Genomic DNA, 57,671 nt, shown 5'->3' on the forward strand with positions numbered 1-57,671 from the left:
AACTTTCAAACCGGCGGTGAAAGTGCAGCCAGGCAAACCCTCAACGATTTTTTACTCCGGCGATCTTCTGGCTATGCCCGAAACATATCCAAACCTCTCGCAAGTCGGGAAAGCTGTTCCAGATTATCGCCCTACCTGGCCTGGGGAAACCTCAGCATTCGACAGGTGTATCAGGCCCTGACACGAGCACAAGCGAAGCGGGGGCCAAGCCGGGCATTACAGGCATTTGAGTCACGCCTCCATTGGCACTGTCATTTCATTCAAAAATTCGAAATGGAATGCCGCATGGAGCACGAAGATATCAATCGCGGCTACCTACAGTACCCACGTTCCCGTGACTCAGAGTTAGTAAAAGCATGGGCCGAGGGTAAAACAGGTTACCCACTGATAGACGCCAGCATGCGCTGCCTTGCGGCGACGGGATACATCAATTTCCGTTCCCGGGCGATGCTGGTCAGCTTTTTAACGCATCACCTTTGGCAGGACTGGCGGGCAGGTGCCGCGCATCTTGCCTCGCTATTTCTGGATTTTGAACCAGGCATTCACTTTGCGCAGCTGCAAATGCAGGCGGGGGTGACCGGCATCAATACCATCCGAATCTACAACCCGATAAAGCAGTCCGAGGAACACGACCCGGAGGGCACATTCATTCGCCAGTGGGTACCGGAGCTTGCGGAAGTACCCGCCCCAATGATTCATCGTCCCTGGGACCTCAGTGCTATGGAGCAGATGATTTATGGCCTTAACGACGAGCCCTATTGCCCACCGATCGTCGATGTGGGGGAAACTTATCGCAGTGCCCGAGACAGGTTATGGGCGCTAAAAGATGACCCTCTGGTAAGACAAGAGCGGGAGCGAATTCTTGCCCGCCATATTGAAAAACGGTATTCCCGCACTACATAACGGCCAACACAGCAAACGCAGCGGTGGCTACTCCCAGCAACAGTGCAGCACCATAGCTAAACATGAGCACGGTCGATTTTATGATGGCACCAACCCAACTGCTGGAGTACGTCCTGCGCAGGGCCAGTGGAAGGTAAAGAATGAGCATCAACGCAAAGAGACCGTCCACCTTCAGTGTCAGATACTCAAAGGCACTGTTTATCAGATACAAAAGGTAAACGAAGGTGTGGTAATGAAGCGCGAACACCAGGTGCTGCAAGTAGTGGTAAGGCGAAAATAGAAACGCCAGCTTGAGCAGCAGCGCAAACACCGGGAGCAAGACAAACATTACCTGGGGTAAGTGCTCCATGAGATCATCGATATAGTCATTGGGCGACTCTGACACTCTCCGCGCATTTGTCTCAATGCGGTCTTCCAGCGCCTCCACCCAAGGAGGACCGTTCTCCATCAAGTTGATAGTCAAGCCCTTCCCATCTGCGCCTGGCTCGATGGTTGATTCAAGCTCCTCAATAAAGAGCCCGGCGTCCTCGTCCCCCGCCGCTTTTGATACTTCAAGCTCGCGCTGCAGCGCCTCATCGACCTTACTTCGAAAGCCCTCAGGCTGCGCTGACTCCCTCGGCTCATCCGCCTTGCTTACATCAGGATCGGTGTCCGAGCCCGACAGGGTGACGGCCACCTCCCCTGATTCGCTGTCATCAAAAGAAAAGCCCGCCTCTTCTGCGGCGAAGGACATAGCAAGAAACATAAGAAAAGAGACCACGATGTACAGGCGAAACGGCGGCATATAGCGCATTCGCCTGCCTGCATTGAACTCCGCACTCAAGAAGCCCGGTCGAATCAACAGCGGAATGAGAGTTCGCCACAACCTCGAATCCCAGGTAAACACATCACCCAGAATGTCCGTCGCCGCCTCGGCAAAGTGTAAATCACCACGGCCTTCTCGCTGACCACAACCGGCGCAGTATTGACCGTCCAAGGGGCTGTCACAGTTACGACAATGGCTTGTAGATACCTCCACTTTGGGCGGCTCCAGGCTTCTCGCTGATAGCCATCAGTTTAACAGTGGTCGACGCCATTGGCTTAATAGGCGCCCCGAGCAAACAACACTGCGGGAATAGTCGCAAACAACAGTCGAATATCCATCCACAAAGAACGCTCGTGAATGTACCGGATGTCCAACTGAACCTGCTCATCAAAGGGAATATCACTTCGACCACTCACCTGCCAGATGCAGGTGATGCCGGGCTTTACAGACAAACGCAGGCGATCCATGGCCGTGTACTGGGCAACCTCTGCAGGCACGGGGGGTCGCGGACCGACCAATGACATTTCGCCGATCCATACATTCCACAGCTGCGGGAGTTCGTCGATGGACGCCTTGCGGATGAAACGGCCGACACGGGTGATCCGGGGATCTCGCTTCATCTTGAAGGTCATTCCACCGTTCATTTCATTGTGAGCCTGCAGTTCGGCCTTCCGCGCTTCGGCATCGATGTACATAGAACGGAATTTCCAGCACTTGAATGGACGACCACGACGACCGATACGCGTCTGGGAAAACAAAATAGGTCCTGAAGATTCAGACTTCACCACGATTGCCGTCACCAGCAGTAAGGGGGACAGCAGTAGTAAGGCGATCGAACTCACAGTGAGATCAATGCTGCGTTTGATAAAGGGATACAAACCGTCATGCGCATCCCGAAGCCAGCCCGTGTAGCTGCTCGCAAGTAATTGAGTGCCTGCTGTAATAGCATCACCTGAACGGTTTAAAACGGTGGACATTGTTACGTCTCCAAAATACATTAATTGAGCTACAGCCTGTATACAGCAACCACCGTGCCACCGTTAAAATATTCCTTAACCTACTGTTTTATAAAAGTATTTTACCTTTCTACCACCTCATTTAGAGTTATATGCAAATCGTTAATCGCATATAAAGTCGCAATTTGCGATGCATATAGATAAAACCGTTTAGTTAAACCAGAGAAACGGCCAAGAACCCCGCCCAAGAACAACGCAAGCTATTGTTTTTATTAGAATTTTAGATTTATCGAGAAATCTGGCACGCACCCTGCTGCTTGTATGGCACAAACGCACGAGGATGACTCAAGCATGCAAACACAACAGCATAACCAGGAAGAGCTCAGCATGATCACCTGCTCTTATGCCCCCGACTTTAACCGATGCGCCCGGCTGTGCAGCTCGGTGGATCACTGGGTGAGCTCGGACATCATGCACTGGCTGGTGGTACCCGCCCGAGATCTCGCAGTGTTTAATCAGCTCTCAAACAGTCGCAGAAATGTCGTGGCCGTCGAGGAGATCGTACCGGGAGACTTTCGGCAACTGCCGCTCAGCAATCGCTGGTGGCTGGATAGCCGTGCCTGGCCCGTTCGAGGCTGGGTCATGCAGCAGGTCACAAAACTCTCCGCCAACTTCGTTACGAGCGCCGAGCTCATTATTTTCGCCGACTCAGACCTGCAGTTTGTACGACCCTTCTCCAGAGACGATGTGAGTCAGGACGGCCAACTAAGGCTGCACCGCATCGCCGGCGCAAAAGATCGCGGAGAACACCTCCAATGGCACCATAAAGCCGCCGACCTTATTGGCACTCAGCCACAATACTTTGGACATGACTACATCGGCCAATTGATCACCTGGCGACGCAGTCATCTCGAAGGACTACAACAGCATCTTGAAAAAACGCAGGGCCGCCCCTGGCACCGCAGTGTTGGCCGGGCGCTAAAAGTTTCTGAATACATTCTCTACGGCGCTTACATTGACAGCATTGTCGGACTCGAACACAGCGGGCACTTTTCCTGTGACCAGGATTTAGTCCACTGCTGCTGGTTCAAAGACGAAGCCGACGCATTGGCAGACGGCAGTGATCCACTACGGGCGCGCGCGGTCGCCGTTCTACTTCAATCTAATCTTGGACTCAGCGATCAGGACGAGCAGCAAATTGTGCGCGACCTCACCGCAATGAAATCACACCCCATGGAGGGGTTAGCACTATGAAAAAATTACTGTTTATCACGCCAGAGCTTCCTTACCCCCCGCAAAGTGGTGGCAAGGTAAAAAGCCTGAAAATGCTGGAAGCGCTGGGGCAACGCTATGAAGTCACGCTTGTCTCCCCCCTCAAGCTTGACGATGCTGATCATCGCCCCGCGTTCGAAGCACAATCACCTTGCGTGCAACATATACACCGACGCGTCAACGTTCCCCGCTCCGCAAAAAGCCTTGTCAGCAGCTATTTGCGGGGCAAGCCCCTGAACGTCCACCGCAGCTACGATGCAGCGCTGGCACAACAGATCCGACGCCTTGCACCCTCTCACGATGTGATCTTCCTCGATCACTACGAAGTATCGGCTTACCTGCCAGACAACTACCAAGGGATGGTCGTTTACCACGCTCACAATGCTTACCATCAGATATGGGATCGCTACGCACGACTACCTGGCAATCCGGCCTTCAGACTAGCGGCACTTGCGGAATCTGGTCGTGTACGACGTGCAGAGCATCAGATTGCCAAGCGCGCCGACCTGGTTTTTGCCGCTCCAAATGATGCAGAACTGCTGCTCGACAGCGGCATCGATGCGGGCAAGATCGCTCATACCTATCACCTTGGTGACGACAGCCAGCTGGAATTACCGCAGCTGGAATTTGCAAGCACGGAAAAAAAGTTGATGTACGTGGGATTACTCGGCTGGGAAGCCAATGTTGTGGGCCTGCTCTGGTTCATCGAAAATGTCTGGCCCCGATTGCTTCAGGAACACTCAGATCTCACCTTCGACATTGTCGGTAAAAACCCCGACCAACGACTCATGGACGCAGTGGCCATTTATCCGGGTATTCGCCTACGCGGGTTTGTGCAGGACCTTCAAGAAGTTTACCGGGACTCGCGAGTATCCGTCGCGCCACTGTTATTTGGCAGCGGTATGAAAGTAAAAGTACTCGACGCCATGGCGCGGGGGATGCCAACTGTCACCACGCCTGTGGGCGCTGAAGGCGTCGACTATGTCAACAATAGGCATCTTTGCGTCGCTCGAAATGCCGAGGACATGGCGCAGGCCACCTTACAGCTACTCAAAGATGAGACCCTCTGGACTCGCATGCGTGACGAATCCCGCAGCTTAATTAGTGAGCGCTACACCTGGAGCCAGCTGTTCGCGAGCATGCACGACGCGATGGACACAGCCTTGTTGCAGCAGCACTCTGAGTACGAAACGACCCACCAGAGTAACGAAACGCTCCAGCATGCCTGATAGCGCCACCCACACAGGGATTGCATCTGCGCCCAAGCTCACCGCAGCGATGTGGAAAGCAGGGACGCTGGCAATCAGCCGCGGCACTGGAATGGCCGCGCAGATGGCAGTACAGATCGCCGTCGGCGCCCTGGCAGGACCGGCGGGCATAGGCGCCTTACAACTCCATATGGCCTGGGGCAGTCTCCTGGGCGAACTCGTGGGAGCCGGGGAACCTACCCGGGCACTTCGCGATCATTCCCTCAACAGCCAACAAGGCTCAGGGTTAAAACGGGGATTACTCAAAGCCAGTAAAACCATTTTGCTGTACTCAGCAGCGCTGGGGACTTTTGTACTGTTTTTGGTGCTGTCAGGACTCGCGGAGACGCTCGGACTCAGTACCGGCTCACTGCTAACTTCCATTATTGTTTCAGCTCCGCTCTTTGCGCTCACGCGATTGTTTGCCGAAACGCTCAAGGCATTGGATCACGCACTGTGGGCGGTGAGCCTCGAAAACTCGATCATGCCCCTTGTGATTCTAGGCACTTGCGCACTGATCGCCTTAGAGGTGGTTGCCGTCTCCCAAGCCCTGATACTTGCCTCGGCTGTCGGTGGCCTGCTCCTGGGTCTGTGCCTCATGATTATTTCTGTTCGTCAAAGGTGGGGCAGCACCAGAGCGAACGGCGCCGCCCACACCGGCGACGGATCCGACAAAAACAACCCAAAGCCCATCAGCGTTCGGGGTGAGTCTCTACATTTCTGGCTAAACGGCCTACTCAACATCGCATTTCTGCAGCTACCTTTCCTAATCATGCCGTGGCTGGTGAGTGTGGAAGAAGTCGGTCGCTACGCAGTTGCGCACAAATTACTTAATGTCATAACTACGCTGCTTATTTTGCTGTCTGCGGTCTATGGCCCAAAATTTGCCCGAGCGGCAGCGACAGCAGATTCAGCGGGCCTCACCACGCTGCTTGGGACCACACAACGTATCTCCCTGGCGATCTTCGTGCCGGCTGCGGCGATCATGCTAATCCTCGCAGAGCCCCTCGCTACACTTTTTAGCTTGGATGAAGGCAGCCTGTTGCCGTTATTGCTGCTCTTGTGCGGCGGCCAGTTGATCAATGCAGCAACCGGCCTCGCCGGCGTGCTACTGAATATGAGCGGCGCCGCGCATCTGGAGTTCCGTCTTCTTGTCGTCAGCTGGCTTGCTACCACGACGCTGGCGGTACCTCTGGGACTCTATGCAGGTGCCACAGGAATTGCTGGCGCTATTGCCGGGGGCATCGCCCTGCGAAATGTCATTAGCTATGTTGCCGTGAGGCGGCACATCAAAAGCTTTGGAGCGGAAACGCCATGAAAAGTCTGGATTTCATCATTATCGGTGCGCAAAAGTGCGCAACTACGACGCTATTCGAGCTACTCCGACAGCATCCGAGTGTCAGCATGCCTATCGAAAAAGAAGTTCCCTTCTTTACCGAGGAGAACTGCGGACCCAAGGAATGGCTCGCTTTTTCTGAGCAATACTTCCAAGACGACCCTGCAAAGTTGTGGGGAAAAGCCAGCCCTCAATACATGGCAGATGAGCAGATTCCCGAGCGCATTGCGGCGCTAATGCCCAAAACCAAGCTTATTGCGGTGCTCCGCGACCCTATTGACCGCAGTCGCTCACATTTTCGTATGGCCCTGCGAAGGAATACCGAAACCCGCTCCTTTGACGAGGCGATGTCTGACAGATTGACGCCAGAGGCACTGGAGGCTGCTCGCCAGGGGTCTGCACCGAACCACAGGGATGGCTACGAATCTGAGAGCGAGTTCTACCTGGCCTGGAGCGAGTACGGCCGAATTCTCCAACGATACCGCCAGCACTTCGACGAAGAGCAGATGCTGGTTCTTTACACTGACGAACTAGAGAATGATCCCAAGGAAGTTCTCGAGCGAGTGCTCCACTTTTTAAATCTCGGCAGCAACTTTGCGCCCAAAGGTCTTGGCGAGGTTATGCATGCCGGCGGCGGCGGCGCCCGCGTCCCGCATGGACTTCGCGTCTGGCTGAGAGAGCGCTCTTTGATTTCGAGCATCTGGAATCTGGTGCCCCCGCAGCAACAAGGGCGGATCCGCTTCCTTTACGAGCGCTGGAACAGTCGCAAACGCAAAGATCCCTTACCTCTCGAAAACACAACCGAGGTAGCACTCCGAAAACACTTTGCTAAAGATGCTGAGCTGATTGAAGCACTGGGCATCACAGCTCCGCCTTGGTCGACCCACTATAAAACGGCTTAAACCCCAGAAAATAACTCGCAATATGCAAGTAATGCGCTTGCATATTGCAATGCAGTTAGAAACTCCTTAACGCACGGATTTCTTCAATAATCGGTAACTAACTGATTTATATATTGTTTTAAAAATGGCATCACCCTTGCTCTGCTATAGGTAACAAACACTCAGAGTACAGAAACGTGAACCGCCAGTTAGCCCGCCAACATTTGAGCCCTAAGTTTTGCAGTCTTGTGAGCATGCTGTTGATCCTCGCAGGCAGCTTCGGTGCTCCAACATTTGCCCAAGATGACTATCTCCCCTTCGTGGAGCCTCTGCAGGTCACGCAAAAGCGCGCCTACTACAACGCAGCTCCTGCAGGTCAGGATGAGCAGCTCAGCGTTCCTACATCACCGATCTCAATGCCTTTGGAGGCGGTGATTGATGAAGAGTCACGCCTTGAGGCTCTGGCCAAGGAAAAACAACAAGCCCTTTCACTGGAGGAAAGTGCGCAGGATCAAGCGCTCAGCGATGAACTTGAGCAGTTCGGTTACTCCATCTTCAACCGCTCTCCCAGCACCTTTGCCCCGGTAGAGGGAATTCCTGTGCCCGCTGACTACCGTATTGGCCCCGGGGACAACATCGTGATTCAGCTTTTTGGTAAACGCAACGTGCAGTACAACCTGGTAGTGACCCGGGAAGGCAAAATCCTTATCCCTGAATTTGGCCCCGTTACCGTGGGCGGCATGAACTTTGACGATGCGGAAACTCTGATCACAGAGGGTTTCGAGCAACGTATGATCGGTGCTCGCGCGGTTGTCACCATGGGCAAGCTGCGCACGATTCAGGTCCGCCTCGCCGGTGATGTAAAACAACCCGGCATTTATACCATCGGCGGATTGTCGAGCCTTATCGACGCTCTACTCACCACAGGTGGTGTCGCCGAAACCGGTACGCTGCGCGACATTCAACTCATCCGTGGCGGCAAGGTCGTAACCCGCCTTGATCTCTATGAGCTGCTTCTCGCTGGCAAGAGTGACAGCGATGCCTTCTTGCGCCACAACGACACGATCTTTGTGCCTTCGATTGGCGATATTGTTTATGTCGGTGGCGAAGTCCAGCGTCCAGCGATCTACGAACTCCGCGGGGAAACCACTCTCAAAACTGTGCTGAACATGGCTGGCGGCATGCTACCCACTGCGTCTCTCGAAGAGTCCCTGATTGAGCGTATTCAACAAGGCGGAAGCCGGACAGTCATCGACTTTCAGTCGCGTACCAAGGCGGCTAGCGCCAGCACGATACTCGCCACGCAAATGCGCTCAGGAGACGTGCTTAGAATTCTTCCTCTGGAGGACCGACTGGATGCGGTAGTGGTACTTGACGGTCACGTTGAACGCCCCGGCGCGTATCAGTTTGAGCCTGGCATGCGCATATCAAGCCTGCTCCGCGGCACCGAAACCCTACTCCCCGGTGTTGATATGAACTTCGCGTTGATCGAGCGAGAGGATCGTCAAAGCCTCCAAAGCTCGGTGATCTACATCTCTCCAAAGGCCTCTTTACAAGATCCTGGCAGCGAAAGTGACTACTTACTTCAGTCCCGCGACCGGATCCGTCTCTTTCGTGTCAACGAAGATCGGGCTGGTGCTCTGGCGGCGCTGAGCGACAAGCTAGTGCGTCAATCTACAGATCCCCGCGCCGCAGAACTCCTGGAGCTCCGCGGAGCCGTTCGCCATCGTGGACAATTCCCCCTGGACCAAAACGCTCGACTGCTAGATGCCTTGAGCATCGGCGGCGGCCTGATAAGTGGCGGCGACTACAACCACGGCGTCATCGCTCGCACGGAACTGCCCAGTCTGCAACTCAAAACACTGGCTTTTAGCGTCGCCGCTGCTCAGCTAGACCCCGAGAGCGATGCAAACCCTGAGCTCAAAGCCGGCGATCGACTCTACTTTCTTGGCGAGGACAGTGTCCGAAGCCAACTCCTGGGCGAAGAGACTCAGCGTCTCAAGGAACAAGCGCGATTTGGCGAAGTAGAGCGCGTTGTCAGCATTTTGGGTGAAGTCCTAAGCCCGGGAGAGTACCCACTCCTTGAGGGTATGCGTGCCAGTGACCTCTTGTGCACTGCACGAGGCCTCTCTCGTCGCGCTGACGGCCTGAGCATGCAACTGTCCCGTCGCAATACAACCGATGAAACCCTGCAACACGAAGCACTGAACACTCGCGAACTCATGATGCTGTGCGCCGACCTTCACCGCGCGCAACGCAACGAATTGAGCGCTACCGAAGAGAGCGCCTTTTACACGCGCTATTCAAATGACGCCATCAACCCCGCACTTGCGCCCCGGGACCAGCTCGCGGTCAGCCTTCAAACAGGCTGGAGCGAAACCGCATCGATTACCCTGAGGGGCGAAATTATGAAGCCAGGCGTTTATGCCATCGGACCCAATGAGACGCTTTGCGAAGTGTTGGAGCGTGCTGGAGGGCTCACCCAAACTGCCTACGCATTTGGTGCCGAGTTCACGCGGAAGTCCGTACTCGACATTCAGCAGGAGACTCTGGATGAGCTTCATGATCAGCTCGATGACCTCATGGTCGAATTGTCCTTGTCTCACTCATTTCGTAACGACGAGAAGTCGTCTCATGAGTGGGCTGGCAAGCAAGATACTCTTCGGGTGATACAGCAGCTCGAGCGTGCCGAAGCAACGGGCCGTATGGTAGTCGATCTAGATCGCGTACAGCGTTGCCGGAGTCGCGACGCTCTGGCACTGGAAAACGGTGATGAACTCATGGTGCCGCGAATACCTAACCATGTGCAGGTGGCCGGTCAGGTTTATGTCGCCACATCGCACCTTTATGACGAAGAGCGCAGCATCAAGGATTACGTAGAACTCTCGGGTGGCTCCACTGTGCTTGGTCGTGTCGATCACACCTACGTCATCCAAGCGAACGGAGAAGTACTCAACCTTAAAGGTAAGCGCAGCTCGCGTACCATCGCAAGAAAGAACGTTATGCCCGGTGCACGCATCTACGTTCCTATTAACGTTGATCGCATGAATCCTACGGAAAAAGCACAGTCCTGGGTGAGCACTCTTGCTCAGGCAGCCATCCTCGCCGGTATCGTACTGTGAACGGAGACACTGCAATGACTCAAGCTAACGACGTCGTGGCGCCCCAGCATACCGCCGCTGCTAACCTCGATCTCATGCCCTTTGTGAATGCGCTCATTCGAGCCAAGTGGTTACTGCTTGCCGGGCTAATTATTGGCGCCAGCTACGGAGTCTACCACTCTCTCACCACGCCCTATAGCTACGTAGCCGGGGCAAAGGTAAGTATTGTGGACATTGAGGACCCAGGTGGCGTGTCTCCCGATGATCGCCGAGCATCGGAAGTCCTGACCTTGGTAGAGCACGGCTTCGTCATGGGCACCACTCGCGATAACTACAGTGAAGTCATGATGGCCAGGTTACGATCGCGCACCTTCACTCTGCACTTTCTCAATAAGCACAACATTTATCGTCACTTTTACCCAGCACAGTGGTCCGAAGAAACACAATCCTGGAAAGATGGATTCACGCCCGACATCGGTGAGAGTTTCACTCGTTTTCGCGATGAGATCCGCATGATCACCGTTGATGAAGAAACAGACATTATCACCGTAGCGATGCGCTGGCCCGAACCTGTACTGCCGCGCGACTGGTCAAATCTCTACGTGCAGACTTTTAATGAGTACATGCGCGACCGCACCAAGGAAGAAGTGAATCGCAAACAAGCCTTTCTGGAGCGAACACTTCGTGAATCTGACGTCGTAGAAATCCAAAAATCGATCTATCGTCTGATTGAGGCTCAAACAGCCATCATGATGCTGGCAAATGCACGAGAAGAGTACGTTCTTGAAATTATTGACCCCGCGGCCCGTCCCTATCGCAGCGTGAACATGTCTCGAAAGAAGAAAGTGTTGGTAGGCGGCGTTGTCGGATTAATGCTGAGCACCTTCGCAGTGCTAGGGATCGCCTTACTGCTGCAACTCTGGAACAGTTTCCAGACAGCCCGCAACTTGCACCTACAAAATAACTCCACGAATACAGATATTTCCTGAGGTATCACCATGAGCTCTCTGACCTACAACCCCGGACGCGATTGCTTCAACTCTTTGGGTATTCCCGTCGACAACCTGACCCTCGACAGCGCTGTGGAGAAAATCATCTCTATGGCGTCAGCGAAGGACGGACGCGCACGCCTCGTGTCTACCCTTAATGCGGACTTTTTGGTGAACTGCCTGGGCACGGGTCTTTCACGACCTCGTCATCCTGAACTCCTGGAGGTTCTGCGCGGTTCGGATTTGGTTACCGCAGACGGATTCCCCATTGTCTGGCTGAGCCGACTCCTGGGAAGACCCATCAAGGAGCGTGTTTGCGGCTCGGACATGGTTCCCGCCATTGCCGAGCGCGCGGCTCAGGAAGGACTGTCGATTTTTCTTTTGGGCGGTGCTGCCGGAGTGGCAGCAGAAGCCGGAAAGGTCCTCGAAGCCTGCTATCCAGGCTTAAGAATCGCTGGCACCGCAGCGCCTTTTGTAAAAACCACTGGCCGTGATCTAGCCTCGTCAGCAGAGGACGATCGTGAGCTCCTCGAAGAGATTCATGCCTCTAAAGCAGACATACTGTTAGTAGGTCTTGGCAATCCCAAACAAGAGCTCTGGTTCAATCGTAATCGCAAGCAACTAAAGACGCCCGTATCTATCGGAGTGGGCGGCACTTTCGAATTTGTAATCGGTACGGTTCGCCGGGCTCCGGCCGCGTGGCAAGCCATGAACCTCGAATGGGTGTACCGAATTCTTCAGGATCCAGGTCGCCTCTGGAAGCGCTACAGCAAAGGGCTATTCAAGCTTAGCGCTCTCGCGGCGCCCGTGATTCTCCAGCGCGTCAAGGAAACCTTCCAGTTTGGCGAAGCGACGCTTCCCGGCACGGGCAATCTTCCCTGGCAGCGACTGTGGTCTTCCCGCGACCAATCCATCGCTCTTCTGCCATTGCCGCGTCGTGTCGGCGATGAGTATCTTCAACGCGTCGTCGAAGATCTCGCAAAGGAGATCGACGCCGGAGAGTTGCGCATACTCGACTTTTCAGTCGTGAAGCATATCGAGCTCAGCGCCCAACAAGAGTTGTTCAATCTGGCGAGTCTTCTCCACAGTCAACGAGATCAGATTCAGCTCATGGGCATGTCCGCACAAGTACGCCGACAACTTACCGCCGCCCGCTTAATGGATCTCTTAGAGAACGATAACGGAGGCACTATCGATAGCCTCGCTGGCCGATCCGATGGCCCTGCGTCTTTTACCTGCCAGTCTTATGCGCTGAAAGACGCGACACTATCGATGCTGTCGGGTCGCGTGAATCGTGATTCGCTCAGCGAAATCGGCTTTGTAGAATGCCTCCTGCACGGTGCTCGCGATCGCCACTGCATCATCGATTTTCGCAATGTGGACCTTCTGGAAAGCTCGGGCATTGCAGAACTTATGCCGCTGTTCACTCACTCAGGGCAAGCTGGCTCGGCGGTGTACCTCAGCGGCGCTGGCCACAACATCAAGCAAATGCTGCGCATGGCGGAAATAGAAAGCACCGCGGAGATCATCAGCGATCGACAGCTCCTTGAGCGCATTAGCAAGGAAAGCCTCGAGGGTACCGCCGGGGAGAGTCGCGGTGACTAAACTGAGCGGCGTCTATATTGTTCTGCTCAACTGGAATGGTTGGCGGGATAGCATTGCCTGTCTGGACAGCTTGCTTCCGAACATTTATGACGGTGCGCGAGTCATTTTGTGTGACAACCAGTCGTCCGACGACAGTCTTGATCATATCGAGGCATGGTCCCGCGATAACATCTCTGCCGAGATGCCAAAACACCCGCGTCTAGCGGATCTCCAGAAACAGAATCTCCCTAAGCCCATCACACAGCGCATCAGCCGAGAGCAGGCCGAAGACGGAGAAGCCGATCCCCGCGCGCAATTGATCCTGGTAGATAACGCCGGGAATCTGGGCTTTGCCGCGGGTAACAATGTCGGGCTCCGCTTTGCGCTTAGGCAAGAAGATATGACTCACGTATGGCTGCTCAATAACGACACCTTGGTCGAATCTTCCTGTGCTGCCAACATGCTAGCTAGGCTACAGGAGCACCACCGTCCCGCCGTATGTGGGTCGATTATTCACTTCTTCGACGACCCCACGGTAGTGCAGTGTATTGGGGGTAACCGTTTCGATAGTGTTCGCGGTCGTGCAATGGAATCAGAGGGACGCCACCTGAATGAGAATGAACTACCTCCGATCGCCGCTATAGAAGAACAGCTGGATTACCTCACGGGGTGCTCCATGTTGCTTCCCCGCGAGTTTTTACAAACTGTGGGGCTCATGAACGAGGCCTACTTCCTTTACTATGAAGAAATTGACTGGTTCACTCGAGCGTCAAAACGATTTGACTTACTCGTGGCGAAGGATGCGCGACTGTATCACCGTGAGGGCGGCAGTATTGGCTCACGCAGCTGGAACCGAGGTCCTTCGATAGTCTCGGACACACACATGTTTCGCAGTCGTATCTATTTTATGAAGACCTACTATCCGCAGAACGCCTGGCGCTGCGCAGTCAGCAACTGGCTCGACGTGGTGAAGCGCATCGTAAAAGGTCAATGGCGTAATGCCTCCGTGATCGCACGGGAAATCATTAACGGCGCGAGGAGCGCACAGCCTCATTCATGAGCCAGCAGGCACAAACGACATCTCCGTTTCAGCTCAGTCTGAATCCGGTAATCTATGCCGCGATATTCATGGCCACCTTTGCCGGCTGTCAGGGCGGTCGCTATTACATGTCCAACCGCCTGCAGGAGCTGGGCATCGCCTGCGCACTTCTTCTGTTTGTCATGGGCGTCTGGCAGGGACTGTTCCGGCTTCAACACATTGAGTGGAAGCGCTGGGTGCTGTCACCCATCATGCTGCTGGGCGGAATCATGGGCATCAGCAGCGTTGTCTTCGTGCTCAATTATTCAGGAAGCGTCCTATACAGCGTGTTCTCCGCAAGGGAGTTCCTTCTCGCGTTTGCAGGCCCCGGTATCTATCTGCTCGTTCGCTGCGGCCTACCGCTACCTCAGGTCGAACGCACCATCTGGTTTGCATTGTTTGCACTGATGGTGAATTACCTGATCTTTTACTTCACCATGGATCTTCGCGCTGCCTTTTTCTCTTCCGATCACACGGTGAGCAATCTCGTAACTTACGATGCATGGCGGGGCTTCCGGCTTAAGCCGCCGTTGTTCGCCATCATGGTCGCCTTGCTAGGATCCCTCGCTCTGATCTTTCAATCCCGCGGTGGCGCTATCAAAACAGCGGCTGTCGCCAGCGTCGCCCTCGCAGTCTTTATCTGGAGTATTGTTCTGTTTCGCTCGACGCTCGCGACAATGATTTTGTCAGTGATGCTCTACCCTATCCTCATATCCCATCGGAATCGACTCAAACTAATCGTGGTCATGGCCCCACTCGCAATACTGGTCGTTCCAGTAATCGGGAGCATGGCAGTAGAAAACTTCATGCAAGCAGATGGCGGGAGCATTCGTGCGAAGGCGTTCCTAAAAGCCATCGAACACATAGCCATGCATCCCATTTTGGGAGCCGGCGAAGACAGCGCTTACGGCCTTTCCTACCAAGACATTGTCGCCAAGTATTTCTTCCCCTCAGACCTGGGTCTTATCGGGGTAACCTACAAATATGGGATCGTCGGCGTGATTCTGTATCTCACCATGCATGGGAAAATCTGGTTGCGACTTTGGGCCGCCAATATGGATTGCAGGGACACCGACGGACGTATTAATCCTCTGCTCTGGGGCATGCTAATTTTTATGACGGCGCAAACGTTCAACCTGGCACTCAATCCCGGTCTCGCCTACGCACAAGGCATCACCCTGGGCAGTCTCGCGCTGTCTCTGGCGAGTTTACATCGCGTGCGTTGTACCAACGTGACTTAGCACACATCCTCCGCCAATACCCTTGCACCGACGCACAATCCGCCCATACTAAGCACCTGAATGATAATGGTGTTCATGATGACTCACAGAGACGCAGGTTCCGTCGGACAAGTAAAATGACAGATGCTCTCAAGCTATTGATGGTTGAGGATAGTCCTTCATTGGCGGCTATTTACAACGCGTATCTGGCCGAGGAAAACTATCAGATCATCACTGTGGACTCACTGGGGCGCGCCCACGCTACGCTCGATGCATTTGTACCGGACCTGGTACTCCTGGATATAGAGCTACCTGACGGTAACGGCATTGATTTTCTTGATCATGCGATGACCCTCGACACACCGCCCAAGGTTGTCGTTATGACCGCTCACGGCACCTCGGATATGGCGGTCAACGCCATCCAAATGGGAGCCTCCGATTTTCTTACCAAGCCCTTTGATGCCGCGCGACTCAAAGTCACCTTAGGCAACGCTGCAGCACAGCTCGACTTGGGCAAGCAGATAGAGGAGTTATCGAGCAAGCAGCGTAAAAGCTATGCAAACTTTATCGGCGCCTCGAATGCGATGCAGACCGTTTATCAAACCATCGACTCTCTCGCGCCCAGCGATGCCACCGGCTTCATCGTCGGCGAGAGCGGTACGGGTAAAGAACTCGCTGCAGAGGCAATACACGCACACAGTCCGCGTTCTGGAAAAGAGTTCGTAGCGATCAATTGCGGCGCCATACCGGGCGAGCTCATGGAGAGTGAGCTTTTCGGTCACGTAAAAGGCGCATTCACGGGCGCGAGTGCTGCACGTGAGGGTGCTGCAAGTGTCGCTAATGGCGGCACGCTGTTTCTGGACGAGATCTGCGAGATGGATCTCGAGCTGCAAAAGAAACTACTGCGCTTCATACAGACCGGCACTTTCCGCAAGGTCGGCAGCAACACTTTGGAGACCGTGGACGTTCGCTTTGTCTGCGCCACCAATCGCGACCCTCTGGTCGAAGTTCGAGAAGGCCGATTTCGCGAAGACCTGTTTTATAGACTGCACGTTGTGCCTCTGCGACTTCCACCGCTGCGCGAAAGAGATCGGGACATCTTGATGATTGCTCGACACTTTCTGGACACCTATGCGAGCCAGTCTGGTAAAGGCTTCGCCAGCTTCTCTGCGGCCGCAGAGGAACAAATGCTCCGCTATGTGTGGCCTGGTAACGTGCGGCAACTGCAGAACGTCGTACAACAAGCCGTGGTCCTCAATCAGGGCGAGCAAATTGAAATCGATATGCTTGCTCTCGATGTTCATCAAGGCTTGATCGACGACACGGGGCGGGAAGACAATACCTCGCCGCAAGACAACACATCGACCCCAGAATCTGAGCAGGATGATCTCGCCAAGCGTAGAGCGATCGAACCCCTTTGGATGGTCGAGAAACGCGCCATTGAAGCGGCGGTAACCGCCTGTGACGGCAACATCAACCGAGCCGCAGGGTTGCTTGAAGTAGCTCCGTCGACACTTTATCGCAAGCGCCAGGCATGGGTTAATGATATCGATGTCGGTGAGTAAGTTAACTACGGGGATTACAACGTGTACGGACTGATCAATAGCGCACTTCAGGATATGGTGGTCACTCACTTTGGTGTGGAGAAATGGAAAGAAGTGCACAAGCGTTCGGGTGTGGCTGAAGACTCCTATCTCACTATGCGTCGCTATGACGACGAGTCGACCTATATGTTGGCCGGTGCCGCATCAGAAGTTCTGGATGCGCCGATAGATACCTGCATGGAAATGTTCGGTAAACACTGGGTAGACGAGATAGCCACAAGAAACTTTGCCCCGCTCATGGATGCCACCGGCAATGATACGGTCAATTTTTTGCACAACCTCAACAACCTCCACGACCGCATTGCCAGCACATTTCTGGACTACGTGCCTCCGGAGTTTCGCGTCGAGAACATCGACAAAGACGCGGGAAAATACTTTGTTCATTATTACTCCGAGCGCAAAGGTTTAACGTCCTTCGTTACAGGTCTACTGGGCGGTCTAGCGGATCACTTTGGGGACAAGCTCGAGATTTTTGCCGTCTCCATCGATGAGGACGGAGAGGGTACACACAGCGTTTTTGAACTCAGCATCCAGTGAAGACAGAACCCAGGCTCACCTGGTCTCAGCTCGAGAAACTGTTTACGGTTATTCTTGTCATTGCTGATGATGGCACCATCTTGTACTGCAGCGACACGCCTCGGCGGTACATGCCCACGCTCCAGAATGGAGCCCAGTTTTTTGACTTGTTCAAATTGCTACGACCCGCTGCGGCACGAAGCATTCCTGAGGTTCGGGATCATCAGGCCTCACTATTTCTTGTAAAGAGCGTCGATGAACGCTTCGCCATACGCGGCCAAATGGTTGAAACCACCTGGCAGGGGAATCCTGTGCTGTGTTTTTGTGGTGCGCCCTGGGCTTTCTGGATGAATGCCCACTGCCCGGACACCAAGCTTGGCATGGCAGATTTTTCGCCTCAGGACTCCCAGCTCGACCAGCTCTTCTTGATGACGACCGAACAACGCATGGTGAGCGACCTTGAAAAGCTCAATGGAGAACTACAAGAAGCTAAGCAGGACACCGAACTTGCGCAGGCCGCGAAGAGTGCAATGTTTGCGCGTATGAGTCACGAGATGCGTACCCCACTGAACGGTGTTGTTAGCGCCCTGTCTCTTATGGGCGATCATGAGATGGCCCCCAAAGCTCAGGAACTCCTAGATCTCGCCAACAGCTCTTCACGCAACCTTTTGCATGTCATCAACTACGTTTTGGATATCTCAAAAATCGAAGCCGGCGATGAGGTGTTTGAAAGTACTGTTTTTGATCTCGCGCTGCTTATGCGCGGTGTCGCTGATATTGTTCGAGCTCGCGCAGTAGAAAAAGACCTCCAGCTTTCATGGTCAGCCAGTCCCCTGCTTGGAAACCTGTACATTGGCGACAAGGCAAAGCTGCGTCAGTGCCTTCTGAATCTTATTACCAACGCCATAAAGTTTACCAACTCGGGCAGTGTGACAGTGCGCGCATTGCCATCGGCTAGCTCCGAAGACAACTATGTCCGATTCGAGGTAGAGGACACCGGTAGTGGTATTAGCGCAGAAGACAAGCAGCTGATTTTCGAACCGTTTTGGACCGGTAGCTCCGAGGCTCCCGATAAAGATAAAGGCACTGGCCTGGGTCTTGACCTCGTACGCCGTTATGTTGAGGTTATGGATGGCACTTTAGGCGTGATTTCTCACCCGGGGCGAGGCTCACTCTTTTGGCTGGAGATACCGCTGGAACCGGTTACCGAGGAAAACCTGTCAGCGCCGGAAGGGGCCGCTGACATGAGTGACGTTCCAGAGCGGTTCAAAGGCACCGTACTCCTGGTCGATGACAATGCAACCAACATGCTGCTGGGTCGCATGATTCTTGAGTCACTAGGCGTCACCGTCGAAGAGGCCTGTGATGGTGCGGTTGCAGTTGAGAGAGCCTTGTCGGAGACCTTCGACTTGGTGCTCATGGATCTGAACATGCCGGTGATGGACGGCGTAGCGGCGACTACCAATATTCGCAAGCAGCGCAGTGTCGACGAGCTCCCGATTGTTGCTCTCACAGCGTATGCCAGTAGTGAGGAACGAGACCGTTGCTTAAGCGTTGGCATGAACGATTACCTCACGAAGCCCATCGTCCGAGGTCGACTTGCTGAGCAACTTAATCGCTGGCTAACAGCAGATAACGATGCAGAGACATCCTCCCAGGCAAACGCCGAAGAAGCAAAGAGTGCTGAGCTACCGGAGAGTGATGTTCCCGACTCTCCTCCAGAACTGGCAACGGGCGTTCTTGATGAACTTCGCGAACAGATAGGCGAAGCGAGTCTGGGCACGGTGCTGGATCAGTTTGAAGGGGAAGTACGCAGCCGCTGGGAGAGTTACCTACGGGCCCTGGCGGATGGAGAACTCAGCGCCATGATTCGCGAGGTGCATACTCTGGCCAGCACCTGCCGCAGCCTGGGCTTAGCAAAAGCAGGCGAACACTTTGCAGCGCTGGAGACGCACATACGTAACAGTGATGCTCCACCAACAGAAGATTTGTCGATATCCGAAGACTTGCTTCAAAGTGGGCTCGGAGCTTTAGCGGAGTTTCGAAAAACCTAGTCGCCTGCCCTTCGGTAGTGTCTGCTAGGCTGAATTTAAGCTGATTTGTAAAGGATCGTAGTCATGCGTGTCATTCTCTGGATACTGGCCGTCCCCGTAATCTTGATCGTTTTAGGAGCGGTCCTCATACCGCTCTTCCTGGATGAGAAAGCCCTGGTCGATATCGTGGCGAAGCAGCTAAAGGATGAAAGCGGCGCGGTGCTTCGCGTTGACGGCGATGCCTCCCTCTCACTGTTTCCCAAGGTTGCCTTAGCTGCTAGCGATGTGAGTCTGGAGGTCCCCGAAAGCAACACGCAGATAGTTGCGAAATCACTGTCTGCAGGCGTCGCTTTAATGCCCTTGCTATCAAGCAGCGTCGAGATAGACAGCATTCAAGTGCAGGGCCTGACTGTCACATCAGAAGCCGCCAATGAAGAAGCCGCAAAAGCAGAAGCTACCGATACCTCGACTCTCAGCAATGCAGAGCTTGAAAAATTTTACGCGCTCCGAGCACAAGCACGTGTTAAAGCTCAGGCAGAGGCTGCCGCAACTGTACTAGCCGCGCCCCTGGCATTAGAAGTTGGGGAGCTGTCCCTCAGTAACATTCGGTTGATTACGGTGGACAGTGCGGGTGTCGCTATTAGCGAACTGCAGTTGCGACAACTCACCGCGAGCGATTTAAACCTCGATGGTCGGGTAGTGCCTTTAACTGGAGACATCATTATTCCGTCGGGCACTGATGCACCGCCCATGGAAATCACGCTGGCGGGGGAGTTCAGGACCGACTTGGATGCAGAGACACTGAATCTGGATAGTCTGAACGTCCGCGTCACGGGCGCTACTCCAGACGCCATTACCCTGGGATTGAGCGGTGACTTTTCACTGGATACGCAGGTAGCAGACCTGAGTATCGAGCTGCAAACCGGCGACCTGAAGGGCAGTGGCACCCTTCGCTATGCTAGCTTCGAAAGTCCTCAGATCGACGCCGATCTCGCTCTAACAGAACTTAACCCCGCTCTTCTTATTCTCGCCGGACCGGACGCAAGCGCAGAAGTCGCTCAAGATACTGCCTCCGCGGGCGGAGACGCACCGCTACCCCTCAATGCACTACGCATGATAGACACACGCGCGAAGCTTCGTATCGACACCGTTGTTCTCGACGCTCACAAACTCAGCAATGTAAGCGCCGCGCTGCGGATGGTCGACGGAGTGGCAACGCTCGACCCCGTATCTGCGCAGGTGCACGGCGGTGATATCAACTTCTCGGCCGTGTTTAACGGGCGCTACAACGTCGCCACACTGGCAACAGAAGGTGGGGTGGAAGCACTGGATGTCGCCCAAGCAGTTTCAGCAATGGAGCTGGGTATGGAGGCGCAGGGAGCGGCTAATCTCGAGTGGTCACTCAGCGGTTCCGGCGCAAGCAGTAACGCGCTAACCCAATCCCTCACGGGCCCCATCAGCTTCACAACCGAGGACATCACCCTTGCAGGCATCGGCATGGAGCAAATGTTCTGTAAAGGTGTGGCGCTGGTAAACCAGGAAGCGCTAAGCGCAGAGTTTCCTGCAGATACGCGCTTTGAAGCGCTGGAAGCGGAGATTATGCTGGCCGACGGGGTAGCTACTCTCAGTCCGCTTACCGCACAACTCGCTGCGGTTGGACTGAATGGGAATGGCACGCTGGATCTGGCTTCTCAGAATCTTCGCGCCAGCTTCCGCGCTCAACTCTCTGCGGCATTGGGCGAACTTGATCCGGCATGCAGAATCAACGAACGCTACTCGGATTTGCGTTGGCCTGTAGAGTGCAAAGGCAATCTTGCTGATGACCCCGCGGGCTGGTGTGGTGTAAACACCAGCGAAATCGTCAAAGACCTTGCGGAAGGTGAGCTGAAGCGCAAAGCCTCAGACGAGGCCGGCAAGCTATTCAATAAGCTGTTTAGACGCGACTAATTCAGCACGCGGTAGCCGCGTCCACCGAGGCAACGCTTTACTACCCTGACTTTGTCACGTTCACCCTCGGCAAGCCCGCGAGCGCCACCGGTTACAGCGCCGACACCGGCGCCCTGAACTGCGCCGTCAGTGCTGTCGCGAACGATAGCGCCTACCGCACCACCAACAACCGCTCCCGACGCGGCCCCTCGGGCTGCCTTTTCACCCGTTCGTACCTCATCGGCATACACCTCGCACTCCGCCTTATCAGCGGCGTACTTGGCCATGTCCACGCCCTTGCGGTCGATGATGATCTCGTCGGTCGTGGTGCAGGCGCTAACAAGCGTCAAGCACAACAGCCCCAGTACGGAGGTAACTCGAACCGGCAAACCCATGACGTAACTCCACTTTTAGCTGAATATGGGCTTGTACGCAGTAGAAGCCCTTATCTGTCGGACGCCAAAACGTCTAAAGGGTTCAGTTTTTCTCTGCGGCAACCAGTTCTCGGACATCTTCAAGCAGCATCGCCGCATCAAAGACAATCCCGTCACGCACGGTATAGCGAACGCCGCCAACTCTCTCCACCGAGCCTGTCTCGCGATTCAATCGACGATGTCCCGTGCCATACAAAAGCTTAAAGTTAGCCAAGGGGTTCTCGTCGAGGATCACTAAGTCGGCCTTCTTGCCTACCTCAACCGTACCGATTTCTCGATCAAGACCAAGAAGCTCAGCTCCATCGAGTGTTGCTGCCTTGATCACTTCCAGCGGATGGAAACCGGCTTCTTGCAGCAGCTCAAACTCACGTATGTACGCAAAGCCATAGACCTTGTAGATGAAGCCTGCGTCAGAACCCGTAACCACGCGGCCGCCGGCATTCTTGTAATCGTTGACGAACTGCATCCAACGCTCGAAATTTTGCTTCCAGTCGATTTCTCTTTGGGTTGTCCAATCAAAGAAGTAAGAACCGTGAATATTCGGATCCGCTTCAAAGGCCCGGGCCATGTAGGACGGTACATAATCGTCCATCCAGTCAGCGTTGCGAGCCCGCATGAGATCGCGATTGGCTTCGTAAATGGTGAAAGTGGGCGACAGCGTGAAATCGAGATCTACGAGCTCGGCGATAGTTCGCTGCCAGGTTTCCGAACCGGGTGCGGCTGCCTGCAACCACAGACGCCCTGCTTCACCAAAACGATCCTGTTCGTTGCTGTAGTTGTAATCGTGGGGATAGTCCTGAATTACACGATCATCGAACATGGCCTCCGGTAGGCCATACCAATGCTCCATGCTGTCCAGTCCGAGTCTCGCGCTATCCAGCACATTGGTCTGCACGACAGAAAGCTGCGCATGGTGATAGGACGTCTTCATGCCCAGTCGCTTGGCTTCTTCCATGGCCGCAGCGAAGGGCTCGGCCCGAGCGCCACGGAATTTCACACCATCCGCGCCGCGCTTACGAACAGCTTTCACCCAATCACGAGCTTCGTCGGCAGTGGCAGTAGACGGCGGGAACATCGCATGGACACGCATGCGAGGAGCACTTATTTTCCCTGCCGCGGACATTTCGCGATGTTTAACCGTCCAACCCAGCCCCATGACAGCGCCGACATCCCGTACCGTAGTGACGCCGTGAGCAAGCCATAACTTAAGTACATACTCGGAATCAGTCAGTGCCCCAGCTTGAGCGTGTCCCGGCGTACCGAGATGGGTATGGGCATCCACAAAGCCTGGCAGTACGTAGCCCCCATCGACGTCAATCACCTCAGCGCCTGCGGTCTCTGCATCGCCACCGTGACCGCCGCCAATGGAATGAATGCGGTCGCCACGTACTTCGATAGTCACCGGCCCTCTTGGAGGAGCACCATTACCCACGACCAACATCGCGTTTTTGATCAGTAGGCGATCAAAGGGGCCCCGGGCCTCATCGCCGCGAGGAGGCGCCAACTTTGGCGGAGCAAATCCCGCCGCAAGCGCGCCCGCAATGTTCTCTTCACCGGGTTCAGGCCTGCTGTCTGCCGCCATAGCAGGCAGCACTAAGAGCGAACTAATCAGGGCAAAGGCAGTTGTTACCGAGCGTCGAGTAACGTTGGAAGTGCGCGATGCAGGCATGAAGGTTTCCTCACGAGTTGTTTCTTAGCACTTTAACAAGAAACAGCGGTCGATTTTTTGGTGCCAGGAGCTGCGCCGTTATACTGCCGCCCCATACTTAACGCCCGAACCACCGCCCGAAGTGGTAAAACCTGGCTAGCAACCAAGCAACCCGATAAAAGTTACCATCCGCTTATGATTCGACGACGGCAATTTACCCACGCAGGCCTGCTTTTACCCTTTGCTGCTCATGCAGGTGGAGCATTTGCTGCTATGGAGACTCGTACTCCGCCAGAATCTCCATCACAAAGACCACAGAAGCAACAACGCCGTAAGATTCTTTTGGATACCGACATTGGCAGCGATATCGATGACGCCGTCGCGTTGGCCTATCTGCTCCGGCAACCACAATGCGACTTACTGGGAATCACTACGGTAACGGGAGACGCAGAGGGTCGCGCACAGTTAGCCGCGGCTTTGTGCAATGCTGCAGACAAAAAGGTTCCCATCTACCCGGGGCGAGAAACACCTCTGTTCGTCGACTCAATGCAGACCGAAGCGCCCCAGACTAAGCGACTCAAAAGCAGACTAGCCGAGTTTCCGCGCGATGCCGCGCTTAACTTCCTTCGCGACAGCATTCGAGAACACCCCCATGAAATCACGCTATTAGCGGTTGGGCCTCTCACCAATATAGCGACGCTTTTTGCTCTCGATCCGGAGCTTCCCGGGCTGCTAGCGGAGCTTGTCATTATGGGCGGCAAGTATTCTGACTACCCAACGCCTTGGGGGCCTACGGAATGGAACATCATTGTGGATCCTCACGCTGCAAAGCAGGTATTTGCTGCCCCCGTACCGCTAATCACAGCCACAGGTTTGGACATCACCTGGCAGGTCAGCATGAGTCCAGCGCAAGTAGCAGAGCGTTTTAAGGAAGACCCGCTTCTGGAAACAGTTCTCGACTGGTCAAGCGTATGGTTCGACGAGCGGGAGCTCTTACATTTCCATGACCCCCTCACGGCCGCCACGCTATTCAACCCGGACCTCTGTCAGTTTGAAGCGGGTGATGTTCATGTAGATTTGGAAAGTGAGCCGACGCCGGGCGTTACATCCTTTGTCAGGAACTCGATAAGCACTACACGAGTGGCCACATCCGTCGACCAGGAAGCATTCTTCAGCGAATACTTCGGTGTTTTCCAAAAATGAAGACCTTGGTTTTACAGTCCCAGAAGCCCGGCGTTCTGCCCTCGTGGCAAAGGCGCTGCTGCGACTCCGTGCGAGCGTGGTCCAAGCTCAGAGGCTTCGATTACAGTTTTTGCGGTGACGAACTCTTCCGCCCCTTACCTCCAGCCCTAAGAGAAAAGCTTCGCATTCAGCCAGTGGTCGCAACCGACCTGGCGAGGCTTCTTCTTATGGGCGAGGCCCTAAGGTCAGGCTACGAACGAGCAATCTGGTGCGATGCGGACCTGATGATTTTTCGCGACTTTGAACCTTTGCCTCTCGATCACAGTTTTGGTCGCGAGGTGTGGGTGCAAGGCAGAGACGACGGGGTTCATAGCTATCGTAGAATTCACAATGCCTGGCTCCAGTTTACTGCCGACAGTCCCATTCTGCCCTTTTACACAGATCGCGCAGCGGCAATGCTCGAGCGCGTAAAGATGCCGGTAGTTCCTCAGTTTATCGGCCCAAAATTACTGAGCGCATTGCACAACATTGTGGGCTTTCACGTGGAAGAGCGTGTAGGCATGCTCTCACCACTGTCGATGCGTGATCTTTTGCTAGGATCCGGGCCCGCACTATCAGAGTTATCGGAGGCACACGGTGAATCGCTTTGCGCGGTCAACCTATGTGCAAGCTACGTCGACAAAAGCAGCGATGGTGTTTGCCACAGTGACGGGGACTACAGCGCAGCAGTTCGCGCGTTGATAGCGCCGAACTGCCCGCTGTAAGGCATAGAGTCAGTCTTTGTCAGCTTCAGCCAGGATAGGCTCGCCGGTAGCAAACAACAGCCATACAATGGCGCCAAAAATATTGATACCTGCAGCAACTACAAAGGTTGCAGTGTAACCCCCCGTCAAATCTACCAGCATACCGGTCAAGGCCACGCCGATGATGCCTGGCAAAGTGCCGCCAATATTGGTGATGCTGAAGAGCACGTCGGCATGCTTGGGGGCTACATCCAGGTGGTTGCAGGCAAATCCTGCCCAGGCCATGGAAGACACGCCAAACGCAGCGCAGAGCGTGAACAACGCCATACCCGGTGTGGTCGCCTGGGCGGCAAGCAACAGCATCACTGCACCGCCGATAAGCCCGCCACACTGCATAAATTTACGGACAAAGGTCACGCTCTTGCCCCCGGCAATCCACCGATCGGCGACATAAGCAGACAAGTTGCCGCCTACGAACTGGCAAACCCACGGCCCAATCGCAAACAAACCTGATCCGGCGATGGACAACTCTTGTACGTCACGAAAATAGCTGGGGAGCCAGGCGAGAAAAAGATACAGGGTCCAGTTCGCGCAAAAATGGTTAATGATGAGCGCCCAAATAGCCGGATGTCGCAGAAACAGCGACCAGGGTATAGGAGCCTTCTCCTCTTCCTCGCTGTCTTCGAGCTCCGCTAACAAGGCCGCCTCTTGCGCTGAAATCGTAGGGTGCAGAGACGGCTTCGCGTGTACAAATTTGAGCCAGACAATTGCGAATAAGAGCCCGGCACCACCGAATACATAAAACACGCTTTGCCAGCCATAGGCATTGACCAATAGCCCAGTAGTCGACAGAGCAAAGATGGTGCCCAAGGGGATGCCCGTAAGGTTTACGGCAGCGGCACGGGACTTCTCGGCTTTCGGAATCCAGCGTCCCAGCAGATTATAGACACCGGGGAAACTGGCGGCCTCCCCCATACCCATCAATACGCGGGTAATAAGCAGTGCACTGAGGGACACACCGGCCGCGATGGGTGTCAGAAAGGTAAACAGCGACCAACCGATCAACGCGCCGCCCAAAAGCAACTTGCCACCGAAGCGGTTTGCCAGCCATCCTGTGGGAATCATGGCGAGCAAATAGCCGACAAAAAAGGACGACAGCACGTAGCCTTTGGTGGTCGCCGACCAGCCGAATTCTTCGGCCATGGGAATGATAGCGACCGAGATGTTGACGCGGTCTATGTAACAGATAAACGTCGCAAAAAAGCACAGGCCGATCAGAACGTGTCGCTTGGGCCACTGCGACGGCCGTCCAAATCCCCGCGCCAACTCAGATTGCGTCATCGGTACTCTCCCCGTTGACCAACGCGAAGTTGGTCTCGATTTATAGATTATTCACGGATAGTACACACAAGCAGGAGCGTCACTGCTTTTCGGCATACAGTTTAGGCAGCGCGCAGCGCCCTGCCCAAGGTTTCTTCGCCCAGTGTCTGGGTGAACTCGCCATCCTCCCAAACAAGCTCTCCACGAATCATCACTTCTCTGACGATAGCGGGAGGCCGATTAACCATTTGGTGATGACCGAACAGGTCCCTGAATACATACTCCCGGGTATCGTTACAGTCCCAATCCTTAAGAACCTCGGGATCAATCAGTACCAGATCTGCTTGAGCACCGAGATCCAGTGTCCCCACATCAATGTTGAAAAACTCTGCTGGCTCCCTCGTAAGCCGCTTCACCATTTTTGCGACCATGGCATCCCCTTGCTGCTGAGCAAGTTTCAGAGACATCAGGTTGCCATCAAAGAACGCCATGTTGGTAAGGTGCGCACCGGAGTCATTGAAGCCAGGTAGCGCCTGAGGGTGCATGAGGTAATCCATGGTCGCCCGATTATCGATATTGGAAACATCCGCCCAATAGCGAAAACCCTTGTCGTAGCGGCGCATAAGAAAAAGCATAAAGTCCGCGTCGGTCTCGGGTCGCACTTCAAGAGAAGCGAAAGCCTCGCGCTCGGCATCAGATCGAGCTTGAGCGCTGTCTCCATCCATGAAGCCCAGCAAACGCTCATGAACCTTATCGAAGGATTCACCGTCCCAATCGGATACCGGCGCTCCGTCAAAGACAAGGCGGTGAAGATCACGAATCACGAGATGGTCCGGCATACCCAGTTTCGCTTTGAAGCTTGCCCAGTCCCCACCGGTGCGGCCATGCATCCAGTCATCGCGAAACTGCGCTACCCACTGGGGATCGTGCATCAGTGCATGACGCCCCTCGACATCATCGTACTCAAGAGCAATCAGCTGCGCCGTGGAGGGAAGTTCCTCATAGAGAGGGCTGACAATGCCGTCAGACCACACACGAAAGTTAGTGCCCAAGGCCTGAAAATGCAGACTGCCCTTAAATAGCCAGCTGTTCATGAGTTTGGCAAAGCCCAAAAAGGCCTTGGTAGCGCGCGGCGCCAGCACGAGTTCCATAGCCGACAGCGCTGATACCTTGAGGGTCTTCTTAAACAAACGACCGCTGGTCAGGGTGAAATACATAAGTGCAGTAGCGCGGTTCTCGATGATCGGTGTGGTCTGCCAAACCCTGTTGTGCTTACGCACCACCTTCATCAATCGGCGCAATTCTTTGAATCCTGCAAACTGTGTGGGAATACGCTTATCCGTGTGGGGCTCGTTGGACAGGTAATGAAAAGGCAGCCCGTCCGTTGATAAGCCCAGGTAACCCTGCTCCATGGCACGGTCGAGTATCGACTCCATTTCCTGATATTCCTGCTCTGTAGGATCGCGACTAATCGCGGCCTCCATGCCCATGACTTCAACACGGAGCATAGAGTGAGGAACAAAGGCTCCGACATTGGGCCCAAGAGGCATGTCGGCAAAGTGGTCCATGTAGCCACCGGTGTCCGACCAGCTGATGGCATCCACGCACTTGCGCAACACGGGCTTGGGGATGTTCTCGACGCGGGTAAAGCAGTCGACAATCGGGTCCTGCCCGCTGTCATCCCGCTGGTGACCAAAGCAGGTACCCAGACTGCAATTACCAAAGAGCACGGTCGTGGTGCCGTGACGCACGACTTCCGTGAGCCGTGGGTCAAGATCCACTTCCAGATCGAGATGAGTGTGGATATCCAAAAGCCCGGGCATTAACCACTGGCCTGTGGCGTCGATGGTGCGCCGTGCAGGTCCCTCCGGTAGCGCCGTGCCTTTGGCCGCAATGCGTCCGCGACGTACCGCAATATCCATGCGCCTTGGGGGCTCTCCGCTGCCGTCAAACACTGTGGCGTTTCTAAACAGAACATCCCAGCTAAAGTCGTCGACCTTTTCTTGCCAGTCTTTCTCATTTTCCGGATTGAGTTCGTCTTTCCCGCCTTGATCCACCAACTGCACGCTCAGTCTCCTGTCTGTTCCTACGACCATAGTTGCCGTGAGAGCAAAGAAGGGTAACCATGCTGCCCAAACAAACCAAGCCTATTTAGTTGGCAATTCTTTGGAGCCTCTATGCCCATCCCTTTTGATAACAGCTTTGCCGCTCTGGGATCACCCTTTAGTACCGTGCAGGAGACGGATCCGGTTAAAGCGCCGTCACTGATACGCGTCAACGACAGTCTGGCGACGCAGCTAGGGATTGATCCGCAGTGGCTTGGTTCTCAAGAGGGTATTGAAGTTCTGGCGGGGAATCGCGTAGCTGAAGGATCTAATCCCGTTGCCGCTGCTTACGCCGGCCATCAATTTGGTCATTTCAACCCTCAGTTGGGTGATGGCCGAGCGGTTTTACTCGGTGAAGTGGTAGATCAGCATCAGCATCGCTACGACCTGCAGTTAAAAGGCAGCGGGCGGACGGATTGGTCTCGCGGAGGTGATGGACGCTCGCCTCTGGGACCCGTACTTCGTGAATACATCGTTAGCGAGGCGATGGCTTCGCTGGGCGTACCTACGACTCGGGCATTAGCCGCAGTCACCACGGGTGAACGCGTAATGCGTGATGGCGTAGAGCCCGGCGCGGTACTTACCCGGGTCGCCTCCAGTCACTTGAGAGTGGGTACCATGCAGTACTTTGCCGCCAGAGAAGATCGCCAGTCCTTGGCCACCCTCGTATCCTATGTCTTAGAGCGTCACTATCCTGACAAAGTAGCTGCAGAGAAGCCCGCCTTAGCGCTGCTGGAGGCGGTTATCGCCGCCCAGGCAAAGCTCATCGCAAGATGGCAATTACTCGGCTTTGTGCACGGCGTCATGAACACCGACAACATGCTCCTCTGCGGAGAGACCGTCGACTATGGGCCCTGCGCGTTTATGGAGGAGTTCCATCCAGAGACCTTGTTCAGTTCCATCGATCAGCAGGGCCGCTACGCGTACTGTAACCAACCGGGCATAGCGCAATGGAATCTTGCGCGCCTCGCAGAGGCACTTTTGCCGCTCATCAATGATGATACGGACGCAGCGGTAGAAGAAGCAAAAGGCGCCCTGTCAAGATTCACACCGTTGTTTGAGGAGGCCTATCAGAAAGGCCTGGCCAATAAACTAGGTCTCGGGGAATTGGCTGGAACAGACATGACCCTCGCTGACGATCTGTTTGCCGCTCTTCAGGAAGACCAAGCAGACTTCACTCTAGCGTTTCGGTTCTTGGCGGACGAAATTAACCCCGGAGGCGCCCACACCGGCGCGGGAGCCCTCTTCAAGCCGGGACAAAAGCTTCTGGAATGGCTGCCGCTGTGGGCGCAACGGCAACAAGCCGAGGCTGGCAAGGCAGAAGAAAAGCAAGGCCGTATGTTTGCTGCGAACCCCGCCTTCATTCCCCGCAATCACCTGATTCAGCGCGCCATTGAAGAAGGCGAGACGGGCAACTATGAGCTGTTTCATCGTTTGGTGGTGAGGCTCGAGAACCCCGCACACTACGCGGCTATGGATAGTGATTTGGCACTGCCTGCCAAACCCCAGGAACGGGTTATGCGTACCTTCTGCGGGACCTGAGGCGACGCGCCCCGTATAATTAGTCGCAACCCATCAGTCACCCTCGCAATTTGAAAGGCACAGGCGTTGAGCATCGAATTTTTTGGTAAAACCCTCTCGGGCCCCTTCACAATACCCTCAGGCATTGTGACCACGGCGCCGTCAATCATTCAGTACTTTTTTGACCGGGTACCGCAGATTGGCGTCATAACGACCAAGAGTATTGGTCTGGCTCCCAAGACTGGAAATCGAGAGCCCGTGTATTCCCAGTACGCGCCAGGCTGCTTTGTAAACGCCGTCGGCCTGACAAACCCTGGCGCCGAGGCCGCACTGGCCGGTATCAAGGATCTCAAAATTCCCGATGATCGCTTTTTACTGACCTCAATTTTTGGCGGCAGCGTCGAGGAGTTCGTAGAGGTAGCCAAGTTATTGGCCCCCCACTCCGATGGATTAGAACTGAACTTGTCCTGCCCTCACGCCAGCGGCTATGGCATGGCTATGGGACAAGATCCGGTGGTAGTTGCAGAGATTGTGGCAGCGGTAAAGGCGGCCGTGGATGTTCCCGTTATTCCCAAGCTTACGCCCAATACGCCCGATATCGGTGCCATCGCTAAAGCTGCGGCCGATGCCGGAGCCGACGGATTTTGCGCCATCAACACCGTGGGTCCCGGCTACACAAGCTCCCATGGAGAGGCCGTACTCTCCAACGGCGTTGGCGGCATGTCCGGTAAAGGGGTTTTGCCTATCGCGCTGAAGTGTATTCGTGAGATTCGCGAAGTAAGCGACCTGCCTATTGTGGGATGCGGAGGCTTTTCCAGCGCCTCGGATGTCGACGCTGCCATGCGAGCCGGAGCGAATGTTATTGGCGTAGGTTCTGCGCTGACAGGAATGAATAGCGAAGAAATCGGCAGCTATTTCAGGCAGTTAGAGAAGGATCTATCCAACAACAGCGGATTCGCCGAGGCAATGATCCGCTACGACATCGATATGAACTTTGAACCCGTGACACTGGTAAAGAATCAGCGGGTTTGCGAAGACATAGCGCTCCTCACCTTCGACCGCCCTATCAATATTCAAGCGGGCGAGTTCATTTATTTGTGGATTCCCGGGCTGGGTGAAAAGCCCTTCTCAGCGTTGGTCGATGATCCCTTCACTCTTGTTGTGATTGATGTGGGCCATTTCACCCACGCACTGATGGATCTTCCGATGGGAACCGAGGCCTATGTGCGCGGTCCCCACGGTGTGCCTGTGTCACCGCCGGAAGGCGCTCACATCATGGCCGTTGCCGGAGGTACAGGATTAGCGGCGGTGTATCAGATTGCCCGGGATTTTGGGAACTCCGAGTTCTTTGTCGGGGCTCGCAGCGAAGAGCGTCTGTACTTCCTGGACGAATGCGCCGAGGTTGCCGAAGTACACGTAGCCACCGACGACGGCAGCCGTGGTTACCACGGTCGCGTCACCGAGATGCTGCGCGAGCGACTGGCGGGCATGAGTGCCGACGAACTTAAGAAACTCGTGTTTTACAACTGCGGACCCGAGCCCATGGTGCGCGCAGCCATCGCCGTTGAACGGGAGTTTGTCGCCGAAGAGCAAATCCTAAGCGCGGTGGATTACATGACCAAGTGTGGTGTGGGTATCTGCGGCGCCTGTGCGACGCCCGATGGGCGACGAATCTGCGTCGACGGGCCCTTTCTTAGCGACCTGAACCCTTAAAAGATCACAGGGCAAGAGACGAGCCGCTGCACAACGAACAGCAGCCTGGGGGTAATGCCAGGCTGCTGTTCTTAATCAGGCCTCCGCCTTAAACGAGGGCCTGATCCTTAACGGGCAAATGCCGGATTCGAACACCAGTAGCGGCGTAGACCGCGTTGAGCACTGCCGGTGCCGCTACCGCGATGGTGGGTTCTCCCACCCCGCCCCAGAAGCCTCCCGATGGCATAACGCTAACTTCCACCTCGGGCATCTCTGCCAACTTGAGTGACGGATAGCTGTCGAAATTTTCTTCCACGACACGGCCCTCTTCTACGGTGCACTCGCCGTACAGCGCCGCGCTTAGGCCATACACAAAGGAACCTCCGACCTGTGCTTCAATCTGCTGCGGATTAACCGCAAAGCCTGGATCCGTAGCCGCCCAGATCTTCTTCATCTGAAGCTTGCCATCGACCACGGCGACTTCCGCACAACCAGCAACGTAACTGCCAAAGGCCTTGCAGACCGCAAGACCCAAGCCGTGCCCTTCGGGCATTTCTCTGCCCCACCCTGCTTTCTTGGCAACCTCTTCAAGAACGGCAAGGGCTAAGGGGCTTTCGCTCAGTAAGTCCCGACGATAGTCGAGGGGGTCCGCACCCGCTTTGCGTGCCAGCTCATCAACAAAACTCTCCATGTAGAAAACGTTTTGGTTGATGTTCACGCCGCGCCAGAATCCCGGCCGCAGGTGGGTATTGCGCATGGCGTGATCAGCAAGGAGGTTAGGCACCGAGTAGATCATGGCGTGATCGCCCTCGGGCGCCATGGACTGGAAGACCACGGGATCTTTCTCGGGCTCGCCAAGGGCTGGTCTAAAGAACGCGAGAATCGATTGACCCGAAATACGTACGTGAAGCGCGTCAAGCTTCCCGTCGTCGTCCATAGATGCTGTCATACGACTGCGAGTTACCGGGTGGTAATAACCCCGGCGCTGGTCTTCTTCGCGACTCCATAGCAACTTCACCGGCGTGCCTGGCATCTGTTTGGCAATCTCTACTGCCTGCCCTACAAAGTCGTGGGCGCCGCGACGACCAAACCCTCCCCCAAGGATCATCCGGTGGACTTCACACTGCTCGGGAAACAGGCCTGCTGCAGTCGCTACAGCTTCCAGCGCTGCTTCGCCGTTCTGCGTGGGCACCCAGGCTTCACAGCGTTCTTCGGTCCAGAGTGCGGTAGTGTTCATGGGCTCCATGGGCGCGTGATTCTGGAAGGGATAGCTGTAATCGGCGGTCAAGGTGTTACTGGATTTGGCCAGCGCTGCTTTTGCATCGCCATGCTCGTTGCCTACAAAAGCGTCATCAGCGCCGAGCCCCTCTTCAAGCATTTGCTTGATGCTTTCGCTGGTGACTTTACCGTCTTCACCGGTCTCCCACTCGATGGTGACCGCATCCAAGGCGGTTTTAGCCTGCCACCAACTATCGGCAACAACAGCCACTGCGTTGTCACTCACGGCCACAACCGCTCGCACACCTGGCATCGACTTGGCTGCACTGTCATCAAAGCTGCTGCGCTTGCCTGTGTGTACCGGGCAGGCATGAATAGCGGCATGCAACATGCCCGGCAGCATGACATCAGCGCCGTACTGTAGTTTTCCGTTGACCTTGTCTTGGGTATCGAGCCGCGCAGCAGGCGTGCCGATGAGGGTCCAATCCTTGGGGTCTTTGAGAGTGACAGAATCCGGTGCGCTCATCGTCGCTGCCGTTGCAGCCAGCTCTCCATAAGTCATCGTCGCGCCGCTGGGGCCGTGAGTCACAACACTGCTCTTGGCTGAACATTCCGCTGCAGGCACTCCCCACTCTTTACTCGCCGCGGCGATTAGCAGCTCCCGAGCTAACGCTCCACCCTCTCGGACGTACTGATGACTCCCTCTGATCCCTCGACTGCCGCCGGTGGCAAAACTGCCCCAGACCCGTTTACGCGCGAGGCTTTCAGCGGGCGATGCGAACTCCCAACTCACCTTATTCCAGTCGCACTCCAGTTCTTCTGCCACCATCTGAGCAAGGCCCGTGAGCGTACCCTGACCCATTTCCGCGCGGGCGATCCGAATGGTTACGGTGTCGTCGGGATCAATAAGCACCCAGGCATTAACTTCGGTTGCTCCGTCCTGAGCGACCGCGCTGGCACTGCCAAGGGGTAATTGCATAGCCACCATGAGGCCTGCGCCCGCCGCTGCCGATCCGACAACAAAACGGCGACGACTAATATTGACTACACCGGACGCGCCCGGCTGTTCTAGGTCGTGCGGGTCTGTCTCACCGAGAAGCTTTTTGAGATTCATGACTGCGCTCCCTTTTCACCACTGGCGATGGCCGCAGCCCGATGGATACCTTCTCGGACTCTAGGCAGCGTCCCGCAACGACAGATGTTGGTCATCCGCTGGTTAATGTCTTCATCGCTGGGATTGGGCACTTCAGCCAACAAGGCAGAGGCGGCCATAATCATGCCTGGCTGACAGTAGCCACACTGGGGAGTGTCGATCTCTACCCAGGCCTGCTGTACGGGATGACTCGCATCCTCAGAGAGACCCTCGATAGTGGTAATTTCTTTGCCCTCAGCTGCGCTCGCAGGATAGACGCAAGAACGCATGGCCTTGCCGTCTATGTGCACAGTACAGGCGCCGCACTGGGCAATACCACAGCCGTACTTAGTGCCTGTGAGAGCCAGATGATCTCGCAACACCCACAACAGCGGCGTGCTGGGATCAGCGTCCGCCTCCATGGACTTACCGTTAACCATTAATTTGAGCATGCTGCGTTCCTCTGTGGGCGACTTACCAAGACTCACCAGACTATAGCGCAGTGGGCAAAAAATACAGCCTGCGCCAGTGCATCCTCCAAGCCTGCAGCGCGTGTTAGCCTGCGATTATTATTTGGACAAGAGAATCCAATCATGCGTTGGCTTTTGAGAATAACTATCGGTGTACTGGTACTGGCCGTCGTTGGCTTGGCGGTTTATCTGGGCCCTGCCCATGTTCAGATCCGGGGTATCGAGCCCGCACTACCTACCGAGCAGGAACTGCGCGCCCTCGAAACCACCCCGGGCGGTCCGGTCTCAATCCGAATAGCCCGGTCTTCGTCGCAGAGCGGCCCGGACCGCGACTTGAATCATTCGGTGGTCGTCATCGAATGGCCGGACGGTCGACGATTCATGATCGACGCGGCGATGGATCAGCCCACCAGCGAAGAATTTGCAAAGCTCATTGCCAAACTCGCACCGGGCATGGGGCCGGTAGCTTTCGAGGGCAGCACGCCTGAGCTCCTTGAAGACAAGCTCGAGACAGTAGACGGTGTTGGCTTCACCCACCTTCATGAGGATCATGTACAGGGGATTGAAGCATTCTGCGCCGAGCGGGGCGACGGAGCTCGGAGTTATCAGACGCTGTGGCAGGCTACTCAGCACAACTTGCACACGGTCGACAGTGCGCGCCAGCTTGAGGGCTCTTGCCTTGAGCCGGTGATCCTTCAAGGCGAAGGATTGCTCACGCACAGTGACTTCCCGGGCCTGGGCATCGTCGGACTTGGAGGACACACACCAGGTTCTACCCTATTTGCTGTTTCGGTAGACCGCACCCTGTGGCTGATGAGTGGCGACATCTCCAATGTGAAGAGCATGCTGCTAAGCAACACGGGCAAAGGTTGGCTCTACAGCAATCTCTTTGTACCGGAGAACACAGCGCGCACAGAAATGCTGCGTCTGTGGTTTGCGGCGATGGATGAAAAGTCAGATATCGAAGTTGTAGTGGCCCATGACTACGCTGCCGCTCTCGACAGTGGGCTGCAGCCGCTTTAAATTTGCTGATAAAGTGTTGCCAAAACGTTAAAGCCTAGCTGATACACGGCTAAGAAAAGAGGTAAGCCCCATGACTAATGTCATCTACCCCACTACAAATTTTAAGGCCACCGAACAGATCGTCGTAGAACGGGGCGAAGGTGTTTATGTCTACGACAATAAGGGCAAGCAGTATCTTGAGGGATTAGCAGGGCTTTGGTGCACGTCTCTGGGCTACGGTAATCAAGAACTCATCGACGCCGCCACGGCACAAATGGGCCAGCTGTCTTACTACCACGCCTTCGGTGGCAAGACGCACCCGATGATGATGGCCTTGGCGGACAAAATTCGCGACATGGTGCCCGTAGAGAATGCCAAGATATTCTTTGGTAACTCTGGCAGCGATGCCAACGACACCTTTATCAAGATTTTGCGCTATTACGCCAACGCTACGGGCAGGCCTGAGAAGCGCAAGATCATCACTCGAGAGCGCGGTTATCACGGCGTAACCGTTGCCTCAGGGGCGCTGACCAGCTTACCCGCGAACCTTACTCACTTTGATGCACCGGTAGATGCGCTGGGCATTTTGCGCACAGACCACCCCCACTACTACAAAGGCCGCAACCCTGGCGAGAGTGAAGGGGCTTTTGTGGATCGTATCGTTGACAACCTCGAGAACCTTATTTTGGCCGAGGGCCCTGACACTATTGCTGCATTCCTCGCCGAACCCATTACCGGTGCCAGCGGCGTTATCGTGCCCCCCGCCGGGTACTACGAAAAAGTACAGGCACTGTTGAACAAACACGACATCATGTTCTGGGCTGACGAGGTGATCTGTGGCTTTGGACGCACGGGCAACGATTTTGGCTGCACCACCATGAACATCGAAAACCCTGCCCTCATGACGCTCGCCAAGCAGTTGTCCTCTGCTTACGTGCCCATTAGCGCATCGGTTGTTCGCGGCGACATCTACGAAGCTTTAGTAGAACCAGTATCCGAGGTCGGCGTTTTCGGTCACGGCTATACCTACTCCGGTCACCCGCTGGGCTGTGCGGTTGCTCTAAAGACGCTTGAGATCTACGAGCGGGATAACATTTTTGAGAAGGCCGCAAAGACCGGTGCCTATCTGCAAGAAAAATTGGCGTCCTTTGCTGAGCATCCGCTGGTCGGCGAAGTTCGCGGTAAAGGCTTGCTGGCTGCCCTTGAGCTTGTGAGCGACAAATCAACGGGAGAAGGGTTTCCACCGTCGGTAGCGGGCTTTTTAACCAACGCCTGCGCCGAAGCGGGTCTTATCGGCCGTCCCGTAGCAGGAACGGCGTTTGCGCTATGCCCTCCGCTGATTATCACCGAGGCGCAGATCGATGAGCTGACGGACAAGTTAGCCATTGGCCTGGATGCGACGCTGGAGCACGTGCACAGCGAAGGTCTTTTAAAAGCGGCCAGTTAGGCCGCTGCCTTAGTCTCAATCAAACCAAATGAACAGTCCCATGATGGTTTGAAAGCTTTTTAGGCTGAGTAGCCACCATCTACGGGCAACGACTGCCCGCTAATATAGCCTGCGTTTTCCGATGCAAGAAACACGACCGTGTCAAAGAGCTCATCCGGTGCGCCTGCTCGAGACAACGGCACCTGTTGCATCCACTGGTCAAGGATACCTCCCGGGGGTGACTCGATTTCTTGGGACAAACCAATAGCTATAAGCCCAACAGCTACGCAGTTGGCTCGAATGCCATGCTGCCCCTCCTCTCGGGCGATAGCGGTACACAAATGCTGAACGCCCGCTTTGGGAATCGAAGACAACCCGTCAGTGCTAATATATTTATGGATGGCTGCGGTGGTGAGCGCAGTGATCGAGCCACCACTTTCTCGAAGCGCAGGAACGACTGCGCGTAATACGTGGTAGAAACCTTTTACATCCGTATCCAAGGTTTCATAAAAAACGCTGGGGTCCGCGTCCATTATCGGGAGTATGTTGAGAAAGGGCCCCGTTGCAAACACTACAGAATGGATTCTTCCAAAGCGCTCTTTCACGGCGTCCACAAAGGACTGCACAGCGCTAATATCCAGAAGATCAACGCTAGCCGCCATACCTTGCTGTCCATTGTCTTCTATCTTTTTTAGTAGCTCTCCTGCCGCTTTTTCATTTTTGAAGTAAGTAAAAGCAACGTCTGTGCCACTACGGCTCATCAATTCGACAACGCCCCCCCCTAAGCCGCCCGATCCACCAAAAACGATGGCTACTCCCTTTGGAAATCTGTATTGACTCATTAATGCTCTCCTTATCGTTATTAGGGTATCTGTATGGGTGTGTTGCTCAACTTACCCGCTCACCAAAAGATTTCACTTACTGGGTTACCAGCACGCTAGATTGAATGAACAAATTGTTGTAGCTCCTGAAGATAGGGTTCTCGTTCCTCGATAAAAGGCGCATGACCGCTCTCTGCATACACCACTCCCTTGGCCCGAGGGTGATTATCCGCTACCCATTGAGAAATCTCAGAAGCGACAAAACCATCTTGCTGGCAAATGAATGACAAGACCGGGATATCAAGCGCTAACAACATCTCTCGCTGATCCAGATGTGCGAGCTCACCCAAAGTGGCGGAGGCTCGCGCGGAAGAGTCGATAAAGCTCTGAGCCATCCAGTCTGTGACGTGCTCTGAGACAGGCTTGGCGCAGATAGCATGGGCGAGGCCAGCGAAGAAATTGATGCGATCCGCGTCAATCGCCCCGACGGTAGCTTCTACGTCGGCAGCGGTTCCGCCAAGCTGCAAGTCAGGCTTCTGGGTATACACAGGGCTGGCGCCCGCGGTGAGCACGAGACCCACGCAGGTAGCGCCCAAGTTGTGAGCTGCCTGGGTCGCCACAGCGCCCCCCAGGGACCAACCGTTAAGGACGACTTCCTTTATGCCCAGGTGCGACACCAGTTGGGCGACGTCCGATGCGATGGCTTTGATACTAAGATCCTCAAAGTCGTGATCAGAGCGTCCGCAACCCCGGTGGTCGATGGTGACTACCCTCAGACCCGCCTCTAACAAGGGGATCAGAACACCGTCCCACACGCGGTTATTCATACCCCAGCCGTGGATGAGGACTAAGGCCCGATCTCCACGACCATGATCTTCAAAATATATGCGGGTGCTTCCTTCTACTTCAAGATATGCCATGGCTACCGTGTTCCCTTGGTTAAATTAAACACTACGCTCTCTTCAAAATTGGCGAGCTGCAACTCCAAATCAAAGGAATCAGGAGCCACCACCCATTGGTAAATCGTACCGAACATAAACGAGCAATAGCCTATGGCGAACTGCTCAGAGTCAATCTCCTCAGACACCTCCCCCAGTTGCTTTCCCGTATCCACCCAACGACCAACATCCCGCCTATAAATACGATGATGACCCGCAAGCATCGCTCGAATATCCGATTCTTTACCTAAGGACTCGTACCAGAGGATATACATGGCGCGCAGATACTGTGGTTCTCGCTGAAAGAAATCTCGCTGAGCGTGAATCGCCAGGCGGATTGCTTCCAGTCCTTTCTTGCCTTGCAGGCATTCCCGCAAATGGGACTTCCACAACTCGTCAAAGCGCGCGAACAGCTCCATCCAGAGACCGTCTTTTGACCCAAAGCGGTAGCTCGCAAGACCCCGGCTGTACCCTGCAATCTCGCCGATATCCTTCAAAGTGGTCTTTGCAGTGCCGCGCTCATTAACAAGTGCTACCGCGGCCTCAAGCATTTTACGATCGGACAAGGCGCTCCGCTCTGTTTGCTTGTTAAGCACTCCTTCTGCTTTGCTTTGATCGCGCTGTTTCGCCAAAGGCCGCCCCATATTAAATTCAGATACGTTAGGTGATCACATCAACCGTAAGGTCGCCCGCAGCATTTTGATCGCGCAATGCTTTTTTGTCGATCTTACCAACGCTGGTTTTAGTGATCGTATCTGTGAGACACCAATATTCCGGTATCCAAAATTTTGCCACTTTGCCTTTAAGAAACTCCCGTAGCTCTTTGGGATCGGCAGCGCAGCCAGTTTTTGCTACGACGATCGCCAAGGGGCGCTCCTGCCATCGTGGGTCTGCGTGGGCGATCACCGCCACCTCACTAACGTCGGCGTGCTTAAGCAACTGATCCTCAAGGTCCACTGACGAGATCCACTCGCCTCCAGACTTAATCACGTCCTTGGTACGGTCCGTAAGCTGGACGTACCCTCGATCATCGATATGCCCCATGTCGCCAGTGCGCAGCCAGCCATCCTCGCTAAATGCTTCGCTATTGGCGTGAAGGTAGCTGCCCGTTACCCACGCTCCGCGCAACTGAAGCTCGCCGACGGTTTTTCCGTCTTGAGGCAGAGCCGCGGCGGACTCATCGACCACCCTCACCTCTAACCCCGGAACAGGCCGGCCGCTTTTGAGACGCCAGTAGGTTTCGCTGCGGCCACCTAAATCCTTGGGTGGATGCGACAAGACACACATGGGGCTAGTTTCGGTCATACCCCAGCCCTGAATAACGGGCACCCCCCAACGATCACGAGCGGCCTCAATCATTGACGAGGGCACCGCAGAGCCCCCCGACACAATCGCCCGAAAACAGCTTAAATCCGCGCAGGTGTCTGGATCGGCACGCAACAGATCGCCGAGAATCGTGGGCACCATCGCGGTCAACGTCGGCTTGGCACTCTCAATCATGTTCAGCAAATGAGACAGCTGCGTGTGCGGCCCAGGCATGACCATATCTGCACCCGAAAGCCATCCGCTGTAGGGAAACCCCCACGCATTGGCGTGAAACATTGAGGGCAACATCAAAATAGTGTCGCGCTCACACACGCCAAAACTGTCCACCGCCCGGGACGCGAGGGCATGTAGGTACGTCGTTTTTTGACTGTAGACCACACCTTTGGGGTTTCCAGTGGTTCCACTCGTGTAGCAGATGCCCGCTGCTTGATTCTCATCGGTTTCCGGCCACTCAAAGGTCGAGGCCTGCCCGGCAAGCAGTGTCGAGTAGTCAAGAACTCTAGGGTCATCCCCGAGCTCTCCCTGCGGATTCACCAGCAAAATCTTCTCTACGGAGCGCAGCTCTGGTAGCACCGTTACCAGCAGAGCCTCGAGACGCCCATCGACAATAAGATATCGATCCTCGGCGTGATTAATGATGTAACTGATGTGCTCCGGTGCGAGGCGGCAGTTTATGGTGTGCATCACACCACCCATAGCGGGCACTGCCAGGTACGCCTGCAGATGTTCGGCGCTATTCCACATAAATGTGCCAACCCGGTCGCCGCTTTGCAGACCCAAAGCTTGCAGAGCATGCGCTAGGCGGGCGGCATCACTTGCTACATCAGCGTAGGTTTTCCATTGAATACGAGTCCCGTCGTATTCGCCGACGCGACTTGACGCAAAATGCCGAGCGCCAAAGCGCGCCAATGTACTCACCCCCAGGGGCAAATGCATCATGGTGCTCAGCATGCGGACCTTCCACTGCTCACGTTTTTGCTCCTAATCTTGTTACCAGTTTCCACGGGATGCCTCTTGGGCTTCTTTTAACAAAGCCGGCACGTTGTACTCCAAGTCTCGGGCGTAATCAGAATCTACTTTTCCCTGTACGTAGAGGCAGTAAGCCCCTTCTACAATGGCGGCGAGACGCCAAAAGGAAAAAGCCATGTAGTAATCCAGATGCGCAAGATCTCTGCCGGTCAATTCTGACCAGCGTTGCGCCAAGTCACGACGACTCAGCACCCCGGGGCGCCTTGAAATCGCGTGAAGATGAGCAAACGCCGGCGGATCAGCATGGCGCTCGTTACCCCAGAGCATGAGCGCTAAGCCAAGATCGGTATAGGGATCTCCCACGGTTGCAAGCTCCCAGTCGATAACCGCGAGAATTTCTGGTTTGTGATGAGAAGCCAGGGTGTTATCCAAATGATAATCCCCATGAATTAGACTCGGCTCACAATCCGGAGGAACGTTATCTGCCAGCCACTGGCCTAGGGAAAATAGTTCGGGAAGCGCCCTCACCAACGTTTTTTCGCGCACCGCAGTCCACCGCGTAAGCTGGCGCTGTAAAAAACTCTCGGGGCGACCCAGGCCCTCAAGATCGGCCGAGGGGAAAGGCACTCGATGAATAGCCGCCAGCTGATCAATGAGCTCACAGCCCAAGCGATTTACCGCATCGTCATCTTCGGCATAAGCTTCGGGCAAGACGTCGGTGATGGCTGTGCCATCAATACATTCGACCACTAAAAAGGGGCGACCCAGCACGCTCAGGTCATCGCACCACGCAAGTACGCGAGGCGCTCGTACGTGGCCCGCCACGGCCCGCAGCACACGCTCTTCTCGCTCGATCCCGCGATGGGCCGTGGGCGAAATAGTCTCAGCTGGAAAGGTGCGCACTACGCAGGATTCAGATCCTGAGGCAAAGCGCCAAGTCAGATTTGAATTGCCTCCGGCCAGTGCGCCGGTAAATCTCGTCTCACTCCAGCCCAGCTCTTGCGCCAGCCAGGGGATCACCTCCTCGGCCTCGTGCGACACTAGCCGGTTATCCCAAAACTGGACATCAAGCCACCTTCCACTGGCACGATTGCGCCGGTCATGTAGCGGCTGTTACTTACCCAATACACAACATCGGCAATTTCCGAGGGGTCTGCAAAACGACCCATGGGAATCTGACCTCGCATACTCTCCAGCGCGGTCTCGGTGAGGCCTTGGGTCATTTCGGTTAACACCAAACCGGGGATCACCAAATTCACCGTAATGCCTTTGGGCGCAAGCTCAATCGCCAAAGCTTTGGTCATGCCGGCGAGGCCGGCCTTGGACGAGGCGTAAGCGACGTCTCCCGGGAAACCCCGAAACCCCACCACGGCACCAATATTAATGAGGCTATCGCCCGCGGTTAAGTGCGGGGCCGCAGCCTGCGCTACATTCAAAGCACCGCTTAAATTGACATCGATAACTTCCTGCCAGTTCTCTTTACTGAGACGCTTAAGACGTCCCCCTCGGTGCACGCCTGCATTATTGACGACCGTATTAACGGTGCCAAAACGATCGATAATCTGCTCGAAGGCTGCAGCCACAGAGTGGGCATCAGAAACATCTGTTCTGATCGCGATTGCATGGTCCCCAAGAGAATCAGCGACCGTCTCCACGTCGCTGCCTCGTGCGAGCAGCGCAACGCTCGCCCCCTCGGCAGCAGCGCGCGTTGCTATAGCCGCGCCGATACCTCGCGAGGCACCCGTGATCACCCAAACGCCCGATTTACTCATAGGAAACCTTAGCTGTGTGACAGCCTGGCAAATATTATTGGTTTTTATTGCTTGTTTGTGTTCAGCAAGTTTAAACTAGGCTCGTTTTAAAGCAAGCGCAGTTTGATCAAAAGAGCGCTGCATAGCGGAGACGATGCGCTCAAGTTTTCGATGATCCGGCTGATTACGGATAACACCTTGCTGACCGTGCGCAGCGAGGCACTGTCTCCCGAGTAGCACGCGCGCCCCGCGTCACGACTCTGGGCCGTGAACCTACGGGTAGTGCACCGTCATGGCTAGCACACTGCCGTGGCTAGTTCACAGCCGTGTCGCGACCACATAACGACGCCACGAAGATGCTATAACAATGGCTAGGCGAAAACAGCGGCGCTTGCTTCCAGGGTCGCTGAGACAGAGATAAACCGGCCTTCCAAGCCTTCGGATTTGGCTCTAGCGCCACAATAAATAAGGAGAATACAAGTGTCTTGGTGTTTCGAAACAGACGCAGAATTTGAAGCTTCGCTTGCGTGGATTGATGAATTCACAAAAAAGGAAATCGAACCATTAGATTTGGTATTCCGAGGTCCCGGGGATCCCTTTGACCCCAACTCACCCGCCGCTAAGGCCATGGCGCCCCTCAAAGAAATCGTTAAGGAAAAAGGTCTCTGGGCGTGCCATTTAGAGCACGAGCTCGGCGGGCAGGGGTACGGGCAGGTCAATCTGGGCCTAATGAACGAAATACTGGGACGCAGTCGATTTGGGCCCAGCGTTTTTGGCTGCCAAGCACCAGATTCAGGCAACGCAGAAATATTGGCAAAGTTTGGGACAGACGACCAAAAAGCACGATTCCTTGCGCCCTTACTTAACGGTGACATAGCGTCCTGCTACTCGATGACCGAACCCCAAGCTGGCGCCGATCCGGCTGAGTTCACCTGCACCGCAACACAAGAAGGTGATGAATGGGTCATTAGCGGCGAAAAATGGTTTGCATCCCACGCGCGGTTCTCAGAATTTCTCTTGGTGATGGTGGTCACGAGTCCGGACAAGCCAATCCACCAAGGAGCCTCGATCATTTTGGTGCCGAAAGACACGCCGGGGATGGAAATACTGCGTAATTCCGCTGTGGGACCTTACGTCGAGCAGGGTGATGGCGTTCACGCGTATATCCGCTTTGACAACTGTCGCGTGCCTGCGGAAAACCTGCTGGGCGAAGAGGGTCAGGGGTTTTTAGTCGCGCAGACCCGTTTGGGTGGGGGCCGCGTGCACCACGCAATGCGCAGCGTCGGCAAGCTCAAAAAAGCAATGGACATGATGTGCGAGCGAGCAGTCAGCCGAACCACCAAAGGCGAGCTGCTGGGTGACAAGCAGTTCACCCAAGAAAAAATCGCCGACAGCTACACGCAGATTTTGCAGTATCGATTGCACGTTCTTTACACGGCGTGGCTGATCGACAAGCATAAAGAGTACAACCGCGAAGTTCGCAAAGAGATCGCTGCGATAAAGGCTGCAACGCCCAAAGTACTCCAAGAGGTGGTATACCGGGCAATGCATTTGCATGGAAGTTTAGGCATGTCTGACGAGATTCCCCTCATGTATATGTGGGGCGACATACCGGAGCTGGGCGTAGTTGATGGACCCACTGAAGTGCACAAAATCACCGTCGCCAGAACTGTGCTGCGCGATTACGAACCTGCGCCGGGGCTGTTCCCGAGTTACCACACCCCAACTCAGCGCGAAGCAGCCATGAAAAAATACGGACACTTTCTGGAGTCTTGATTAAAGTCGCACTGCGGACAGCGGAGCTCGCCCCATAGAGGCAGGGGCATCAGTAACAGCGTAGACAATGATAAAAGTATAAGGAGAAGAATCATGGCGTCTCAGCAAAAGGCAGATTATGACGTAATCGCGATTGGCGCTGGCTTTGCAGGCTTAGCCTGCATCCACTACATCCGCGAGGCGGGCTTATCGATCAAGGTATTCGATCGGGCATCAGATATTGGTGGAACCTGGACCTGGAATCGCTATCCGGGTGCCATGACAGACAGTGAGAGCTACTACTATTGCCTCACTTTTTCTAAAGAGTTGTTGCAAAAGTGGTCATGGAGTCGCCGCTATCCTGACTGGTCAGAAGCGCTCTCCTACTTTCACTTTGTCGCCGATGAGTGCGATATGTGGAAAGACATTCAGCTGAACACAGAGATTGTCAGCGCGGATTACCAGGCCAAACAGGGCCACTGGTTAGTGAAAACCGCTGCTGGCGAGAGCTTTTCATGTAAGTACCTCATCAGCTCCATGGGCATGATTTCCGAGCCCGTCATCCCCAAGACGCCGGGTATGGATAGCTTTAAAGGGCCTATCTTTCATTCGTCCCGTTGGCCCGAGGATCTTCAATGGAAGGGTAAGCGCATTGGAATCATTGGTGCTGGCGCCACGACGGTACAAATGACTCCAGCGATGGCTGAAGACGCTAAAAGCGTCACCGTTTTTCAGCGCACACCCAACTTCATTTTGCCCGCCATGCAAGAGGACGTTACGCCAGAGCGCGAAAAGGAAATCAAAGACAACTACGATGAGATTGTTGAAACGTGTCGCAGACACAGCTTTGGTATGGCATTCAACAGTCCCGCCGGACGTAACCTCATGGATACTCCGGCTGACGAAGTTGAAAAGATTTTTGAAGAAAACTGGAAAGGCAGCTTCCGTTGGTTCTTCGAGACGTTCGACGACCTGCTCGTCAGCGAAGAGGCCAATACCGTGGCTGCGCGCTTCATTACTCGAAAAATGCGTGAGCGTATTAACGACCCGGCAATTGCCGACCTTCTGGTACCGAAAATAGGTGAATATCCGCTCTTTGCCAAACGTCCGCCTTTGGACCACGGCTATCTAGAGGCGTTTAATCGCGACGATGTGCATCTGGTAGACATTCGGGACAAAGAACCCTTGGTCGAAATTACCGAAACGGGTATCCGCACCACAGAGAATCACTATGAGTTCGATATCATAGTTATCGCCACAGGCTTTGCTGCCTACACAGGCGCGCTGGAAGCGTTCCCTATCCGAGGCTTGAGTGGCCAGTCGCTGAAAGAAAAGTGGACCACAACGTCGAACGCGATTATGGGTATGTGCATCGCTGACTTCCCCAACCTCTTCACCATTACCGGACCTCAAGCCCCCTTTGCCAACCTACCGACATCCATCGAGCAAAATGCCATGTATGCGGCAGACTGCATCAAGAAGATGGAAGCAGAAGGCTATGACGTCATGGCGCCGAAAATCGAAGCCGAAGAAGAGTGGTCTGCGCACGTTACCGAAGTGCACAAGATGACCCTCATGGACAAAGGTGACTCGGTGCACTCGTGGATGATGGGCGCGAATATAGAAAAGCATACGCCCCGGGTACTAATTTACTTTGGCGGCGCCGATGTCTACTACGACAAACTTCGCGAGTCCGTCGATGCAGGCTTTCCCGAGATGGAGTTTCAACGTCTCGCGAGTTGATACAGAGGCTTAGCGACATGAGCAGCCGGCTGTTATTCACATCAAAGGCGGCACTGAGGGCGATACTGGTTCCAGAGTTAATCCTGGTTCCAGCGTCGACCTTGTTTTCGGTAGCCGTTCTTGCTGCTTCCGTCACGACAAGCGATGTAAACGTTCAAGATGTTTACGACACGCACTGCTCAACTTGTCACAGCGCAAGTCTTCGCGGCTCGGCCCATGGCGCAGCGCTCAAGGGTCCCGCGTTCGTAGACAAGTGGGCCGATCAGCCCGTGTCAAAACTCCTAACCTACCTCAAAAGCAATATGCCTCCGGGACAGTCGGCGGCCCTCACAGTGCACGAACATGTAGCCCTCGCGGATTTCATTGTCGCGGCAAATGCTGACAAGCTGGTGGGGTCAACGCTCGCTAAAGGCTCCGTGTCGGCAAGCAAGGCGATAGATTCAGATCCAGCCGCAAACAGTATCGATCTCGACCAAACCACGGCCGATACCAGCAACGGTGAAGTGCAGTGGTCCGGCGCAGATGCTATTGATCAACTCGCTCGCAGTGCCGGTGGCTTTCAGAACCTGACAATCGATGACTATCGCGCAGTTACCAGTGAGACACTCGCCAACCCACCAGCAGAAGATTGGCTAAGTTGGCGGAGAACCCTCGATGGTCACGCGCACAGTCCTCTTCAGCAAATCAATAGGGAGAACGTTGGGGGCCTGCAGCTTAGATGGTCTCTCAGCATGGGCGATGGCAGCAATCAGGGCACGCCCCTAGTAAGAGACGGCGTCATGTTCCTGACTCACCCCGGCAACCGAATCCAGGCGGTGAACGGCGCCACCGGCGACGTCTTATGGGAGTATCAATACAGCTACCCAGCAGCGGCGAAACTACTGGGCGGGCCCACACGCAATATTGCTATCTATGGCGACGCACTTTTTTTGGCCACCTACGACGCGGCTGTCGTAGCGATTGATGCCCGCAGCGGAAACGAACTCTGGCGTTCAGAAAAAGCGGACTACCGCGAAGCTTACACGCATTCGGCCGGACCCATTATTGCCGATGGGGTTGTCATCAGTGGTATTAACGGCTGCGAATGGTTCACGGAGGACGGTTGCTTCATCACCGGTCACGACCCGGTCACGGGTAAGGAACTATGGCGCACGTCCACCTTAGCGATGCCCGGAACTGACGCCTATGCCAGCTGGGGTGATGTCGCCCCAGACCGACGTGGCGGAGGCGACAACTGGATTGCTGGCTCTTACGACCCGAAGCTCAAGCTGTTCATTTTAGGAACCTCCCAGGCCAAGCCATGGGTCGCCGTAAGCCGCGGCATGAGCGTGGACGATGCCGCGCTGTACACCAATTCGACGCTTGCGCTGGACCCCCACACTGGCGAAATAGTTTGGCACTACCAACATATTCCCGGAGAAACCATCGATATGGAGGTAGGTTTCGAGAGAATACTTGCTGATATCGATGGCAATAAAGTCGTACTCACGGTGGGTAAGGATGGCATCCTCTGGAAGCTGGACCGCGCCACGGGGGCCTTCCAAGCCCTGCTTGAGACACAAGAGCAGAACATCTTTGAAGAGCTTGATACAGAAACAGGACGTGTTCGCTATCGCGAAGAGATTCGCAAGGCAGCGATCGGCGACACGTTCACAGCGTGCCCGGGTATTTACGGCGGCCACAACTGGCAAGCCTCAGCCTATGACGCGAACAAACATCGGCTGTTTTTGCCCCTACATCAGCTCTGTACCGATATGACGCCCCGAGAAGTCGATCTTGGACCAGGCGGTGGCGGCTATGGTGCCGACTCTGTGACCTATCCTATGCCGGGCAAAGAGGACGCCACGGGACTTCTCATGGCTATTGATGCAAGAGACATGACGCCCTTGTGGAGTCATGAGCAGCGGGTGATCTACCAAACAGGTGCGCTGTCTACCGATGGAAATCTCGTCTTCATAGGCGATTTAGATCGGTATTTTCATGCCTACGACGCGGACTCCGGAGAAGAGTTATGGTCAACGCGTCTCGCTGCACCGGCTCACGGTTACCCCATCAGTTACGCAGCAGGGGGACGCCAGTTTGTTGCCGTACAGTCAGGTATTGGCGTGTTTAGAGCCCTGACAGCCATTCTGTATCCTGACCTGTATCAACCGGTCGGCGGCCAAACACTTTACGTCTACGAGCTGCCGCAGTCGCCATGAACATTGAGTGGCTAGAGCGGTACAGAGAGTAATAAGAAAAACAACGATGAAAGCAGACTAACGGCAACCCGCGCCGAGCGGAACTTTGCTATTGGGCCATATCACCGCGATGCCGGGACAAATCACCAACAAGATCAGGCGCGATGCGCCGCTCGCGAAAACGCCATTGACCGTCGCGATGCTCAAAGGTGTCAAAGTAGCTACCAATGAATATCGCCTGCAGAGGAAAATCCGTAAGCCCCTGCATGACGGTGATGCAACTCTCTGCGTTGGCGGTATCACCGTTCGTCAAGATACGAACATTAGTCATTAGATGACGGGTCATAGGCCGGCCATCGTAGAGTGTCACATTATCCAGCACCGCTTTCACCGCGGCGCTACCATGGGCGAGATCGCCCTCGATACCCCAAGCGCCCTCGGCAAACAATTCGGCACATCCGCTCAGGTCGCCGCGATCAATGCTGTCGCAGTACTCGGCCATCAGCGCCAGAATCGCATCACGGTCATCCATGATCAGTCGCCTCTCTCAAAACGTTGGGGTTATAGACAGGTTTCTGTTGCGAAAAAAGGCAGCGCCTAAAGCCCTGCCTTTCCTGCTTCGCGCATAATGGGTTGGTATTCTGCAAAGCGCGGCGCCCCGGCAACAGAGCCCGTCGTAATACCTGCATCAATAGTTAGCGTCATGCCGCTTGTATATCCAGATTCGTCACTGGCGAGCCACAGAGCCGCGTTAGCCACATCTTCCGCAGTCCCCGCGCGCCCCTTAAGTGGTGACTCGTCTGCGAGCATTTTCATGGTTTGGTCAATATCCGTGTGGTCTCCCAAATACGCATCGGCGACCATAGGTGTTGCCATGCTGTAGGGCGCAATGCAGTTGGCGCGGACACCGAAAGGCCCCACCTCCGCCGCCAGGTTGCGCGTAAGGCCCACCACCGCATGCTTGGCCGCGCAGTAGGCATGGGGGCCCAAACCGCCGGTAACGCCGGCAACGCTCGACATCGAGATAATGGAACCACTGCCCTGCTTTTTCATATGCCCCGATGCGTGCTTCATGCCATAAAAAACACCGTTTAAAAGAATATCCAAAGTGAGTTGCCACTCCGCTGCTGGAGTCGACTCCATGGGGCCAATCGCACCTACAATGCCCGCGTTGTTAAACATCACGTCAATGCGACCAAACTCTTTAACTGCCGTATTAATTAGCGCCTCTACATGCTCTTCTTTGGTGACGTCACAATGCTGGAATCGCGCTTTCTCTCCGAGTTTTGCGACAAAAGCGTTCCCCAAATCATCTTGGATGTCGCCCAGAACAACGCTCGCGCCCTGAGCGATGAATTTTTCAGCGGTGGCGGCGCCAATACCACTGGCCCCCCCGGTGATAACGGCAACACGGCCTGCTAATCGTTGATCCATGTTTGTTTCTCCAATTATGGTTTTACTGACTAAGCGTTGAGGATAGGCGGTCGCGAGGTCAGATGAGCGACTGCTTATACAGACGCCTGTTTGTATAAGTAATCATCGGGATATCGCTTGCTCACCGTGGATTGGTCAATACCAGCGATCCCGTGAGACGCAGGTGCCTCGATGCGCATCCAGTCGGTCATACCGACGCGCTCGGCAATCTTCCATTCGCCCTCGCGCAACTCAAAACGATCGATATAGCGGCCCCCCACAAAAAAGTCCATTTCGGTTTCAAACGCCGTTTCTCCCGCGAGCGGGTCACCCAAAGGGCGCATGCGGTGAAACGCCGTGAAATAACACTCGGACCTAGCGACCGACGAGGATTCAAATTCCACGATGTGATTCCCCAACTGATGATGGGTGTGCGTGTGCGCAGACAGCACCTGAAATGCAAAACGCACGAAATCACCCGGGTCGTCCCCCGATGCGCTTTTATCAGGTTCTGACGAAGGCCCCTGATAAAAATGATTATGCACTGAGCCCGCATGAAAGACGCTGCGTAGCAGCGCCTCATCCATTCGATCGATGGCTCTGGCATAAATCGAAGTCACTTCAATGATTTGCTGCTTTGCAAGCAGCAACTCCAATGCCTCATCCATATTACCTAGTCCCCAAAGTTGTACGTCACCTCAACACCCCAGGTACGAGGCGCCTTGGGTATCGCGTAGGACCACAAGCCAGAGACGTTCAAACCGTGAGCATAGGCGTCTTCTTCGAGCAGGTTACGGCCAAAGAGACCAAAGTTCACATTGTTAACCGCGTAATTCACAGACAAGTTAAGGATGTGTTGAACGTCGTTTGCCAGTTCTGCACGGTTGGTCTGCTCAGTGAACAACTCATCGATAATCTGGTACGAGCCCCTTACCCACGCTTCTCCGCCGCCAATCTGCCACTCGTAGGTCGCATCGAAGGCGCCAGTGAATTCCGGCGCACGCCGAAAATCTAAGCCGCTGTTGTCAACAATCCCAAAGCCTGAATCAAAGACAAACTCGTCGTATTCGGAATCGAGGTAGCCAAAGTTTGCGCGTATCGAGAGTCCCTCGGTAACAAGAGCCTGTACTTCAAGTTCAAGGCCCTGCATGGTCGCGGTCGCCGCGTTGAACACCGAGATCCGTTGACCCGTTCCCCCATCAGACCGCAGGCCAATTTCCTCTTGCTTGTCCTCGTAGTCCATAAAGAACAGAGCACCGTTAACCCGCACTCTTCCACCGGCCCACTCGCTCTTAAAACCGAGCTCATAGTTATCTACAAACTCAGGATCATAGGGAATTCGCGCAGAATCCTGGCTGTCTACTCGCCCGTTAAAACCGCCACTACGGTACCCTTGTGAGTACGTGGCATACAGCATGGCATCGTCGTTGTATTGATAACGCAAACCGACCTTTGGCGTGAACTCACTCCACTCTTCACTGGGATCGTTTGGTCCGGTGTCCAGGTTTCCTCGCTGCTCAGAGAGCTTCTCGTCCTTGGTGTAACGACCACCTACGGTCAGTGTCCAATCGTCGCTCAAGGCATAGTCGGCCTCGAAGAAGAGCGCTTGCGATTCGGTTTCTTGGTGTGTGTTCTGCGGAATGTCCAACACCACGCCGGGCACAGCGAAGGTAATCCAGCTGCGTAGACGAATATCGTATTCTGAGTACCAATCATAGACCCCTGCAACCAACTTAAGAGGACCGCCCGCGTCATAGGTGAGTCGCAACTCGTGGCTCACCTGCTCGTATTCAGCCGGGCGATCGGTGCCGAACAACATGGGCGCTTCGGCGGTAAAGTTAGTGACCACAGTCTCTTCGGTTTCGAAGGTGCCGTAGATATAGTTCATGCGCAGGTTTTCGTTGATATCCCAGCGCGCCTCAAAAATATGTGTATCGGCATCGAAGGTCGCGAGATCGTTATTCGCAATCAAATCAGCCGTCGGTGAAACCACGGTTTGCAGCGGCGCGGGATTCAAAGACGCAGTCGTCGGCTCAAAATTCAGGGTCGACGTCTTGTAGCGATCACCCGTTGTTGGAAGACTAACCGACTGCCCGCACAAACCAAAAGATGCGCAAAACAGCTGGTCAGGCTGGCCCACGTTGAGCAACGGGGGCGTGTCCTGTTCGGTTTCTTCCATGGTAAAGGTGTATTCCAGCTCAAGGTTATCAGTGGCATTCCAGAGCACGTTGAGTCCGTAGGACTCGTAGTCAACCATACCGTCATCGTCTTGGGTGCTGACGTTGAAGAAGTATCCCTTCTGCTGATTATTTCTTGCTGCACTGAGCTTTACCGCAAGATCATCGGTGATACCAAAGTTGAAAATACCGTCATACCAGTAGTTCTCGTAGGCGCCATACCCTGCACGCACCTTGCCACCGAGCTCACCCGTAGGCCGAGTTCGATCTACGTTGATCGTGCCTCCAATGGTATTACGACCAAACAGGGTGCCCTGAGGCCCCCGCAGGACTTCGACAGATGCCAGGTCAACACTTCTGAGGATGGCACCACTATTTGCACCAATAAACAGGCCATCTACCTGTACACCAACCGCGGGTTCAAAGTTCTTCTCAACGTCGGCTACACCCACGCCACGAATATAGATCGCTGCGTTGCCGCCAGGCCCCTGAGAGGTGTCATCAAGAATGAGGTTCGGGGAGATATACGCTAGATCCTTTAAGTCTCTTGCGAAAGTACGCTCGATCTCGGTGCCTGTCATTGCACTTACTGACAAACCCACATCCTGCAAATCCTCCCGGCGCTTCCGTGCCGTAACGACTACTTCTTCCAAGGCAATGTCTTGGGCGGCCACTATCGGCGCAACAGTTCCCGCGAGGGAGCCTGTGGCTACAGCGAGTGCGGTGCATAGGATTTTCTTTTTCATTGTCGAGCTCCTGACGTTCAATGCAGTGTTTTAAAATTATTGTTACCGGAAAAATCCCGGATTTGCGCCTGTAGTCCCTGTATGCAGCCCTCAATAACTCCGAGGCCCGACTTTCTCATAGTGCCGGTATGATCATGGGTATGGATGTGATCATGCTTCTGGATGTGATGGTGCTGAATCTGATGGTGCTGGTTTGGATAGCTCTGTTCCCGAAAAACTGTTGAAGTAGTGGATGTCTACCGTCCGCTCTGCGATCTTCCATACACCGTGGCGACGCTCAATTTTGTCGGCGTAAGAAGCGCCCACGAAGGTAGCCTCGGGGCCACCCGCTAACACGCCAGTGCAATCCACGTCGCACAAGGATGTTGCGTGATCTGCATCGCTAAACTCGATAACAAGATTTGAGGTGACGTGTTGTGAGAGCGTCCAAGCAGGCCAGAGAACCTCTTTAACTGCTTTGCGAATACCATCGTGACCAGAAAAACTGCCGAAAGGCGGTCCGATATTCCATGCGCAGTCGTCCCACCAGATGCCCAAGAAGCGATCAAAATCGCGCTTGTCGAAGCCGTGGCAGTAATTAAAGGCCAAGTTCGCAATGGCGACTCGACTTTCTTGTTCGTCCAGGCGGCGGACGATGTCCTGCAGGTCGTTCATCGATCACCTTTATTTATGTCTATTAAGAGCGGTGGTCAAAATGAAGTTGCTTGTTTGTGTTAAGCAAGTTAGAAGAAAGCCCAAGCAGAGTCAATACTCTGTTTGTGTGTAATCTTGGGCTTTTACATTAGCGCTCCGCGAGAACCGGTAGCGCGTATCTTTCGGGCGATGGGCAAGGTTGTGAAAGCACGAACGCGATGCATCGGCGCTCTGATAAAGCCCGGTGCCTATTTAATGGCTCCTTAGGAGGCGTTGGTGCTCACGGGGGCAGCGCTGGCACGGCTTTCAAGCTTTTCTAAAACGCGCACGAAGGTATCAGCCTCCTGCGCGCCCAGCACCGAGTACTTATCGTTAAAGATAAACGCCGGTACCGCATGAATCTCTCGATCTAGCCACCATCGCTGATCTTCGCGAACCTCATGGGCATAGCGGCCGCTGCTCAGTACCTCCTGAGCATCGGTCTCTGACAAGCCAACGCCGCCCGCAGCGCTTACGAGAACCTCCTCCTTACTTACATCTTGGCGCTGGCTGAAGAACGCTGAGAACAGCGCAAGTTTTAACGCCGTTTGCTTGCCCTGCGTGCCGGCCCAATGCAGCAACTGATGAGCGCCGAAGGTATTCACTACCCGCATGCCGTCAAAGTAGTCGAAGTGAAATCCCAGGGAATCACCGATGCTGGACAAGCGCGATCGTGCCTGCTGACTTTGTTCCGCAGAGGAACCGTACTTTTGCGCGATATGCTCTCGCAGATCCTGCCCCGCGGCAGGCATCTGTGGGTTGAGCTCAAAGGGCCGCCAATACACGCTCACATCAAAGCGGCCCGGCATCGCCGCTAAGGCCCTCTCAAACTGTTTGTAACCGATAACACACCATGGGCAAACGACATCCGAGACAATATCAACCTTAAGAGCTAGGGCAGTAATGGCAACGCACTCCGTTTAGAACGTGAACAATTCCCGAAACTTTACCAAATCCTCGGTCATGGTTGAGCCTCCGGGGAGCATTTCCTGCAAACGCTCGTCGCAGCGCATAGTGAGATCGTAAAGGGGAATATGCTGGTCCACAAAAATCGTCTCAAGCTCCGGATACAACTCCTTCAATGAGTCCACCAGGTCCATAGAAGAAAAGTCGCGGTGGGAAAGATTGTAAACGTCGGAGTCCATATCGCGTTTGATCATGCGAGCCAGTACCTCCACCAATCGATAGACGCTGATGTGACTGAGGCTATGACTGGGGTCACCGTGAACCGCAACCCGGTTAGTGAAGTGAGCGTCAAAAACGAACTGATTTACCGTCGTCTCAAAGCGCAAATTCTTGGAGTACCCATACACGTTAGCGCAGCGCAGCAGCTGCACAGGGATCTTCTCCATGAGGCGCATAACATGCTCCTCGCCGCGCATTTTAGAAATGCTGTAATAACTGCTGGGGACTCTAGGGTGGTCCGTATCGCTAACCTCCCCCTGCCCATAAACAGACTGGCTACTTAGGTAAATCAAACGCCCTATACCCACCTCTTCAGCGGTGTATACGACCTCGGCGGTACCCCAGTGGTTGGTTTGCTCAAAATCATGAGCGTTCTGATCGGCAAAGGGTGTTTCGACTTTTGCCGCCAGATGAATAACCACATCCATGCCTTCCATGCTACTGCGCAAACTTCGCGAGTCAAGAATATCGGCCTGGATAAAGCGCACATTGTGTCCGGGCACTTTACGTAAACCTGTAAACAGGTTGTAGTTGCCTTTACAGAGGTTGTCATAAACCAGAATGTCTTTGATGCCCGGTTCCGCCGACAAACGGTAAACCAATTCGTTTCCGATGTAACCGGCGCCGCCGGTGACCATGACCTTCATTAGTTACCACCCGAAACTAAAGTCGTGTTTAGCCCGCATTCGGTCTTATTCATACCGAACCAGCGTGAGTTCCGCGAATTGCCATCACCCACTGCCTTCATGGTGCAGGGATCACAGCCAATGCTTAAATAACCCTCTGCCTCCATAGGATGCTCGGGCAAATCATGGTTCTTGCGATAAAAGTAGACCATGCGCGAATCCCAGCCCAACATTGGGTGAAACCGCGTGCAACCATATTGCGCAGGCTCCTCTTCTTGCATTGCGGCTCGGACAGAGCTTTGATCGGAGCGAACTCCGTTCACCCAAATGTCATTCTCTCGGAGCACGGGCTCCAGAGGCTGCACCTTGTTCAGATAACAACAGTGATCTGGATCCGAGGCGTATAAAAATCGGTTTTCGCGATCCAGCTGCTTGATCTTAGGCACTTCGGGACGCAGCGCAATGACCCTAAGTCCCAACTGATCCGCGAGTTGATCCGCAAAGCGAATCGTCTGCGCAAACAGAAACCCGGTGTTGGTGTAGTACACGGGTATATCACGATCCACGCGACTGATCATGTGCAGCAACGGTAGGCTTTGAGATTGAAAAGAACTGGTAGTAAATACCTTCTTTCCATCGTCTAGGTAGGCGTGAAGCCTCTCCACCACCTTATCGGCGCGAGCCTCGAGATCTTTTTTATCGAGAATGTCCACTGCGTACTCATATTCGTTCTTAGGAGCCGCGCAGTCTACTGGCATTCAGCCTATCCGCATTAGACGGCTTTGTTTCTTGCTAATACTTGAAGGGAATATCCAGGATCTATTTTATTCCTTGAGCCCAAAGCCAAGCAAAACAGCGCCGGGCATATGAAAGTAGATTCCATAACCGGAGTTTACAAACAGCATGTCATCGCTAAATACGGGGCCCGTTGCTCCCCCCATGGAGCCCCCGAGGGCTTTGCCCCCGTTAGTGGCTTGAAACTCTTTGGCAGTATCAAACTGCCAGCGGACCGCGCCGGTTTTCGCGTCGTAAGCACGCAGTACGCCATCCATAGCGCCGGCAACAACACCACCGGATATCGACGTTGCGGCAGCCGAGATTCCTGGCTGACAGAACTCCCTTCCATTACAGATATCTTCCGCCGCGGTGTACCACAAAGTCTCCCCCGTGCTCACGTCTACGGCAAACATTCCGGGCTTAGGGGTTCCAGGCCATCGGGGGCCACCGTCAAAATCTGACATGGGCACATATAGGGTGTTGCCGTGTAAGGCCATACCAAAGTGCACACCACCCTGAATTCCGCCACGGCCAAGCTTTCGCTGCCAAACAATCGCGCCTTCGTTTGCAAGATCAAGGGCGTAGACGTCTCCGGACTTTTGACCGGCGAGTAAAAGGTCCGAGCCGCTGGAGCTGCGGCCGATGATCGTTGCCGCGCCGAAGTCATAATCGGGACCGTCCTCTGGCGGACAATTGATTCTTTCGCTTGTCTCACACCCCATGTTCCACGCGTCTTTGGATGTCATTTGGCGATGCCAAACAATCTCGCCGGTTTTGAGGCTCAGCGCCACGATAGCATCGCTGAAGTCATTCGCCGGTGACGAGTAGTTCTCTCCTGTGCCGACGTAAAGCAATCCTCGTTCAACATCAATGCTTGGGGTATTCCATACCGGAGCGCCCGAGGGTGCGATACGCGCTGTGCCTGCCGAGTTTTTACCGACGACAGTGGGAGGCTCATCAATCGTGCGACCCAACCATATGCGCTCCCCAGTCTCAGCGTTGTAGGCGGCCACACCACCTTGAAACGTACAGCAGGCGTAGTTGGGATCGGCCGCCTCCGTCACTTCCAAAGAGGACAGCGGTACATAAAGAACCCCATCGTGCAGCGTCGGCGCCGCAGTCAGTGTCAAACTCGGATGGTCATCGGGACGATCCCTCCAAATCAAACTTCCGGTCGTCGCATCTACTGCATACACATTGCCAATAAGATCGCCAAAATAAATGAGCGAATTCTTAGAATCGGCACGG

Annotated in this window: 46 protein-coding genes (1 of these 46 running past the window's edge); 23 read left to right on the top strand and 23 right to left on the bottom strand. The window is 54.7% G+C overall.

Features of this window, described 5'->3' with window-relative positions; all coding sequences use genetic code 11:
* The coding region (locus tag AB8B76_RS00930; protein ID WP_405268926.1) for an FAD-binding domain-containing protein at window positions 1-903 on the top strand (903 nt) is incomplete at its 5' end.
* On the opposite strand, the gene AB8B76_RS00935 is transcribed toward AB8B76_RS00930, so the two are convergent.
* Window positions 896-1,921 carry a DUF3667 domain-containing protein gene (locus AB8B76_RS00935; protein WP_405268929.1) on the bottom strand — a complete coding sequence of 342 codons (1,026 nt, stop codon included), beginning with the start codon at window positions 1,919-1,921 and terminating at the stop codon, window positions 896-898. The genes AB8B76_RS00930 and AB8B76_RS00935 overlap by 8 nt on opposite strands.
* 62 nt (window positions 1,922-1,983) lie before the next feature.
* Window positions 1,984-2,685 (bottom strand): sugar transferase, encoded by a 702-nt coding sequence (locus AB8B76_RS00940; protein WP_405268932.1) that lies wholly within the window; start codon window positions 2,683-2,685, stop codon window positions 1,984-1,986.
* A gap of 330 nt (window positions 2,686-3,015) precedes the next feature.
* On the opposite strand from AB8B76_RS00940, the gene AB8B76_RS00945 reads away from it, so the two are divergent.
* The 13 genes from AB8B76_RS00945 (at window position 3,016) to AB8B76_RS01005 (ending at window position 21,472) form a co-directional block, all read left to right on the top strand.
* Window positions 3,016-3,918 (top strand): DUF6492 family protein, encoded by a 903-nt coding sequence (locus tag AB8B76_RS00945; RefSeq protein WP_405268935.1) that lies wholly within the window; start codon window positions 3,016-3,018, stop codon window positions 3,916-3,918.
* Window positions 3,915-5,165, top strand: a complete 1,251-nt coding sequence (locus AB8B76_RS00950; protein ID WP_405268938.1) for a glycosyltransferase — start codon at window positions 3,915-3,917, stop codon at window positions 5,163-5,165. Before AB8B76_RS00945 ends, AB8B76_RS00950 begins: the two co-directional genes overlap by 4 nt.
* The gene (locus AB8B76_RS00955) at window positions 5,158-6,501 is read left to right on the top strand and encodes a lipopolysaccharide biosynthesis protein (protein WP_405268941.1); all 1,344 of its coding nucleotides are present in this window, start codon (window positions 5,158-5,160) and stop codon (window positions 6,499-6,501) included. The genes AB8B76_RS00950 and AB8B76_RS00955 overlap by 8 nt, the downstream gene beginning before the upstream one ends.
* The gene (locus AB8B76_RS00960; protein ID WP_405268944.1) at window positions 6,498-7,421 is read left to right on the top strand and encodes a sulfotransferase family protein; all 924 of its coding nucleotides are present in this window, start codon (window positions 6,498-6,500) and stop codon (window positions 7,419-7,421) included. The genes AB8B76_RS00955 and AB8B76_RS00960 overlap by 4 nt, the downstream gene beginning before the upstream one ends.
* Before the next feature lie 176 nt (window positions 7,422-7,597).
* Complete coding sequence (locus AB8B76_RS00965; RefSeq protein WP_405268946.1) at window positions 7,598-10,522, top strand: SLBB domain-containing protein; 2,925 nt, start codon at window positions 7,598-7,600, stop codon at window positions 10,520-10,522.
* Between the two features lie 14 nt (window positions 10,523-10,536).
* Window positions 10,537-11,490: a chain-length determining protein gene (locus AB8B76_RS00970; protein ID WP_405268949.1), complete on the top strand. Its 954-nt coding sequence runs from the start codon at window positions 10,537-10,539 to the stop codon at window positions 11,488-11,490.
* Window positions 11,491-11,499: 9 nt separating this feature from the next.
* Window positions 11,500-13,095, top strand: a complete 1,596-nt coding sequence (locus tag AB8B76_RS00975) for a WecB/TagA/CpsF family glycosyltransferase (protein ID WP_405268952.1) — start codon at window positions 11,500-11,502, stop codon at window positions 13,093-13,095.
* A complete protein-coding gene (locus AB8B76_RS00980; RefSeq protein ID WP_405268955.1) occupies window positions 13,088-14,134 on the top strand; it encodes a glycosyltransferase family 2 protein in 1,047 nt (348 codons plus the stop codon). Before AB8B76_RS00975 ends, AB8B76_RS00980 begins: the two co-directional genes overlap by 8 nt.
* Window positions 14,131-15,393 carry a hypothetical protein gene (locus tag AB8B76_RS00985; protein ID WP_405268957.1) on the top strand — a complete coding sequence of 421 codons (1,263 nt, stop codon included), beginning with the start codon at window positions 14,131-14,133 and terminating at the stop codon, window positions 15,391-15,393. Before AB8B76_RS00980 ends, AB8B76_RS00985 begins: the two co-directional genes overlap by 4 nt.
* A 116-nt stretch (window positions 15,394-15,509) precedes the next feature.
* A complete protein-coding gene (locus tag AB8B76_RS00990) occupies window positions 15,510-16,937 on the top strand; it encodes a sigma-54-dependent transcriptional regulator (RefSeq protein ID WP_405268960.1) in 1,428 nt (475 codons plus the stop codon).
* Between the two features lie 21 nt (window positions 16,938-16,958).
* Window positions 16,959-17,513, top strand: coding sequence for a heme NO-binding domain-containing protein (locus AB8B76_RS00995; RefSeq protein ID WP_405268963.1), 555 nt, complete (start codon window positions 16,959-16,961; stop codon window positions 17,511-17,513).
* Complete coding sequence (locus tag AB8B76_RS01000; RefSeq protein ID WP_405268966.1) at window positions 17,510-19,546, top strand: ATP-binding protein; 2,037 nt, start codon at window positions 17,510-17,512, stop codon at window positions 19,544-19,546. Before AB8B76_RS00995 ends, AB8B76_RS01000 begins: the two co-directional genes overlap by 4 nt.
* 63 nt (window positions 19,547-19,609) lie before the next feature.
* Entirely contained in the window at window positions 19,610-21,472 is a 1,863-nt protein-coding gene (locus AB8B76_RS01005; RefSeq protein ID WP_405268968.1) for an AsmA family protein, read from the top strand.
* Here AB8B76_RS01005 and AB8B76_RS01010 read toward each other — a convergent pair.
* Window positions 21,469-21,846, bottom strand: a complete 378-nt coding sequence (locus tag AB8B76_RS01010) for a glycine zipper family protein (RefSeq protein WP_405268971.1) — start codon at window positions 21,844-21,846, stop codon at window positions 21,469-21,471. The two genes, AB8B76_RS01005 and AB8B76_RS01010, sit on opposite strands and share 4 nt — an antisense overlap.
* A gap of 82 nt (window positions 21,847-21,928) precedes the next feature.
* Window positions 21,929-23,554: an amidohydrolase family protein gene (locus AB8B76_RS01015; RefSeq protein ID WP_405268974.1), complete on the bottom strand. Its 1,626-nt coding sequence runs from the start codon at window positions 23,552-23,554 to the stop codon at window positions 21,929-21,931.
* A gap of 174 nt (window positions 23,555-23,728) precedes the next feature.
* Between AB8B76_RS01015 and AB8B76_RS01020 the strand changes: the two genes are divergently transcribed.
* Window positions 23,729-24,736, top strand: coding sequence for a nucleoside hydrolase (locus tag AB8B76_RS01020; protein WP_405268977.1), 1,008 nt, complete (start codon window positions 23,729-23,731; stop codon window positions 24,734-24,736).
* A complete protein-coding gene (locus AB8B76_RS01025) occupies window positions 24,733-25,479 on the top strand; it encodes a hypothetical protein (RefSeq protein WP_405268980.1) in 747 nt (248 codons plus the stop codon). The genes AB8B76_RS01020 and AB8B76_RS01025 overlap by 4 nt, the downstream gene beginning before the upstream one ends.
* A gap of 9 nt (window positions 25,480-25,488) precedes the next feature.
* On the opposite strand, the gene AB8B76_RS01030 is transcribed toward AB8B76_RS01025, so the two are convergent.
* Together AB8B76_RS01030 and AB8B76_RS01035 are read right to left on the bottom strand one after the other, a co-directional pair.
* Complete coding sequence (locus AB8B76_RS01030) at window positions 25,489-26,799, bottom strand: ACS family MFS transporter (protein WP_405268983.1); 1,311 nt, start codon at window positions 26,797-26,799, stop codon at window positions 25,489-25,491.
* Between the two features lie 101 nt (window positions 26,800-26,900).
* A complete protein-coding gene (locus AB8B76_RS01035) occupies window positions 26,901-28,844 on the bottom strand; it encodes an amidohydrolase family protein (protein WP_405268985.1) in 1,944 nt (647 codons plus the stop codon).
* A gap of 111 nt (window positions 28,845-28,955) precedes the next feature.
* Between AB8B76_RS01035 and AB8B76_RS01040 the strand changes: the two genes are divergently transcribed.
* A complete protein-coding gene (locus tag AB8B76_RS01040) occupies window positions 28,956-30,425 on the top strand; it encodes a protein adenylyltransferase SelO (protein ID WP_405268988.1) in 1,470 nt (489 codons plus the stop codon).
* Between the two features lie 66 nt (window positions 30,426-30,491).
* On the top strand, window positions 30,492-32,117 hold the full coding sequence (locus tag AB8B76_RS01045) for a tRNA-dihydrouridine synthase (RefSeq protein ID WP_405268991.1): 1,626 nt from the start codon (window positions 30,492-30,494) through the stop codon (window positions 32,115-32,117).
* A gap of 88 nt (window positions 32,118-32,205) precedes the next feature.
* On the opposite strand, the gene AB8B76_RS01050 is transcribed toward AB8B76_RS01045, so the two are convergent.
* Entirely contained in the window at window positions 32,206-34,428 is a 2,223-nt protein-coding gene (locus tag AB8B76_RS01050; RefSeq protein ID WP_405268994.1) for a molybdopterin cofactor-binding domain-containing protein, read from the bottom strand.
* Window positions 34,425-34,898, bottom strand: a complete 474-nt coding sequence (locus AB8B76_RS01055) for a (2Fe-2S)-binding protein (RefSeq protein ID WP_405268997.1) — start codon at window positions 34,896-34,898, stop codon at window positions 34,425-34,427. The genes AB8B76_RS01050 and AB8B76_RS01055 overlap by 4 nt, the downstream gene beginning before the upstream one ends.
* Before the next feature lie 141 nt (window positions 34,899-35,039).
* Here AB8B76_RS01055 and AB8B76_RS01060 point away from each other — a divergent pair, with 141 nt between their 5' ends.
* On the top strand, window positions 35,040-35,939 hold the full coding sequence (locus tag AB8B76_RS01060; RefSeq protein WP_405268999.1) for an MBL fold metallo-hydrolase: 900 nt from the start codon (window positions 35,040-35,042) through the stop codon (window positions 35,937-35,939).
* 70 nt (window positions 35,940-36,009) lie between these two features.
* Window positions 36,010-37,365, top strand: coding sequence for an aminotransferase (locus tag AB8B76_RS01065; protein ID WP_405269002.1), 1,356 nt, complete (start codon window positions 36,010-36,012; stop codon window positions 37,363-37,365).
* Window positions 37,366-37,424: 59 nt separating this feature from the next.
* Here AB8B76_RS01065 and AB8B76_RS01070 read toward each other — a convergent pair whose 3' ends face one another.
* From AB8B76_RS01070 to AB8B76_RS01095, 6 genes are all read right to left on the bottom strand, one after another.
* On the bottom strand, window positions 37,425-38,186 hold the full coding sequence (locus AB8B76_RS01070) for an SDR family NAD(P)-dependent oxidoreductase (RefSeq protein ID WP_405269005.1): 762 nt from the start codon (window positions 38,184-38,186) through the stop codon (window positions 37,425-37,427).
* A gap of 95 nt (window positions 38,187-38,281) precedes the next feature.
* Window positions 38,282-39,085 carry an alpha/beta fold hydrolase gene (locus AB8B76_RS01075; RefSeq protein ID WP_405269008.1) on the bottom strand — a complete coding sequence of 268 codons (804 nt, stop codon included), beginning with the start codon at window positions 39,083-39,085 and terminating at the stop codon, window positions 38,282-38,284.
* Between the two features lie 2 nt (window positions 39,086-39,087).
* Window positions 39,088-39,669, bottom strand: coding sequence for a TetR/AcrR family transcriptional regulator (locus AB8B76_RS01080; protein ID WP_405269010.1), 582 nt, complete (start codon window positions 39,667-39,669; stop codon window positions 39,088-39,090).
* A gap of 94 nt (window positions 39,670-39,763) precedes the next feature.
* Window positions 39,764-41,380 carry a long-chain fatty acid--CoA ligase gene (locus AB8B76_RS01085; protein ID WP_405269013.1) on the bottom strand — a complete coding sequence of 539 codons (1,617 nt, stop codon included), beginning with the start codon at window positions 41,378-41,380 and terminating at the stop codon, window positions 39,764-39,766.
* Window positions 41,381-41,419: 39 nt separating this feature from the next.
* Window positions 41,420-42,439 carry a phosphotransferase family protein gene (locus AB8B76_RS01090; RefSeq protein ID WP_405269016.1) on the bottom strand — a complete coding sequence of 340 codons (1,020 nt, stop codon included), beginning with the start codon at window positions 42,437-42,439 and terminating at the stop codon, window positions 41,420-41,422.
* Complete coding sequence (locus AB8B76_RS01095; RefSeq protein WP_405269019.1) at window positions 42,439-43,170, bottom strand: SDR family oxidoreductase; 732 nt, start codon at window positions 43,168-43,170, stop codon at window positions 42,439-42,441. The genes AB8B76_RS01090 and AB8B76_RS01095 overlap by 1 nt, the downstream gene beginning before the upstream one ends.
* Before the next feature lie 459 nt (window positions 43,171-43,629).
* On the opposite strand from AB8B76_RS01095, the gene AB8B76_RS01100 reads away from it, so the two are divergent.
* From AB8B76_RS01100 to AB8B76_RS01110, 3 genes are all read left to right on the top strand, one after another.
* Window positions 43,630-44,925, top strand: coding sequence for an acyl-CoA dehydrogenase family protein (locus tag AB8B76_RS01100; protein ID WP_405269022.1), 1,296 nt, complete (start codon window positions 43,630-43,632; stop codon window positions 44,923-44,925).
* Window positions 44,926-45,018: 93 nt separating this feature from the next.
* On the top strand, window positions 45,019-46,647 hold the full coding sequence (locus AB8B76_RS01105; RefSeq protein ID WP_405269024.1) for a flavin-containing monooxygenase: 1,629 nt from the start codon (window positions 45,019-45,021) through the stop codon (window positions 46,645-46,647).
* Window positions 46,648-46,664: 17 nt separating this feature from the next.
* Window positions 46,665-48,848, top strand: a complete 2,184-nt coding sequence (locus tag AB8B76_RS01110) for a PQQ-binding-like beta-propeller repeat protein (protein ID WP_405269027.1) — start codon at window positions 46,665-46,667, stop codon at window positions 48,846-48,848.
* An 88-nt stretch (window positions 48,849-48,936) separates the two neighbouring features.
* Here AB8B76_RS01110 and AB8B76_RS01115 read toward each other — a convergent pair whose 3' ends face one another.
* The 9 genes from AB8B76_RS01115 to AB8B76_RS01155 all read right to left on the bottom strand — a co-directional run.
* Window positions 48,937-49,359 (bottom strand): nuclear transport factor 2 family protein, encoded by a 423-nt coding sequence (locus AB8B76_RS01115; RefSeq protein WP_405269030.1) that lies wholly within the window; start codon window positions 49,357-49,359, stop codon window positions 48,937-48,939.
* 65 nt (window positions 49,360-49,424) lie between these two features.
* Window positions 49,425-50,261 (bottom strand): glucose 1-dehydrogenase, encoded by an 837-nt coding sequence (locus tag AB8B76_RS01120; protein WP_405269033.1) that lies wholly within the window; start codon window positions 50,259-50,261, stop codon window positions 49,425-49,427.
* A gap of 74 nt (window positions 50,262-50,335) precedes the next feature.
* The gene (locus AB8B76_RS01125; RefSeq protein ID WP_405269035.1) at window positions 50,336-50,908 is read right to left on the bottom strand and encodes a nuclear transport factor 2 family protein; all 573 of its coding nucleotides are present in this window, start codon (window positions 50,906-50,908) and stop codon (window positions 50,336-50,338) included.
* 5 nt (window positions 50,909-50,913) lie between these two features.
* Entirely contained in the window at window positions 50,914-53,163 is a 2,250-nt protein-coding gene (locus AB8B76_RS01130) for a TonB-dependent receptor (RefSeq protein ID WP_405269037.1), read from the bottom strand.
* A gap of 150 nt (window positions 53,164-53,313) precedes the next feature.
* Window positions 53,314-53,817, bottom strand: a complete 504-nt coding sequence (locus AB8B76_RS01135) for a nuclear transport factor 2 family protein (RefSeq protein ID WP_405269038.1) — start codon at window positions 53,815-53,817, stop codon at window positions 53,314-53,316.
* A gap of 242 nt (window positions 53,818-54,059) precedes the next feature.
* Window positions 54,060-54,740, bottom strand: coding sequence for a DsbA family oxidoreductase (locus tag AB8B76_RS01140; protein WP_405269088.1), 681 nt, complete (start codon window positions 54,738-54,740; stop codon window positions 54,060-54,062).
* 15 nt (window positions 54,741-54,755) lie between these two features.
* Window positions 54,756-55,667 carry an SDR family oxidoreductase gene (locus AB8B76_RS01145; protein WP_405269041.1) on the bottom strand — a complete coding sequence of 304 codons (912 nt, stop codon included), beginning with the start codon at window positions 55,665-55,667 and terminating at the stop codon, window positions 54,756-54,758.
* Window positions 55,667-56,404: a phosphoadenylyl-sulfate reductase gene (locus AB8B76_RS01150; protein ID WP_405269044.1), complete on the bottom strand. Its 738-nt coding sequence runs from the start codon at window positions 56,402-56,404 to the stop codon at window positions 55,667-55,669. Before AB8B76_RS01150 ends, AB8B76_RS01145 begins: the two co-directional genes overlap by 1 nt.
* Window positions 56,405-56,470: 66 nt before the next feature.
* Window positions 56,471-57,671, bottom strand: partial view of a PQQ-binding-like beta-propeller repeat protein gene (locus AB8B76_RS01155; protein ID WP_405269091.1) — the 3' portion only. 641 nt of this gene lie beyond the right edge of the window; the window shows 1,201 of its 1,842 coding nt (coding positions 642-1,842); the start codon falls outside the window, past its right edge; the stop codon is at window positions 56,471-56,473.

This window comes from Congregibacter sp. (assembly GCF_045107095.1).
Taxonomy (GTDB): Bacteria; Pseudomonadota; Gammaproteobacteria; order Pseudomonadales; family Halieaceae; genus Congregibacter.

Excerpts from the sequence above, each read along its gene's own strand:
- AB8B76_RS00940 (WP_405268932.1), bottom strand. The coding sequence starts at position 2,685 with ATGTCCACCGTTTTAAACCGTTCAGGTGATGCTATTACAGCAGGCACT.
- AB8B76_RS00945 (WP_405268935.1), top strand. The coding sequence starts at position 3,016 with ATGCAAACACAACAGCATAACCAGGAAGAGCTCAGCATGATCACCTGC.
- AB8B76_RS00950 (WP_405268938.1), top strand. The coding sequence starts at position 3,915 with ATGAAAAAATTACTGTTTATCACGCCAGAGCTTCCTTACCCCCCGCAA.
- AB8B76_RS00955 (WP_405268941.1), top strand. The coding sequence starts at position 5,158 with ATGCCTGATAGCGCCACCCACACAGGGATTGCATCTGCGCCCAAGCTC.
- AB8B76_RS00960 (WP_405268944.1), top strand. The coding sequence starts at position 6,498 with ATGAAAAGTCTGGATTTCATCATTATCGGTGCGCAAAAGTGCGCAACT.
- AB8B76_RS00970 (WP_405268949.1), top strand. The coding sequence starts at position 10,537 with ATGACTCAAGCTAACGACGTCGTGGCGCCCCAGCATACCGCCGCTGCT.
- AB8B76_RS00975 (WP_405268952.1), top strand. The coding sequence starts at position 11,500 with ATGAGCTCTCTGACCTACAACCCCGGACGCGATTGCTTCAACTCTTTG.
- AB8B76_RS00985 (WP_405268957.1), top strand. The coding sequence starts at position 14,131 with ATGAGCCAGCAGGCACAAACGACATCTCCGTTTCAGCTCAGTCTGAAT.
- AB8B76_RS00990 (WP_405268960.1), top strand. The coding sequence starts at position 15,510 with ATGACAGATGCTCTCAAGCTATTGATGGTTGAGGATAGTCCTTCATTG.
- AB8B76_RS01005 (WP_405268968.1), top strand. The coding sequence starts at position 19,610 with ATGCGTGTCATTCTCTGGATACTGGCCGTCCCCGTAATCTTGATCGTT.
- AB8B76_RS01010 (WP_405268971.1), bottom strand. The coding sequence starts at position 21,846 with ATGGGTTTGCCGGTTCGAGTTACCTCCGTACTGGGGCTGTTGTGCTTG.
- AB8B76_RS01015 (WP_405268974.1), bottom strand. The coding sequence starts at position 23,554 with ATGCCTGCATCGCGCACTTCCAACGTTACTCGACGCTCGGTAACAACT.
- AB8B76_RS01020 (WP_405268977.1), top strand. The coding sequence starts at position 23,729 with ATGATTCGACGACGGCAATTTACCCACGCAGGCCTGCTTTTACCCTTT.
- AB8B76_RS01025 (WP_405268980.1), top strand. The coding sequence starts at position 24,733 with ATGAAGACCTTGGTTTTACAGTCCCAGAAGCCCGGCGTTCTGCCCTCG.
- AB8B76_RS01030 (WP_405268983.1), bottom strand. The coding sequence starts at position 26,799 with ATGACGCAATCTGAGTTGGCGCGGGGATTTGGACGGCCGTCGCAGTGG.
- AB8B76_RS01040 (WP_405268988.1), top strand. The coding sequence starts at position 28,956 with ATGCCCATCCCTTTTGATAACAGCTTTGCCGCTCTGGGATCACCCTTT.
- AB8B76_RS01050 (WP_405268994.1), bottom strand. The coding sequence starts at position 34,428 with ATGAATCTCAAAAAGCTTCTCGGTGAGACAGACCCGCACGACCTAGAA.
- AB8B76_RS01055 (WP_405268997.1), bottom strand. The coding sequence starts at position 34,898 with ATGCTCAAATTAATGGTTAACGGTAAGTCCATGGAGGCGGACGCTGAT.
- AB8B76_RS01060 (WP_405268999.1), top strand. The coding sequence starts at position 35,040 with ATGCGTTGGCTTTTGAGAATAACTATCGGTGTACTGGTACTGGCCGTC.
- AB8B76_RS01065 (WP_405269002.1), top strand. The coding sequence starts at position 36,010 with ATGACTAATGTCATCTACCCCACTACAAATTTTAAGGCCACCGAACAG.
- AB8B76_RS01070 (WP_405269005.1), bottom strand. The coding sequence starts at position 38,186 with ATGAGTCAATACAGATTTCCAAAGGGAGTAGCCATCGTTTTTGGTGGA.
- AB8B76_RS01075 (WP_405269008.1), bottom strand. The coding sequence starts at position 39,085 with ATGGCATATCTTGAAGTAGAAGGAAGCACCCGCATATATTTTGAAGAT.
- AB8B76_RS01085 (WP_405269013.1), bottom strand. The coding sequence starts at position 41,380 with ATGCTGAGCACCATGATGCATTTGCCCCTGGGGGTGAGTACATTGGCG.
- AB8B76_RS01095 (WP_405269019.1), bottom strand. The coding sequence starts at position 43,170 with ATGAGTAAATCGGGCGTTTGGGTGATCACGGGTGCCTCGCGAGGTATC.
- AB8B76_RS01105 (WP_405269024.1), top strand. The coding sequence starts at position 45,019 with ATGGCGTCTCAGCAAAAGGCAGATTATGACGTAATCGCGATTGGCGCT.
- AB8B76_RS01110 (WP_405269027.1), top strand. The coding sequence starts at position 46,665 with ATGAGCAGCCGGCTGTTATTCACATCAAAGGCGGCACTGAGGGCGATA.
- AB8B76_RS01115 (WP_405269030.1), bottom strand. The coding sequence starts at position 49,359 with ATGGATGACCGTGATGCGATTCTGGCGCTGATGGCCGAGTACTGCGAC.
- AB8B76_RS01120 (WP_405269033.1), bottom strand. The coding sequence starts at position 50,261 with ATGGATCAACGATTAGCAGGCCGTGTTGCCGTTATCACCGGGGGGGCC.
- AB8B76_RS01125 (WP_405269035.1), bottom strand. The coding sequence starts at position 50,908 with ATGGATGAGGCATTGGAGTTGCTGCTTGCAAAGCAGCAAATCATTGAA.
- AB8B76_RS01130 (WP_405269037.1), bottom strand. The coding sequence starts at position 53,163 with ATGAAAAAGAAAATCCTATGCACCGCACTCGCTGTAGCCACAGGCTCC.
- AB8B76_RS01135 (WP_405269038.1), bottom strand. The coding sequence starts at position 53,817 with ATGAACGACCTGCAGGACATCGTCCGCCGCCTGGACGAACAAGAAAGT.
- AB8B76_RS01145 (WP_405269041.1), bottom strand. The coding sequence starts at position 55,667 with ATGAAGGTCATGGTCACCGGCGGCGCCGGTTACATCGGAAACGAATTG.
- AB8B76_RS01150 (WP_405269044.1), bottom strand. The coding sequence starts at position 56,404 with ATGCCAGTAGACTGCGCGGCTCCTAAGAACGAATATGAGTACGCAGTG.